55 protein-coding genes and 1 pseudogene (1 of these 56 running past the window's edge) are annotated in these 57671 nt (G+C 36.7%); 2 read left to right on the top strand and 54 right to left on the bottom strand.

The features are described from left to right. From flhF to ACZLXV_RS08665, 38 genes are all read right to left on the bottom strand, one after another. Positions 1-141, bottom strand: the start of a protein-coding gene (gene flhF / locus ACZLXV_RS08850) for a flagellar biosynthesis GTPase FlhF (RefSeq protein WP_482383164.1). It extends 1131 nt beyond the left edge of the window; the window shows 141 of its 1272 coding nt (coding positions 1-141); it begins with the start codon at positions 139-141; the stop codon falls past the left edge of the window. Continuing rightward, positions 141-2174, bottom strand: a complete 2034-nt coding sequence (flhA, locus tag ACZLXV_RS08845) for a flagellar biosynthesis protein FlhA (protein ID WP_482383163.1) — start codon at positions 2172-2174, stop codon at positions 141-143. The genes flhF and flhA overlap by 1 nt, the downstream gene beginning before the upstream one ends. Positions 2175-2241: 67 nt before the next feature. After that, positions 2242-3369 carry a flagellar biosynthesis protein FlhB gene (gene flhB / locus ACZLXV_RS08840; protein ID WP_482383162.1) on the bottom strand — a complete coding sequence of 376 codons (1128 nt, stop codon included), beginning with the start codon at positions 3367-3369 and terminating at the stop codon, positions 2242-2244. 68 nt (positions 3370-3437) lie between these two features. Next, a complete protein-coding gene (fliR, locus tag ACZLXV_RS08835; RefSeq protein ID WP_482383161.1) occupies positions 3438-4208 on the bottom strand; it encodes a flagellar biosynthetic protein FliR in 771 nt (256 codons plus the stop codon). A gap of 11 nt (positions 4209-4219) precedes the next feature. Then, entirely contained in the window at positions 4220-4489 is a 270-nt protein-coding gene (gene fliQ / locus ACZLXV_RS08830; RefSeq protein ID WP_022224655.1) for a flagellar biosynthesis protein FliQ, read from the bottom strand. Positions 4490-4543: 54 nt separating this feature from the next. Then, entirely contained in the window at positions 4544-5386 is an 843-nt protein-coding gene (fliP, locus tag ACZLXV_RS08825) for a flagellar type III secretion system pore protein FliP (RefSeq protein ID WP_482383160.1), read from the bottom strand. Between the two features lie 11 nt (positions 5387-5397). Beyond that, positions 5398-5787, bottom strand: a complete 390-nt coding sequence (locus ACZLXV_RS08820) for a flagellar biosynthetic protein FliO (RefSeq protein WP_367336029.1) — start codon at positions 5785-5787, stop codon at positions 5398-5400. Between the two features lie 27 nt (positions 5788-5814). After that, complete coding sequence (gene fliY, locus ACZLXV_RS08815) at positions 5815-6990, bottom strand: flagellar motor switch phosphatase FliY (protein WP_022224658.1); 1176 nt, start codon at positions 6988-6990, stop codon at positions 5815-5817. A 4-nt stretch (positions 6991-6994) separates the two neighbouring features. Continuing rightward, positions 6995-7975, bottom strand: coding sequence for a flagellar motor switch protein FliM (gene fliM, locus ACZLXV_RS08810; protein ID WP_482383159.1), 981 nt, complete (start codon positions 7973-7975; stop codon positions 6995-6997). Positions 7976-8106: 131 nt separating this feature from the next. Next, complete coding sequence (locus tag ACZLXV_RS08805; protein WP_482383158.1) at positions 8107-8628, bottom strand: flagellar basal body-associated FliL family protein; 522 nt, start codon at positions 8626-8628, stop codon at positions 8107-8109. Between the two features lie 15 nt (positions 8629-8643). After that, positions 8644-9447 carry an OmpA/MotB family protein gene (locus ACZLXV_RS08800; protein ID WP_482383157.1) on the bottom strand — a complete coding sequence of 268 codons (804 nt, stop codon included), beginning with the start codon at positions 9445-9447 and terminating at the stop codon, positions 8644-8646. Further along, positions 9447-10277: a motility protein A gene (locus ACZLXV_RS08795; RefSeq protein ID WP_482383156.1), complete on the bottom strand. Its 831-nt coding sequence runs from the start codon at positions 10275-10277 to the stop codon at positions 9447-9449. The genes ACZLXV_RS08800 and ACZLXV_RS08795 overlap by 1 nt, the downstream gene beginning before the upstream one ends. Before the next feature lie 32 nt (positions 10278-10309). After that, entirely contained in the window at positions 10310-10504 is a 195-nt protein-coding gene (locus ACZLXV_RS08790; RefSeq protein WP_022223958.1) for a flagellar FlbD family protein, read from the bottom strand. 145 nt (positions 10505-10649) lie between these two features. Continuing rightward, entirely contained in the window at positions 10650-12215 is a 1566-nt protein-coding gene (locus ACZLXV_RS08785) for a flagellar hook protein FlgE (RefSeq protein WP_482383155.1), read from the bottom strand. Between the two features lie 139 nt (positions 12216-12354). After that, the gene (locus ACZLXV_RS08780) at positions 12355-12744 is read right to left on the bottom strand and encodes a TIGR02530 family flagellar biosynthesis protein (protein WP_022223956.1); all 390 of its coding nucleotides are present in this window, start codon (positions 12742-12744) and stop codon (positions 12355-12357) included. Positions 12745-12786: 42 nt separating this feature from the next. Further along, positions 12787-13638 carry a flagellar hook capping FlgD N-terminal domain-containing protein gene (locus ACZLXV_RS08775; RefSeq protein WP_482383154.1) on the bottom strand — a complete coding sequence of 284 codons (852 nt, stop codon included), beginning with the start codon at positions 13636-13638 and terminating at the stop codon, positions 12787-12789. Positions 13639-13663: 25 nt separating this feature from the next. After that, complete coding sequence (locus ACZLXV_RS08770; RefSeq protein WP_482383153.1) at positions 13664-15175, bottom strand: flagellar hook-length control protein FliK; 1512 nt, start codon at positions 15173-15175, stop codon at positions 13664-13666. 63 nt (positions 15176-15238) lie between these two features. Then, positions 15239-15997, bottom strand: coding sequence for a magnesium transporter MgtE N-terminal domain-containing protein (locus tag ACZLXV_RS08765; RefSeq protein WP_482383152.1), 759 nt, complete (start codon positions 15995-15997; stop codon positions 15239-15241). Positions 15998-16001: 4 nt separating this feature from the next. Beyond that, positions 16002-16460, bottom strand: a complete 459-nt coding sequence (gene fliJ, locus ACZLXV_RS08760) for a flagellar export protein FliJ (RefSeq protein WP_482383151.1) — start codon at positions 16458-16460, stop codon at positions 16002-16004. Between the two features lie 28 nt (positions 16461-16488). Beyond that, positions 16489-17820 carry a flagellar protein export ATPase FliI gene (fliI, locus tag ACZLXV_RS08755; protein ID WP_482383150.1) on the bottom strand — a complete coding sequence of 444 codons (1332 nt, stop codon included), beginning with the start codon at positions 17818-17820 and terminating at the stop codon, positions 16489-16491. Between the two features lie 21 nt (positions 17821-17841). Further along, complete coding sequence (locus ACZLXV_RS08750) at positions 17842-18714, bottom strand: FliH/SctL family protein (RefSeq protein ID WP_482383149.1); 873 nt, start codon at positions 18712-18714, stop codon at positions 17842-17844. Then, on the bottom strand, positions 18707-19717 hold the full coding sequence (gene fliG, locus ACZLXV_RS08745; RefSeq protein ID WP_482383148.1) for a flagellar motor switch protein FliG: 1011 nt from the start codon (positions 19715-19717) through the stop codon (positions 18707-18709). The genes ACZLXV_RS08750 and fliG overlap by 8 nt, the downstream gene beginning before the upstream one ends. Before the next feature lie 36 nt (positions 19718-19753). Next, a complete protein-coding gene (locus ACZLXV_RS08740; RefSeq protein WP_482383147.1) occupies positions 19754-21382 on the bottom strand; it encodes a hypothetical protein in 1629 nt (542 codons plus the stop codon). Between the two features lie 32 nt (positions 21383-21414). Then, entirely contained in the window at positions 21415-21759 is a 345-nt protein-coding gene (fliE, locus tag ACZLXV_RS08735; RefSeq protein WP_482383146.1) for a flagellar hook-basal body complex protein FliE, read from the bottom strand. A 79-nt stretch (positions 21760-21838) separates the two neighbouring features. Further along, the gene (gene flgC, locus ACZLXV_RS08730; protein ID WP_022223946.1) at positions 21839-22282 is read right to left on the bottom strand and encodes a flagellar basal body rod protein FlgC; all 444 of its coding nucleotides are present in this window, start codon (positions 22280-22282) and stop codon (positions 21839-21841) included. 42 nt (positions 22283-22324) lie between these two features. Further along, the gene (gene flgB, locus ACZLXV_RS08725) at positions 22325-22714 is read right to left on the bottom strand and encodes a flagellar basal body rod protein FlgB (protein WP_022223945.1); all 390 of its coding nucleotides are present in this window, start codon (positions 22712-22714) and stop codon (positions 22325-22327) included. Between the two features lie 293 nt (positions 22715-23007). Next, positions 23008-23781, bottom strand: a complete 774-nt coding sequence (locus ACZLXV_RS08720) for a GTP-sensing pleiotropic transcriptional regulator CodY (protein WP_482383145.1) — start codon at positions 23779-23781, stop codon at positions 23008-23010. A gap of 1 nt (position 23782) precedes the next feature. Further along, complete coding sequence (topA, locus tag ACZLXV_RS08715) at positions 23783-25852, bottom strand: type I DNA topoisomerase (RefSeq protein ID WP_482383144.1); 2070 nt, start codon at positions 25850-25852, stop codon at positions 23783-23785. A 35-nt stretch (positions 25853-25887) separates the two neighbouring features. Next, positions 25888-26988 (bottom strand): DNA-processing protein DprA, encoded by a 1101-nt coding sequence (dprA, locus tag ACZLXV_RS08710; protein ID WP_482383143.1) that lies wholly within the window; start codon positions 26986-26988, stop codon positions 25888-25890. Then, entirely contained in the window at positions 26981-28528 is a 1548-nt protein-coding gene (locus ACZLXV_RS08705) for a YifB family Mg chelatase-like AAA ATPase (protein ID WP_367336373.1), read from the bottom strand. Before ACZLXV_RS08705 ends, dprA begins: the two co-directional genes overlap by 8 nt. Before the next feature lie 87 nt (positions 28529-28615). Then, positions 28616-29068, bottom strand: coding sequence for a transcriptional regulator NrdR (gene nrdR, locus ACZLXV_RS08700; RefSeq protein WP_022223940.1), 453 nt, complete (start codon positions 29066-29068; stop codon positions 28616-28618). A gap of 79 nt (positions 29069-29147) precedes the next feature. Further along, positions 29148-29408 carry a YlmC/YmxH family sporulation protein gene (locus tag ACZLXV_RS08695; protein ID WP_482383142.1) on the bottom strand — a complete coding sequence of 87 codons (261 nt, stop codon included), beginning with the start codon at positions 29406-29408 and terminating at the stop codon, positions 29148-29150. 15 nt (positions 29409-29423) lie between these two features. Beyond that, positions 29424-30197: an RNA polymerase sporulation sigma factor SigG gene (sigG, locus tag ACZLXV_RS08690; protein ID WP_367336376.1), complete on the bottom strand. Its 774-nt coding sequence runs from the start codon at positions 30195-30197 to the stop codon at positions 29424-29426. A gap of 63 nt (positions 30198-30260) precedes the next feature. Further along, positions 30261-31001 (bottom strand): RNA polymerase sporulation sigma factor SigE, encoded by a 741-nt coding sequence (gene sigE, locus ACZLXV_RS08685; RefSeq protein WP_022223937.1) that lies wholly within the window; start codon positions 30999-31001, stop codon positions 30261-30263. Further along, entirely contained in the window at positions 30995-31840 is an 846-nt protein-coding gene (locus ACZLXV_RS08680; protein WP_482383178.1) for a sigma-E processing peptidase SpoIIGA, read from the bottom strand. Before ACZLXV_RS08680 ends, sigE begins: the two co-directional genes overlap by 7 nt. A 150-nt stretch (positions 31841-31990) precedes the next feature. Further along, on the bottom strand, positions 31991-34057 hold the full coding sequence (locus ACZLXV_RS08675; protein WP_482383141.1) for an LTA synthase family protein: 2067 nt from the start codon (positions 34055-34057) through the stop codon (positions 31991-31993). 55 nt (positions 34058-34112) lie between these two features. Further along, positions 34113-34853 carry an ABC transporter ATP-binding protein gene (locus ACZLXV_RS08670; protein ID WP_022223934.1) on the bottom strand — a complete coding sequence of 247 codons (741 nt, stop codon included), beginning with the start codon at positions 34851-34853 and terminating at the stop codon, positions 34113-34115. A gap of 14 nt (positions 34854-34867) precedes the next feature. Beyond that, complete coding sequence (locus ACZLXV_RS08665; protein ID WP_022223933.1) at positions 34868-35653, bottom strand: ABC transporter permease; 786 nt, start codon at positions 35651-35653, stop codon at positions 34868-34870. A 220-nt stretch (positions 35654-35873) separates the two neighbouring features. On the opposite strand from ACZLXV_RS08665, the gene ACZLXV_RS08660 reads away from it, so the two are divergent. Further along, complete coding sequence (locus tag ACZLXV_RS08660; RefSeq protein WP_482383140.1) at positions 35874-36332, top strand: hypothetical protein; 459 nt, start codon at positions 35874-35876, stop codon at positions 36330-36332. A gap of 63 nt (positions 36333-36395) precedes the next feature. Here the strand turns inward: ACZLXV_RS08660 and dnaJ are convergent, their stop codons facing one another. From dnaJ to hrcA, 4 genes are all read right to left on the bottom strand, one after another. Then, positions 36396-37550 (bottom strand): molecular chaperone DnaJ, encoded by a 1155-nt coding sequence (gene dnaJ, locus ACZLXV_RS08655; RefSeq protein ID WP_482383139.1) that lies wholly within the window; start codon positions 37548-37550, stop codon positions 36396-36398. A gap of 170 nt (positions 37551-37720) precedes the next feature. Then, positions 37721-39598, bottom strand: coding sequence for a molecular chaperone DnaK (gene dnaK, locus ACZLXV_RS08650; RefSeq protein ID WP_367336381.1), 1878 nt, complete (start codon positions 39596-39598; stop codon positions 37721-37723). A 48-nt stretch (positions 39599-39646) separates the two neighbouring features. Further along, the gene (grpE, locus tag ACZLXV_RS08645) at positions 39647-40267 is read right to left on the bottom strand and encodes a nucleotide exchange factor GrpE (RefSeq protein WP_022223613.1); all 621 of its coding nucleotides are present in this window, start codon (positions 40265-40267) and stop codon (positions 39647-39649) included. Positions 40268-40287: 20 nt separating this feature from the next. Then, positions 40288-41349 carry a heat-inducible transcriptional repressor HrcA gene (hrcA, locus tag ACZLXV_RS08640; RefSeq protein ID WP_022223614.1) on the bottom strand — a complete coding sequence of 354 codons (1062 nt, stop codon included), beginning with the start codon at positions 41347-41349 and terminating at the stop codon, positions 40288-40290. A gap of 257 nt (positions 41350-41606) precedes the next feature. On the opposite strand from hrcA, the gene fliK reads away from it, so the two are divergent. Further along, positions 41607-43838: a flagellar hook-length control protein FliK gene (gene fliK / locus ACZLXV_RS08635; RefSeq protein WP_482383138.1), complete on the top strand. Its 2232-nt coding sequence runs from the start codon at positions 41607-41609 to the stop codon at positions 43836-43838. A gap of 137 nt (positions 43839-43975) precedes the next feature. Here the strand turns inward: fliK and ACZLXV_RS08630 are convergent, their stop codons facing one another. From ACZLXV_RS08630 to ACZLXV_RS08575, 12 genes and pseudogenes are all read right to left on the bottom strand, one after another. Next, positions 43976-44359, bottom strand: a complete 384-nt coding sequence (locus ACZLXV_RS08630; RefSeq protein WP_482383137.1) for a PilZ domain-containing protein — start codon at positions 44357-44359, stop codon at positions 43976-43978. 26 nt (positions 44360-44385) lie between these two features. Then, positions 44386-45822, bottom strand: a complete 1437-nt coding sequence (gene gatB, locus ACZLXV_RS08625; protein ID WP_022223617.1) for an Asp-tRNA(Asn)/Glu-tRNA(Gln) amidotransferase subunit GatB — start codon at positions 45820-45822, stop codon at positions 44386-44388. 17 nt (positions 45823-45839) lie between these two features. Further along, the gene (gene gatA, locus ACZLXV_RS08620) at positions 45840-47300 is read right to left on the bottom strand and encodes an Asp-tRNA(Asn)/Glu-tRNA(Gln) amidotransferase subunit GatA (protein WP_482383136.1); all 1461 of its coding nucleotides are present in this window, start codon (positions 47298-47300) and stop codon (positions 45840-45842) included. Between the two features lie 16 nt (positions 47301-47316). Then, complete coding sequence (gene gatC / locus ACZLXV_RS08615; protein WP_022223619.1) at positions 47317-47613, bottom strand: Asp-tRNA(Asn)/Glu-tRNA(Gln) amidotransferase subunit GatC; 297 nt, start codon at positions 47611-47613, stop codon at positions 47317-47319. Between the two features lie 69 nt (positions 47614-47682). Then, a complete protein-coding gene (locus tag ACZLXV_RS08610; RefSeq protein ID WP_482383135.1) occupies positions 47683-48612 on the bottom strand; it encodes a DUF1002 domain-containing protein in 930 nt (309 codons plus the stop codon). A 27-nt stretch (positions 48613-48639) separates the two neighbouring features. Continuing rightward, on the bottom strand, positions 48640-49860 hold the full coding sequence (locus ACZLXV_RS08605) for an LL-diaminopimelate aminotransferase (RefSeq protein WP_022223621.1): 1221 nt from the start codon (positions 49858-49860) through the stop codon (positions 48640-48642). 142 nt (positions 49861-50002) lie between these two features. After that, entirely contained in the window at positions 50003-51481 is a 1479-nt protein-coding gene (locus ACZLXV_RS08600) for an alpha-amylase family glycosyl hydrolase (protein ID WP_482383177.1), read from the bottom strand. 219 nt (positions 51482-51700) lie between these two features. Further along, a pseudogene (locus ACZLXV_RS08595) lies at positions 51701-52213 on the bottom strand (nucleoside/nucleotide kinase family protein); the annotation flags it as partial. A gap of 95 nt (positions 52214-52308) precedes the next feature. Continuing rightward, entirely contained in the window at positions 52309-54495 is a 2187-nt protein-coding gene (locus ACZLXV_RS08590; RefSeq protein WP_482383134.1) for an alpha-galactosidase, read from the bottom strand. 16 nt (positions 54496-54511) lie between these two features. Continuing rightward, positions 54512-55366 carry a carbohydrate ABC transporter permease gene (locus ACZLXV_RS08585; RefSeq protein ID WP_022223625.1) on the bottom strand — a complete coding sequence of 285 codons (855 nt, stop codon included), beginning with the start codon at positions 55364-55366 and terminating at the stop codon, positions 54512-54514. Beyond that, positions 55366-56247 (bottom strand): carbohydrate ABC transporter permease, encoded by an 882-nt coding sequence (locus ACZLXV_RS08580; RefSeq protein WP_482383133.1) that lies wholly within the window; start codon positions 56245-56247, stop codon positions 55366-55368. Before ACZLXV_RS08580 ends, ACZLXV_RS08585 begins: the two co-directional genes overlap by 1 nt. A 10-nt stretch (positions 56248-56257) precedes the next feature. Then, positions 56258-57541, bottom strand: coding sequence for an ABC transporter substrate-binding protein (locus tag ACZLXV_RS08575; RefSeq protein ID WP_482383132.1), 1284 nt, complete (start codon positions 57539-57541; stop codon positions 56258-56260). Between the last annotated feature and the right edge of the window lie 130 nt (positions 57542-57671).

Raw genomic sequence — 57671 nt, 5'->3', positions numbered from 1 at the left:
ACTGCTTTTTTTAAACAGTTTAGATAACCCTTTCGGATTATTCTCTTTTATATTCATTATTGTAACATCTTCACCGAGTTCCGCTTTTGCAAGTGCAATCGCTTCATTCTCGGTTGCTGCAATATATTTTTTTATAACCACTATACTGTCACCATCCCTATAGATTGTAATTCAACATCTGTATCAATCTCATTGTATGAAACAACAATAAGATCTTTAAATTGTTCCGATGTAATCTTCTTAAAATACATTCGTACAATCGGAGAAGTTACTATGATAGGATTCTTTCCAAGCTCCTCCATTTTATCAACTTCTTCTTTAACCGAATTTAATATACTCTGTGTCTTTTCAGGTGCCAGATTTATATATGCTCCCTGCTCAGTCTGTTTTACGGAACCCATTATTTCCTGCTCAATCTTCGGATCCAGAGTAACAACACTTGTCATCTCATTTGTAGGGAAATATTTATTTGAAATAGCACGTTTAAGACTCTGACGCACATACTCTGTAAGCACATCCGTATCTCTGGTAGTTGCCGCATTGTCTGCAAGCGTTTCAAAAATCGTAACAAGATCCCTGATTGAAATGCCTTCCTCAAGAAGATTTTGCAGAACTTTCTGAATTTCACCGACACTAAGCATCTTAGGTACAAGTTCAGAAATAAGTGTTGTGTTTGCCTCCTGTATGTTATTGATAAGATTCTGTACATCCTGTCTCGTAAGAAGCTCATTAAGGTTGTTTCTTATAACTTCCGTAAGATGTGTAGCAATTATTGAAGGTGGGTCAACAACTGTATAACCAAGAGACTCGGCTCTCTCTCTCTGAGATTCGGTAATCCAGATGGCAGGCAGATTGAATGACGGCTCAAATGTAGGAATACCTGTTATCTCTTCCTCAACATACCCCGGATTCATAGCCATGTAATGGTCAAATAATATTTCACCCTCACTGACCGGAACGCCCTTTATTTTTATAACATATTGATTTGGATTGAGCTGTATGTTATCCCTGAGACGAATCATCGGCACAACACATCCAAGTTCCAACGCTATCTGTCTTCTAATCATTACAACTCTGTCAAGAAGATCTCCTCCCTGATTTACATCGGCAAGCGGAATGATTCCATATCCAAATTCAAGTTCTATAGGATCTACCTGCAAAAGAGAAACAACATTCTCCGGTCTTCTTATTTCTTCTGCTGACTGCTCCTCACTCTCAACTTCCTCCTCAATATCTGCCTCCTCAACACTTGACTGTATCGCTCTTCCTGCCGCAATAAATATCACTGCATAGATAAGACAGAGTAAAGTATTAAGCGGTGTACAAATACCAAGGAATGCCATAGTACCACCAACTATGTATAATACTTTCGGTATTGAGAACAACTGTTTTATAAGCACATTTCCAAGGTCTGATTCCTTAGATGCTTTTGTAACTATAATACCTGTAGATAATGATATAAGCAATGACGGTATCTGTGAAACAAGTCCATCACCGATTGTAAGGATTGTGTACTTAGAAAGAGCTTCATTTATATCAACTCCCTGAACTACAACGCCGAGTATAATTCCACCAATAAGATTTATGGCCGTTATAATAAGACCTGCTGTCGCATCTCCCTTAACATACTTTGTAGCACCATCCATGGCACCAAAGAAAGTAGATTCATCCTGAATCTTTTCACGGCGTCTTTTTGCCTCTGCATCGTCTATGGCACCGGTATTCAAATCAGCATCAATAGCCATCTGTTTACCAGGCATAGCATCAAGTGTGAATCTTGCCGTTACCTCAGATACACGTTCTGAACCTTTATTGATTACTATAAACTGAATAATAATCAATATAAAGAATATAACCATACCAACAACAAGATTTCCACCACCAACGAACTGACCAAATGTCTCTACTACATTTCCCGCATATCCATTTAACAGAATGTTTCTTGTAGAACTTACATTCAATGACATTCTAAAAAGTGTGGTCATCAAAAGCAATGTCGGAAAAATAGACATGTTCAACGCTTCTTTTGAAAACAACGCATTGAACAGAACTATCAACGCAATACCTATATTAAATAAAATCAAAATATCCAGCAGCAATGTTGGAATCGGCACAATCAAAAACACAACCGGTACCAAGATATATAAGCCTAGAAATATATCATGTCTTTTCATACATACCTCCATACTTTTATCATTATTTTTCAATTAAATACTCTTTTAAGTATTAGTATTACCCTTTTTAAGATTTCCCTTTTAAATTATATACATAAGCAAGCACTTCTGCAACCATCTGATACAACTCAGGTGGAATCTCCGCACCTATTTCAACATTATGGTAAAGCATTCGTGCAAGCGGCTTATTTTCTACTATTTCAATAGAATTTTCTGCTGCAGCTTTCTTGATTTTCTGAGCAAGAAAATCTGCACCTTTAGCAAGCACAATAGGAGCCTCATGCTCATTCTTATCATACTTTATAGCAACAGCAAAGTGAGTCGGATTTGTAATTACAACATCCGCCTGTGGCACTGATTGCATCATTCTTCTTCTTGAAGCCTGCTGCATGCGCGCACGCTGCTGACTCTTTACTTTAGGATCACCTTCTGAATTTTTGTATTCATCTTTAACTTCCTGTTTTGACATCTTCATATCATCATGGAATTTCCACTTCTGATATGCAAAATCTGCGACACCTATAACAACAAACCACATACTTATACGCATTCCGATATCTATAATGATATTTCCTATCAGCTCTATAGCCTGCATAAGCGTATATGAATACATTTTCATAACAATATCCCACTTATCTTTAAGGTAACTGATAACTACAGCACCGAGAATAATAAGTTTTGCCATGTCAAATAAAGTCTCAAAAAGTTTATTTTTTGAAAATATTCTTTTAACACCGCTTATGGGATTAAATTTTGACAGCTTTGGTTTCATCGGCTCAAAAGAAACTTTCCATTTAATCTGTGCTATCTGTGATATAAAAGCTACTGCAAATATAACAGCATAAAACGGAAGTCCCGTAACAAGAATATACTTAATCATATCCCCCACAAGAGCATTTGAAAGCGGTATTGTAAATTCATCCTTCCCATAATCTGCAATATGTTTAAATGTATATTCAAAGCAGCCTATAAAACGATTTCCGACATACCCTAAGCACAGTTTAAGCATAGCAAAAAGTGTCAACAGCATGGCTGCTGTCGTAACTTCCTTACTCTTTCCAACCTGACCTTTTTTTCTGGCATCCGTTAATTTTTTAGCTGTCGGTTCTTCTGTTTTTTCGCCATCAGGACCATCTTTTGCAAACAACTGCAAATCATATCTAAAAATGAATTCTAAAGAGTTTTTTTCATTCATATACTTTCACCCTTTATCAAATAATATAAACCATTTGCCATAAAATAGCAAATATAAAACTATGGCAACTATGGCGTGATTGATTTTACAAACATATCTGTCAAATCCTGCATCTCCTGAAAAATAAAATCACACAATCCCGGCAAAAGATTCATAACAAAATAAAGCACTACCAATCCGACAAATATCTTAAGCTGCATACCTATAACAAACATGTTCATCTGCGGAGCAATTCTTGCAAGAATACCCAAAACAATATTTATTACAAGAATACACGAAAAAACCGGCAAAAAAATTCTAAATCCTATCACAAAATAATCTGTTATATATCTGACCATAGATGATACGATACCGCCGTTTGGCTTCATTCCTCCTACAGGAATTGTCTTAAAAGACTCAATCAATACTTTTATAAGATAATAATGCATATCTGTAACAAGAAACATCAGCATGAACGCATATTTCAAAAAATTAGAAATCACAGTCGATTGCATATTTGATGTAGGGTCAAATTCAGTTGCCATAGACAATCCAAGTTCAAGACTCGTCATATGACCTGAAAAATCCAATATATATAAACAAAGATTTGCAGCCATTCCTATAAGCAAGCCTGTTATTGCTTCTTTAACAACAAGAATGCTGTATCCTATAACACCTGTATAAGATACAGCATTATAATCAACTATAGTGCATGCAAAAACAGCTAAAAAAAATGATATTCCCGCTTTCACCTTGATAGGAATATTTCTGTCACTAAAGACCGGCATAACAAATATCATTGCAGATACTCTTACCATAACCAGTAAAAAACACTCAAGATATTCAACAGTAAACTTCACCTATTTCACCCCTACTTTATGTAATTTGGAATGTTTGCCATCAATGATTCAAAAAGCCCGACACATTTATTCATAATCCAACTGCCGCATAATACCACAACAAGCATAATGGCAATAAATTTAGGAATAAAAGTCAACGTTTGTTCCTGAATAGATGTAATAGTCTGAAATATACTTATTATCAGACCGATAACCAATGAAATCAACAGTAAAGGCATAGACGTCTCCACTATCGTAAGCACGGTCTCTCTCGTCAAATCAATAATTGTAGCCTCATTCATAATAATCCCCCATTTGTATAAAACAATAAATCATTTAACACATTCCATCCAATATCAATTAAACGAATTAACAAGCTGACCAATAACAAGATTCCAGCCATCTGCCAATACAAATAACAATAACTTAAATGGCAATGATATTGTCGTAGGCGGCAACATCATCATACCCATTGACATTAGCGTTGATGCAACAACCATATCTATAACGATAAATGGAAGATATATCAAAAAACCAATTATAAATGCTGTGCGAAGCTCACTAATGATAAACGCAGGTATAATAATAGTTATTGAAATATCATCATAACTCTTTACATCATCAGATGATTTCTTGTTCAAATCCATAAATAATTTTAAATCTTTTTCTCTCGTCTGTTTAAGCATAAACTCACGAAGTGGAGATAAACCTTTATTTATAGCTTCCTCCTGCTTAATACTTCCTGACATATACGGTTTTACAGCTTTGTCATTTACTTCTGTAAAAACAGGCGACATTATTGCAATTGTAATAAATAAAGCCAGTCCAACTATTACCTGATTAGGCGGGGTTGTCTGAGTTCCCAAAGCTGTTCTCAAAAAATGAAATACAACAACTATTCGTGTAAATGACGTTACCATTATAAGAATTGATGGAGCCAATGACAATATTGTCAGCATTATCAATATCTGCAATGTCGATTCAAGCTTCATACTGCCTGCATTTGAAGATATATTTAAATCTAAAGTATTGTCATCTACATCTGGTTCAGCACTTATATGCTCCTTTGTTGTTGAATCTACCCCTTTTCCCGCTGCAAATGCCGGGCGTGATACAGCAAATAGAAGTACGAATACTCCTATTAACATAAAACTGCTCATTATAGATTTAAGTTTCTTTTTATTTATCTTACTAAACATTTATTTTCCTCTTAAAAATGCTTGTCCTTACCTGTACTCTTCTTTCTTTCCTTCATCAAACTTGAAAATACAGCCTTAAACGAAGTATCCTGAATTTCATTCTTCTCATTAAAATCAAGCTGGTCTTTCGTCAATTCCGTCAATTTTACAATTTTTTCTTTACTCTGTGCTACAGCAACATATTTTTCTCCGATTCTTATTATTGAAATCGTCTTTCCGGGAGAAAGTTGAAAATTTTCAATTATGGAAATATTATTTGTCTTGTTTTTAACAAGACCCGAATTTGCATACCATTTCGTAACAACATATGATAAAAACAGTATAGCAACAAAGATTATAATGAGAACAATCAATTTAAAAATGCCGGTAAATGTAGAATATTTTGTAATCAAACTCAACATATCTACACCTCCAGCATTAAATTATTTTTACTTTGAAATTTCAACAAGTCTGATACCAAAGTTTTCTTCAATAACAACAACTTCACCTTTGGCTACAAATTTTCCGTTTACTAAAACATCAACAGGCTCTCCTGCCAATTTGTCCAACTCTATAATAGTTCCCGGAGAAAAATCTAAAATCTCTTTTATTGATTTATTGGTACGTCCAAGCTCTACCGTAACCTCCAAAGGCACATCAAGCACAAGGTCTATATTTTCTTCCTGCATCAATGGGCTTACACCTGCATTGAATGGTTGGAACTGCGCAGACTGAACATTTACATTCTGCATCGGCATAGCATACTGTGGCTGCATCTGTGCTGCATTCATAACAGGCTGCTGCGGCATTTGCTGCATGGCAGGTGGCGGTGTCTGCTGCTGTGCAGGCTGTACCGGTGTTGGCGTCGGTGCTGCTGCAACAGGCTCCGCTGCCGGCTGAGGTGAAACAGCTGATGCTGCTTCTGACGCTGCCGTTTCAGGCTCTGCTCCGATGAATTTATTGTATAATTCTCTTGCAAACTCAAATGGATACAACTGCATAATCTGACTGTCGACCAAATCACCGATTTTCATATCAAATGCAACCTGAACTATCTCTCCCTCAAGGAAATTAGACAATTCACTATCATCTATTGTGTCATTCAAATCAACAAGGCTTGCAATCGGTGGACTGATGTCAACCTTTTTCTCAAGCATAGATGAAAGTGAAGTCGCCGCTGAACCCATCATCTGATTCATAGCTTCACTTATCGCACTAAGGTGGAGTTCTGATAATTCACCATCAGTATTTGTACCGTCACCACCCATCATCAAATCTGTGATAACTTTAACATCATGCTCTTTAAGAATAAGGATATTGTTTCCGTCTATTCCACTGATATAAGAAATATGTATGAATACGCACGGTCTGTCATACTGTGCAGATAATTCATTCATTGTAACATATGACACTCTAGGAGTAGTTATAGTTACTTTATTATTTAAAAGTGTTGACAATGTAGTTGCCGCAGTACCCATATTTATGTTGGCAATTTCTCCAACCGCATCTCTCTCCGCATCAGTAAGTCCCTCACTTACTTTCGATGCATCCTGTGCTCCGGCACTGCCTGACGTATCTCCACCCGTCAACGCATCAATCTCTTCTTGAGTTAACATTCCATCCATAGGTCTATTGCTCCTCCCTTATTACTGATGTAACTCGAACGGCATAAGAATCACTCGTCGCACCCGGGAGTGCAGTAAATTTCTTTATGTTTCCGACATAAACTTCAAGTTCATCATTAACTTTAGTATCCAGTTTGATAATGTCTCCAATCTGGATATTAATATAATCATTCACAGAAATAGAACTTCTGCCTAACATCGCTTTCACAGGTATCTTAGCATAATCTATTATGTCCTCGATAACTTCCTGATAAGCACCTGAATCACTTTCTTTCATACTTGAATACCAATACTTGGTATTCAGCTTATCAATGACAGGTTCTACACATGAATATGGAATACATATATTCATAAGTCCCTCGACAGAACCTATCTTTACACTCATAGTAATAATAGCTGTCATTTCACCTGGAGAAATAAACTGTGCAAACTGCGAATTTGTTTCTATTCTTTCTAACCGGGGTTCAATAGATACAACACTCTCCCACGGATCAACCAGCAGGTTTGTACATACTTCCAAAATTCTTTCCAGAATAATAAGCTCAATTTCAGTAAAATCCCTGTTTCTCTCAAGTGGTGCCACGCCACCACCTAACATTCGGTCTACTATCGTAAATCCAAGATTTGCTGAAAGCTCAACAATAATGTTTCCTTCTAATGGAGAAAAATTAACAACACCTAAAAGAACCGGATTTGAAAGTGCATTTGCAAATTCTGAATATGTATTCGCCTCAGCATTTACAACCTCGACCTGAACATTTTTTCTAAGATATGCCGGAAGATTTGTAGATAAAAGTCTTCCATAGTTTTCAAAAATAATCTCTAAAGTACGAAGATGATCTTTTGAAAACTTTGACGGTCTGGCAAAATCATAATTCTTTACCTGTTTTTCTTTATTGTCATTAAAATCATCTGCATTTAAATCACCATCATTAAACGCTTTGAGCAGATTATCTATCTCTTCCTGAGATAAGGTATCTCCCATTATTTTCACCTCACACCTAAAACCCTGTCTATGCTAACACAAAAAGATATACAAGATTTCAGTTTTTATAAACCATAGTAATCATAACACATTTTCACTAAAATGCAAAGTAGTTTTTTAGATAAAATCAACTACTGATACATAAAATTAGTTAATGTGATTCCTACAATTGCTTTTGTATCAAATTTCTTCTGAATCTGCTCTAACGCTTCTTTCTTTACTATATCTTCAGAAATATCATCTTCTGTGTGAGACTGAATTACAGAACGTATAATATCTGTATATATAGATGACTTAGCTGTAACTGCATCTGTTCCAAAGTCTTTATAATCATCTGCTTTTTTGTTTACTGAGATTGTATAACCTGATATCATAGCATAATGCTGTGAACCATCAGCACCTGTCTTTAAGTTAATTGTTTGCTGAGAATCAAATGTTACAGGTGTATCCTCGAGATCTTCCATACTGTAATCTGCATCTGCACTTGCATCCGAATCACCATCAAGTTCAAGATTAAGCACTGATGCAACCTGTGTTATAAGGTTATTTGTTTTATTGAATGTTGGAACCATTACAAAAAACATTATCGCCGTCAACACAACATTAACTACTGTCAAAACCGTAATAATAACGCTAAATATGTTCTTTTTCATAATCTCTGCCTTTCCTTAATCATTGTTACTGTATATTTTTATTTCTACACGACGATTTTTTGAACGTCCGCTTTGTGTCTTATTGTCCGCAACAGGATCAACTGAAGCTCGTCCGGATGCTTCAAGATACTTAACATTAAGTCCCTTTTTCTGCTGGAGATATTGTAAGACACTCGTAGCTCTCGCCGTAGAAAGTTCCCAGTTGCTTGAATATTTTGATGTGCTGCCGATAGGAACATTATCTGTATGTCCTTCTATCTTAATCCTCTTATTTGTATAACTTTTAAGAATGTCTCCTACTCTGCTGATAATTGGTAATGCACCGCTTCTTATATCTGCACTTCCTGAGTCAAACAGAATACCTCCGCTAAGAGAAATCATTACATACTGATAACTGTTATCCATTGAAACCTGAACCGAATCCTGCAAACGATTTTCTTCTGTCTTTTCAACAATATCGCTGTACAACCGCTCTGTAGATTTCTGCTGTTCCTCTTTTTGCTGCTTTTCAAGTTCAGACATAGGATCTTCTTCTTTTTCTGATTCACTCGCCTTTCCCATATCTGAATAATAGTCATCAAGGTTGTTTAACTGGCTTGCTCCGCTTGAAACAAGCTGTCCGTCACCTACGGCTTTCTCGCCACCGCTGAATATACTGAAACTATTTGAAAGCGAAGCGACAAGCTCTGCATATTTTACCTGGTCTACATTTGACATTGAATACAAAAGTACGAAAAAGCATAGCAAAAGGTTCATAAGATCGGAAAATGTATCTTTCCATCCATCGGTCTTGATTTCTTCCTTCTCTTTTTTTGCCATTAAGCTTCACCACCTTCAGCCGCTGCCTCACCAGCCTGACCATCTTCGCCTGCATTTTCACGTTCACTTGGTGAGAGGAATGATTTAAGTTTTTCTTCGATAACTCGTGGGTTCTCACCTGCCTGTATTGAAAGAAGTCCCTCCACCATAATCTGCTTCATGGTAATCTCATCTTCATTTTTCATTTTGAGTTTGAATGAAACAGGTATACATATCCAGTTCGACAAAAGAGAACCATACAATGTTGTAAGAAGGGCAACCGCCATATTTGGTCCGATAGAACTCATATCATCCATGTTGTAAAGCATATTTACAAGTCCGATAAGTGTACCAATCATTCCCCATGCAGGTCCCATTCCACCCCAGTTAGCCCAAAATCCAATCTTTTCATTGTGTCTTGCATCAACTGCATCGAGCTCAGTCTGCATGATGTTTCTTACAAGTTCCGGATCTGTACCGTCAACGATAAGCATAATCCCTTTTTTAAGGAAATCATCTTCTATTCCGTTTGCTGCCTCCTCAAGAGCAAGAAGTCCTTCCTTACGGGCAACATTTGACAAATCAATAATATTTTTTATTGCATCGGCCTGATTTAATTCCTTTTTCTTTAATGCAATCGAAAAAGATTTCAGTGAAGTAATAAATTCCGGAAAACCTTTTGCCTGAAGAATCATACAAAAAGTAGAACCACCCATAGTAATGAATACTGACGGTAAATCTTTGAAATGTCCAAGTGATGCAAATCCATCTGCACCAGTAACAATACCGAAAAAAACAACGATAAGACATGCTACAATACCTACAATAGTTGTAATATCCAAAACAGCCACCACCTTAATTTTATTTTTTATTTATATAATTTCTATTTAAAATCAATAGAATTGCATTCACGCTTATATAATATTACTAAATTTTTAACTTCCTGTCTACTTTCTTTTATAATAAATTTCTTCCCTGTAGTCAGAGTAATAACCGTATCCGGCATTTCCTCAACCGTCTCTATCAAATCCGTATTAACGGTTACCTTTGAACCATTCATTTTAGTCACATCAATCATACACTTACTCCCCTTTTCTTCTTCCTTTTTCCTTAAACATATAAACAGTGACAGCAGCAAAAATACAAAATCAAATATTTAAATTGTTTTCCTGCCATCACTGTCAAATTGTGTGATATGTAAAATCACACTTTCAAACTAATCATTAACGCTTAAGATTTACAAGTTCCTCAAGCATCGTATCTGATGTTGTGATAATTCTTGAGTTTGCCTGGAAACCTCTCTGTGTTGTAATCATGCTTGTAAATTCTGCTGCAAGGTCAACATTTGACATCTCAAGTGCTCCAACCGCAAAACTTCCTGAGAGACTTACATCCTCACCTACTCCATCAAATGTTCCTGAGTTAAGTGTTGCAGAGAATAATGAATCTCCCTCTGCCTCAAGACCTGAAGGGTTTGCAAATGTTGCTACGGCTATCTGAGCAAGAAGCTTCTTTGAACCGTTATTGTATGTACCGTAAATCATACCCTTGTCATCAATTGAGATACCACTCATCTCACCGGCTGCATTACCTGTTCCAAGACCTTTTCTATTTCCTTTGGTATATGAAGTATTTGATACACCTGAACTTGAATACTGTGTAAGGCTTGAAAAATCTACTTTTACTCCGCCGGAATCTGTTGCAGGAACATACTGTGTGAATGTATTATCAAGCTTCCCTGAAGCTGTAACCTGAAATACAAGAGCTTTTCCAAGGTCTTCAGATGTATCAGGTATTTTCTTAGTACCTTCATCAGCAGATGAAAAATCACCTGTCTCTGCTATAAATGATACTGTAGGTACTGTGCCTGCTGCTGTAAGTGTAAATTCACCTGTCTTTGCATTGATATTGGCTTTATCGAGCGAATAGTCAACACCACCAAGATTTATTTTAACACCATTTGTATCATATGTCGTTGCTCCATTTGTAGTTGTCTTCTTGAGGAATATTGAATTTCCGTCTGCATCCGTCACATCTGAAAGAGTAATCGCATATACTGACGTTGCCTGTGCATCTGCTCCTGTTCCTGATGTTCCTGAACCTTTTCTATACATGTTCATCTTTACTGTATATTCCTGACCAAGTTCATCGTAAAAACTAAATGTAATCTTCTTACCGTTTTTTGTATCTATTTCATCTGGTTTTGATACTACAAGGTCTGTATCAGACTTATCAATATTACCTGTAATCGTAACTGCTGATGTCTCTGTAGGTGCATAATACATATTTTCTGCTGACATAACCTTAAGATCCTGAACAGTATTCTTTGTGATTGTCTGATTTCCCTGGGCATCTGTTGTTGCCATCCAGCCCTGCACTGTCGCACCGTTTGTTGTACAGTATAATGTACCGCCTGCGTCTACATTAAGTGCTCCTGACTTTGTAAAGTATGTTGCTCCGGCTGACTTTACGATAAGGAATGAATCACCGTTGATAGCGACATCAAGTGCTCTGTTTGTTGTCTGTGTTCCACCCTGTTCAGTAATATTTGTTGTAATAGATGCTACCGAAGAACCAAGACCTATCTGCTTCGCATTTGTACCTGCGGCACCTGTTGCTGCATCGGCACCTGTTGCAGATGACATAGTCTGATAAAACTGGTCTGCAAAGTTTACACTGCTTGATTTAAATCCTACTGTGTTTACATTGGCAATATTATTACCAATAACATCCATCTTTGTCTGGTGTGTTTTAAGACCTGCAACACCAGAATAAAGTGATCTCATCATAATATTTTTCCTCCTTCTTACAAAACACTTACTTTGATATAACTGTATAGTGTTTTTATAAAAGCCTGAATACCTGAAAATCCATCAATCAGTCAGGATTTTCCACGCTTCCATATGAGGTCCGGCGTAAAAGTATTCTTTAGCTGATTACTGCACCATCAATATTTGTAAATATTGAATCTGTCTTATCATTCATTGCCGTAATCACTGTATTATTCTTAACATTTACAATAAATGCAAGATCATCTACCATAACCAAAGACTCCTGAATTCCTTTTTCCCTAGCCTTCGTTGTACCATTTTCGAGACGTTCCATCTGCTCCGCAGATAAATTTATGTTTCTATTTGCAAGTCTCTCATTGGCATGCTTTGAAAATTTTAAGCTCTCATCAGATTCCTGAGTAGAATTAAGTATTTTCTCAAATGAATTCTCTGAGCCAGTGGAAGTATTTTTATTTGTACTTTTTTGATTTATGATCTGACTTGCCATTTTATTGATTGATGAATATCCATCGTTAAGTCTCTGCATAAATAAATCCACCTCTCTTTACTTTTCCCTTTTCAATTCTACCTACTCAGTTTTTTCTGTTGTACTTGTACTGTTGTCTGTTGTACTGTCAGTCTTATCACTTTCTGAACCATCTGTATCTGTCTTACCATCATTCGTTGAAGTTTCTTCTTTAATTCCTTTTACAACGAGTTTAACATTTGATACATCTACAGTGCTGTTTGAATCATCAAACACAAAACCTATTGTGTAAGTTCCCGCATCAAGTCCTGCAAAGGCAGATTTATCAATTGTAAGCGTACCATCTTTATAACTGAGTTTACTCTTATCTACTTTTGTTGTATTTCCATTTGCATCCATAATTCCAATACCCATTGAAGATGCTTCATATCCGTGTGAACCAAGACTTATGCCGGTCACCTGAACATCCTGTGGATCATGGTGCTTATATGTAACAGTCTGTGCTGCTACCTTAGGCAGATACTGTGAGATAAGATATGATGAATCAATTACTTCTGTTATATCATCATATGAATATAAGTTTCCATCTATAGAGACATATGCCTTATTGTTCTGTATTGTAACATAATCAACCGTACCCTGTACTTCTGTTGCCTGACCGGTGCTTGATTTCTGCTCAACTTTAACCTCTTTTCCAACAAGTGAATACGCTGATGTGTTTACTGTTGTTGAATTCAGGTTTTCCATCTGCTCAAGCTCTGAGAACTGTGCAAGCTGTGCTACATATTCAGTATTGCTTGTCGGTTCCAGCGGATCCTGATACTGCATCTGTGTTACGAGCAGCAAAAGGAAATCTTCCTTTCCAAGTGAATCATTTGTCTTTCTCTCTTTAGTCTGCTGTGAACTCTCTGAAATCTGTACCTGACCATTAACTACCGGTGCTGTTATTGCCATTTAAACTCCTCCTTTCCAAACTCATTTACGCCGTAAAGTCTATCTGTGAACCATTGTCACGCATAACCTGTTTTCTTACGGCTTCTTTTTCTTCATTTGAAATCATTTCTTCTGATGATGCTTCATCATCGAAATCAAATTTCATCTGTTTACCATTTCCATTATCAGCTTTGCTCTGGTCACCATTCATCGTCTGATCGCTGTGTGAAAAATCAAAATCTGACACATTTACTTCAACTGCATCAACTTTTAATTCTCTCAATTCAAGATTTTCACGAAGTGTATACATCTGGCTTTCAAGCGCTGCTTTGGCTTCTTCTGACTGTACTGAAAATACTGCAGTCATCACTCCGTTTTTTGATGAAACATTAAGCAGTAACTTCCCCAAATGTTCAGGATTGAGCTGCATCTCCATTGAAGTAGACTCAGTTCCAATAGAAACTTTTATTTTCTCAACTACCTGATTTACAATATCAACCATCTGCTGCATTCTTACAGATTCCGGTTTTGCAACCTGAACAGTATCATTTACAGCCTGATTCAAATTCTGAATAAAATCATTTCTGACTGTGTGTTGATTGTCAGTTGTAACATCATCCTCTGAGATTGTCTGATCATGGGTAACTTCACTCATATCATCTTCTGACTGCGATGAAAATGAGCTTTGCTGTGAAGAACTTTCTTCGGATTTTGTCACTGAGACCTCAACCTTTGTATCTGATGAATTGTCTGACGTATTAACTGTCGTTTCACCCTGCACACTTTTCTTCTCAGTTGATACATTGTTTGTATTTGTAGCAGATTCTTCTTCTGCTGATACATTGTTTGTATTTGTAGCAGATTCTTCTTCTGCTGATACATTTTCAGATGTGTTTCCACTATCTGCAGCATCTACTGCAGTCTCCTGTGCTAAAGCCGGAGCATCTTCTTTGAAAACGTCACTTCCTGTCTGTGATTTTGCATTAAAATCTTCTACTCCTTCAAGAAAATCTGACTTAGACATTCCTGTTAAATCTTCCCAATTAAGATTTCCTAAGATATCACTAAGCTCATTTAACTGGTTCATCATATTTTCGTCTGTAAGAAGATCCGTAAAATCACTGCTTCCATTTACAAAAAGAACAAGTTTTGCAAGATTGTTTGATTCAAGCAAATCAAGCGGGCTTAATCCAAGTGCTGTCATAGCATTTGCAAATGTATCATCATCAATTCCAAGTACATCTTTTACTTCATCTGCTATCTTTTCATTGACTTTGTCAATACTTTTTTGGTTTAAGCTGTTTACTGAATTTCCTGAATTAACATCAGAAACCTTATCAGAAGTGCTCTTTGCTTTTGACTGGTTTGCCACTTTCACATTGTTTGACTGAGTTTTTGACGCAGTCTTTGATGCTGCAGCACCATTTGACTTCTGTGATGTCGAAAGATAGTTGTCAAAAGAATTTGAACTTGAATTTTTCTGAACTGATCCTTTTGCCTGCTGCTTTACCTGACCGGCTGACAATGTTTCCATTATTACCGATTTGATTTCTGCCATCTTTTCACCTCCTTATATTTAGTAATGATATATATGTAAACGACTTTTGCCGTAAACACCATGTTATTCTTTTACCGCAGATATTTTCTTTGTAATCTGTGCAGCGAAATCAACATCCATTTCCTGTAAAATAGCTGCCGCCTGCTTTTCACTCATATTTTCAAGAATGTCTTTGATAAGGTCAAGATCCTCTGACATTTCAGATAATCTTGCTGCCGCTTTGTCGGCATCCATATTAGCATAGAACTTTCCAAGTTCTTCTGCTTTCTTTGTATACTGAAGTTTTAAAAGAACCTGTTTGTAAATATCCTCTGCATTTTTAGGTTCAATCTCCTCATAATATTTTTCATATTCCGAAATATCAGGAGCCTTTTTGTTGAATACAACTTTTTCATCAAATTCCTTGACACGTTTTTGGAACGCATCATAGTCATCTTTATATCTCTGCAACTTTTTTATCTGAGCTTCAAGTTCTGAAATATAATCAGAGTTTGCATCTGTCGTACCGTTTTCAGACTTAAGTTTGCTTTCAAGTTCTTTAATTCTCTCGTTGGCGGCTTTCAAAGTCGTATACTGATAATCTCCTTCTTCAGCCTGTACTTCTTCTGAAGCGGTCGGAAGTATTTTATTTACAACCGGAACATCTTTTAATACCGGATACAAAACTTTGCTTCCTATTCCACCTACATCCATTTTAATTAAAAATGCAAAAACTGCTAACCAGATAAGAATAATAACTATTGCAATTAAAGCAGTCACTAATTTGCTTCCGCCGCTCTCCTTTTCTTCACCAACTACATTGTCCTTATCCTTCTTTGCCATCTGCTTAATCCTCGCTTTCATCACTGCCGGTTCGGAACTTAAAACTTACAAGTTCATTTATTTCTTTCTGCTCTTCAGCATTTATCTGTTCTTTAAATTCTTCAAAAGCTTTTTCCTTGAGTTTTTCATAAGTTTTTCTTTCCTTCATGGCATTGTCAAGTTTTTCTCTAGCCCTATCAACATTTTTCTGCTGATTTGCAATAACTATCAATTGAAGTTTTATATTATATTTTATATTTTCGACACTATCTTCAAGTATCTTTATCTCTGAAATATTCAGAGTATCCATAACAGCTTCATATAATCTTGTCTGATATGCATTTTTTCTGTTTTCCAATTCTTCCAACTTTTCTTCTTCCTGTCTGAGTTTCATAATCTCAATACTGTACTCAGCTTTCACCTGTTCTTCCAATTTTTCTTTAACAGAAAGAATACTTTCCATCTTAAATATAAATTTTGCCATCAGCCAACCTTCAATTTATTGTCTGTAATCATTCTTCAACGGCATTTTCATTGTCATCAAAAATACCCTCAAGTCTCTCTATAGCATCTTCAAAAGAAACTTTCTCATATACATCCTGCATCAAAAAGTCATTTACCGCATCAATCTTTGAAAGTGCAAAATCAATTTCCTTATTTGAGCCTGGCTTGTACGCTCCTATGTTGACCAAATCTTCTGCTTCAGAATAAGTTGCCATTACATTTCTAAGCTTACCCGCTGCCTGCTTATGTTCTTTCGTTGCAATACTGCTCATTACACGCGATATACTCGCAAGTATGTCTATTGCAGGATAATGATTCTTTTGAGCAATCTTTCTATTTAAAACAATGTGACCATCCAGAATACTTCTCGCCGTATCAGTAATCGGTTCATTAAAATCATCACCGTCAACAAGAACAGTATACAATCCTGTTATTGAACCTACATCTGAGCATCCTGCTCTCTCAAGAAGTTTAGGCATCTCTGCATATACGCTTGGCGGATATCCCCTCGATACCGGAGGCTCACCTGACGCAAGACCTATTTCTCTTTGTGCCATTGAAAAACGTGTAAGTGAATCCATCATAAGAAGTACGTCTTTCCCCTGGTCTCTGAAATACTCAGCTATCGCCGTTGCTGTCTGCGCCGCCTTTTTCCTGATAAGTGCCGGTTTATCTGATGTAGCTACTACTACAACCGAACGCGCCATTCCCTCAGGTCCTAAATCTCTCTCAATAAATTCCCTTACCTCTCTGCCACGCTCTCCAATAAGCGCTATAACATTTATATCCGCTTTTGTATTTCTGGCAAACATACCCATCAGTGTACTTTTTCCGACACCACTTCCTGCAAATATACCAATTCTCTGTCCCTTACCTACTGTTATCAAACCATCAACAGCTTTTACTCCAAGAGGAAGAACCTCATCGATTATCTTTCTTGTAAGTGGGTCAGGTGGTTCTGCTTCAACAGAATATGCTGCATTTGTAGCAAGTTCTGTGTTGTCTATCGGATGTCCCAAACCGTCAAGTGTCTTGCCGAGAAGCTCATCCCCTACCGAGACTTTAAGAGGTGCACCCGTATTTTCAACTCTGCTCCCAAGCCCAACACCCTCCGTCTGGTCATATGGCATCAAAAGTACCCTGTCATCCTTGAAACCGACTACTTCTGCATTAATCACCTGATTTGTATCCTTTGTGACAATATGGCACAGATCATTTAATTTTGCGGACGGACCGATTGATTCAATTGTAAGACCTACAACCTTTGCAACCTTTCCAAGTTTTTTTTCAAACGACTGCCTAAGAAGCATATCATACTTAGATAAGTCAATATCAACCATATCTATACGCCCCCTCTTTCCTTACATTGCAAGCATCCTAAGCTGTTCTTTTAAATTGTCAAGCTGTGCATCGAGACTACAGTCAATAATTTTTGAATCAAGGTCTATTATGCATTGATTATGCATGAGACTTGCATCTTCTATTATATCCAGTTCCTTATCAGAACCCACTTGCTGCTGCAATTCATCTCTTTTTGCAGATACAATTCCCATATCTTCTTTTGAAATATGCAATGTAATATTTTTTGTTTTCTCTATGCCATTTACGACATTTGTGCGTAACGCATTATCAATAAGATAAATTATCACATCTTTTTTGTCAGCACAGACAACACCGGTAAGTTTCTCAACCAAATTTACCACAAGCTCTGCATACTGTGGTTCAAGGCGTTCAGCCATCTGGTCTACTTCCTTAAATTTGGCTTCGTACTCCTGTTCCAGCTCATTTTTTTGTTCTTCAAGCTGCATAAAAGCTTGATTCCTGCCTTCTTCAAGTCCCTGGTTTTTACCATCTTCAAATGCCTGATTTTTTATCTCTTCCGCCGAATTATTGGCTTCATCGACAATAAGCTGTGCCTGTTCTTTAGCCTCAGAAAGAATTCTGTTTTTTTCTTCTTCCAATTCTTCTGACAATTTCTGTTTTTCTTCTTCTCTGACTTCATCTACAGAAATAATATTCATTCCCTCATTGAAATCATCAATCTGTGAATTTACATTTTCATCGTCAGTTTCTTCATCAAGACTTAACTGTCTGAAATTAAACGGTTTTATTTCGTCATCCTGCTGTTGTTCATATATTTCAGGATGAACATCTTTACCATGTATATCAGAGTCTATAACTCGTTTATCACTTTCATCAACTGTAAAATAAACATTTTTTATAAGATTAGACAACTATCTCGTCACCTCCACCTCTGGAGATGATAATCTCAGCAGAGTCTTCGAGTTTTCTGATAATATTAACAATCTTCTGCTGTGCTTCTTCAACATCCTTCATACGAACAGGACCCATGAAATCCATATCTTCTCTTATCATTGTAGCAAGACGCTTTGAAAGGTTGCTGAATATAAGATTTTGAACTTCTTCATTTGAACCTTTAAGTGCAACTGCCAATTCATTATTGTCAACCTCACGAAGTACACGCTGTATAGATCTGTCGTCCAGTGAAAGAATATCCTCGAATACGAACATCTTCTTTCTGATTTCGTCTGCAAGTTCCGGATCTTCGATTTCGAGACTTTCCATAATATGTTTTTCTGTTCCTCTGTCAACTGTATTCAAGATGTCTACGATAGAATCTACACCGCCAACAATCGTGTAATCCTGATTTACAAGAGAAGCAAGTTTCTGTTCGAGCACTTTTTCCACCTCTTTAATAACATCCGGTGATGTTCTGTCCATCTGTGCTATACGCTTTGCAACATCCGTCTGCTTGTCCGGTGCAAGAGCTGATATGATAGCTGATGCTTGATTTGATGACAAATATGATAATATCAAAGCAATTGTCTGTGGATGCTCGTCCTGAATAAAGTTCAATAACTGACTTGCATCTGTCTTTCTGACAAACTCAAACGGTCTGACCTGCAATGATGCCGTAAGTTTTCCGATAACATCTTTAGCACGCTCTGAACCGAGAGCCTTTTCAAGAAGATCCTTGGCATAACCGATACCACCCTCTGCAATATACTGCTGTGCAAGACATACCTCGTAAAATTCATCAAGAACTGCATCTTTCATTGCCGGAGATACGCTTCTTGTATTGGCTATCTCAAGTGTAAGCTGTTCTATCTCATCCTCTTTCAAATGTTTGAATACATTTGAAGATTTATCAGGTCCAAGTGCAATAAGCAGTATAGCTGCTTTTTGCACACCTGTAATTTCCTCTGTTTTAGCCATCCCAATCCTCACCTTTCAATTAAACTTGTATCTTAATTATTCCCACTCGTCATTCAGCCAGTTACGAAGTAATTGTGCAACCGCCTCAGGATTTTCATCAACAAATTTTTCTATCATCTTTCTAGTCTCAGATTTATCACTGAATTCAATATCATCAAGAGACTGGTTTTCTTTCGTAGTAGCCAAAAGCTGCTCAACTGAAAGTTCCGGTTCTTCTTCTTCAGCTGCAAGCGGTGATGCTCCACGAAGTATAACAAATATAAGCAATGCTATGATAAGTACAGTAAGTATAATCATAAGGTAATTTGAAATACCTTTTGATGTATTTGTACTGCTCACAAACTGTGGCACCTCATAAGCAAGTACCGTAATCTTATTTGCACTTACTCCTGTTGCCGCTGCAATAAGATTTATTTCATCATCTGAAATTGTAATTGTGTTTGTTGTGTTGTTTTTGGCAATAAACTCATCAAACGTCATATTGTCAAGTGTGCCGTCTGCTTTAAGGTCATCTTCCTTATATACATGATACTTTCTCACAACAATACCAAGAGAGGAATCTGCAAGTTTTATAGCAGGTGTCTCCTGTTTGATATTCTGAACCTTTTCATTTGTAAGAAGATCTTTGAGTCGCTGAACATCGACAGTATTTGATGTTCCCGAACTTCCATTGTACACATAATCAGTATCATCATCATTTGAATCTGTTCCAGGTGTTCCTCCTGCACTTGAGCCACCCTGCGAACTATATGTATAAAGTTCTGTCGGATATCCGTATTCTCTTCCATCTGCAACTGAATACTCTTTTGTAAGAGTCTCAATCTTGTTCATATCAAATTGAATACCATCTGTTCCGACCTGGGCATCATCATATCCACATCTTATAAGAAGTGTTGTTACATTGTCTGCAATTGTATTTCTAAGCTTGTTGCAATACTCTGTCGTTCCTCCTGTAAGAGTTCCACCAAGTCCGTCACTTGTATTTCCGTTATAAATACATTTACCGTCTGTATCATTGATAATGACGTTTTTTACATCTGTTCCGACAGTATTTGCAAGCCAGTAAGCAAGTGCCTCAGATGTTTTGTCATCGAGCATATCCTTATTTTTATCATTTAATGCAATGCTTGCCGTAATTGATGTCTTAGCAGTCTCAGCATCGTCACTTGAAAGAACAGTATATGTTGATTCAGGAACATTTATAAATACATTTGCATCATCTATAAATTTATACTGTATAAGACTTTGTCTTATTTCAGACTGAAGTGCAAGGATTTTTTTCTGATCCTTTTCACTTTCCGTCGTTGACATGGAATTGTTAAATGCATCATCCCATGTATATCCCTTGTCTGTAAGACCATTGTCACTCATGGTATATAATGCATTTGTCATGTCATCCTGATGTACATATATCGTCTTGCCGTCACTTGATGCTTTCCATGTTATACTCTGGTCATCAAGTGCTTTTGTCATTGTGTTTGCATCATCAACATTGTCAAACACCTGAAACTTTGACCATGTCGGTCTTGAAGCAAGCCATGCGACAACTCCTATTGCAATAAGTACAACACATAATATAGCTATAACTATTGTTTTTTGTTTACTTGTATATTTGTTCCAGAATTCTTTAAATTTCTCAGGAACTTCTTTTACTTTTTCGCGCATAATCCGACTCCTCTAATTCCTTTCGGCTTATTTTAGAATTGTAAATTCATCAATTCTTTATACCCCTGAAGAAAAGCATTTCTTACCGCAACTGTGTACTGTAACGAAATATTTGCTTTCTGCTGGGCAATCTGTAAATCATGAATACTGTCTGACTCACCTAATGCATATTTGATTTCTTCCTCTTCTGCCGCATTACTGTAATCATTTGTTTCCTGTACCATATTTACAGCCGAATCAAACAAGGTCGAAAATGCACTCTTGTTATCATCTGAATTTATGATAAGTGAATCTTTTCCGTCCGATAAGCCGGATGAAATCGTCGGTGTCGAATATGCTGACGCAAGATCCACTCCTGACAACGCTGTTAAATCCATCTGTCAAATCCTCCAATCTGATGTACGTTTTTCTGCTTTTATGGCATTTTAAAACCAAAAAAATATCAAATCACTCTGATTATGATGACTTTCCAACTTCCAATGCTTTAAGTTCCATGTTCTTTGAAGCATTAAACGCTGTAACATTCGCTTCATACGATCTGCTTGCATCAATCATATTAGTCATCTCTGTAACTGTATTAACATTAGGATATGTAACATATCCCTTCTCGTCTGCATCCGGATTTGACGGATCATAAACCATTCGGCATTCTGTCTCATCATCTTCATATATCTTTGAAATCTTTACACCTTTTCCAACTGTACCGGTCGCATTTATAAGAGCATCATTGAAAGATACATAATTTTTTTCTTCAAATACCACGGATTTTCTTTTGTAGACATTGCCATCAGCATCTCTTGTAGTGTTAACATTGGCAATATTTTCTGAAATAAGATCGAGTCTTGTCCTCTGCGCTGTCATACCTGTAGCACTTATGTTCATTGCTGAAAAAACACTCATACTTTTCCTCCTGTTTCAATTCATATTTTCAACTCTTATTTATTAACTTGTTTTAAACACACTTGTTATCCTTTTAAATTCCTGACTTATGGAATCAAGCATTGTGTAATATTTAATCTGGTTTTTTGCAAGTTCTGCATTTTCAGTATCAATATCAACATTATTTCCATCTATACGATAACTTGCTGTTGCATAATCTGTATATGTAGTCCCTGTAAGACTTTCCAAATCAGCCTCCGCAACATTGTCATCGAGAGAACATCCTCCGCTCACTGCACTCTGCAGATACTGTTCAAACTGAACATCTTTTCTCTTATATCCGGGTGTATCTACATTCGCAATATTATTTGAAATCACTGAATTTCTTGTCCAACTCGCATCACTTGCTTTCTCTAAAACATTGATGTAATTATAAGCCCCTGATGAAATCATACCCATACTCCTTTCACTATTATTTATATTTATCCTTATATAACTCTTCAAATCAATTGCCATTTTAAATTATGGTGCAATCAATTTTAAAACACTGCTACAATTAAATATGTATAAGAATACATATTTAATTATAAAGAAATTATGGCAAAATACAAGTATTTATATCAAATTTATTAAATTTTTGCATAAATTATTTCGACAGTTTTTATTATTCTTGTCAATTTTTATCCACAATGATAAAAATGCCATGTAATACTTAATACATAACAGTATAACATGGCATAATAATATTATATATTTTGTGCAATAATATCTTCACACAATAAATCATTTACAATATGTATAGTCGTCCCCTTCATACCTGAGGATTTCGTTTCAATTATACCTGCACTCTCACATTTTTTCAAAGCATTGACAATAACAGACCTTGTAATACCAACCTTATCCGCCAATCTGCTTGTAATAAGTATCCCTTTTCTTTTTCCACCGAGTTCTTCAAGTACACATATCATAGCATGTGCTTCAAGTCTCGACAGCGTCTTTACAGCTGCACGTATGTCCTGCTCCTTGTGATACTCTTCAGAGACTTCTTCACTCTCTGCCCTCTGCATCGCAAGTCCTATAACTGTCGTGCCATACTCTGTCAGTATAATATCATCTATAGAAAAAACATCATTTTTCCTATAAACAAATAAGGTTCCCAGCCTTTTTCCTGACATACAGACAGGCGCAACCATCGCCTGATACTCTATTATATTATCGCATTCAAGTCCAATAGTCAACAGATTTACATTTTCTTTTGTAGATAATATACTCATAAATCTGTCTTTTAACGCTGCATCAATATACTCGCCGTAATGTGCATCTTTTAGTTTTGGAAAAACATCTATATCATCATATTCTTTCAGTCCGAGTACTTTTCCCTTTTTGCTTGTAAGCAAAACATTTACATGAAGCTCTTTTGATAACACTTCGCAAAACTGTCTGAAATCAACTTTATCCGACTCCTGTTCAGTGAGAAGCTTATTTATTTTTCTTGTTTTATCCAACAATTCCAAACTCATTTTATTCCTTTTCCTTTGCCTTCACAAAACCACACTGTTCATCCATACAAACAAGTTTATTTCCCTTTTCAACCATCGGCCCGCCACAATCCGGGCATTTCTCGGCAGATGGTTTCTGCCATGACATAAAATCACATTCCGGATATGAACTGCATCCAAAATATCTTCTGCCTTTTTTGGTTTTCTTTATCACAACATCCGCACCACATTTAGGACACTCTACACCTATTTTTTCATAATAGGGTTTCGTATTTCTGCAATCCGGGAATCCGGGACACGCCAAAAACTTACCGTGTGGTCCATATTTTACAACCATGTTTCTTCCGCATTCCTCGCAGATGACATCAGTAACTTCATCTTCTATCTTTATCTGCTCAAGTTCTTTCTGCGCAAGTTCAACTGCCTCATGAAGATCAGGGTAGAAATTTTCAACGACTGTTTTCCATTTTACGGAACCGTCTTCCACTCTGTCTAAAAGTCCTTCCATATAAGCTGTAAAATTAACATCAACGATACTTGCAAATGACTTCTTCATGATATTATTTACAACTTCACCAAGTTCAGTAATATACAGGTTTTTCTGTTCCTTTGCCACATAATGCCTGTTTATAATAACCGAAATAGTCGGTGCATATGTGCTTGGTCTTCCAATTCCAAGTTCCTCAAGAGTTTTTACCAACGATGCTTCAGTAAAATGTGCCGGCGGCTGTGTAAAATGTTGTTTTTTATCTATCTGTCCAAGCTCGAGTTTCATATCTTTCTCAAGTTTTTTCGACAAGGTTTTTTTATCTACTTTATCTTCATCCGTCTGATACACTGATAAATATCCCGAAAATACTACCTTTGATGATGCCGATGTAAATCTGTACTTATCCGAATCTATCTTAACCGATTTTGTCTCATATTTTGCAGCAGACATCTGGCTGGCCAGAAAGCGTTTCCATATAAGCTGATAAAGCCTGAACTGGTCTCTCGACAAAGACTCTTTCACCTGTGCCGGCGTCAAATCAACATATGACGGTCTGATAGCCTCATGTGCATCCTGAATCTTTTTTGAGTTTTTCTTAGACTTTTCTTCCTGATTAAGGTAATCCTCGCCATAATTTTCTTTAATGTATTCAGCTGCACTTTGTTTTGCTTCTTCTGATATACGTGTCGAATCAGTACGAAGATATGTTATAAGGCCAAGAGTTCCTCTTCCTTTTATCGCAACACCTTCATAAAGTCCCTGCGCAAGTCTCATCGTTTTTTGTGTTGCAAAATTTAATGTCTTTGCGGCTTCCTGCTGCAATGTACTTGTGGTAAAAGGCAGCGGACTCTTTTTTATTCTTCCGGAAGTCTTTATATCTGAAATCTTAAATTCAGATTTTTGTATTTCTTCTATTATCTTATCTACCTGTTCTTTTGATTCAATTGCAATCTTTTCTTTTGTTGTTCCATAAAAATCTGCAACAAGCGGTTTCTTCTCGCCTGCTACCTGAAATTCTCCGGATAAAGTCCAGTATTCTTTCGCTATAAATGCATTTATCTGTTCTTCTCTGTCGGCGATAATTCTAAGTGTAACCGACTGAACTCTTCCTGCACTTAGCCCTCTCTTAACCTTAGCCCATAAAACCGGACTTATCTGGTAACCTACCATTCTGTCAAGCACACGCCTTGCCTGCTGCGCATCAACAAGATTCATATCTATCTCTCTTGCCTGTTTTATTGATTGTTTAACAGCATTTTTTGTTATCTCATTAAATGTAATACGCCTTGCATTTTTTACATCAAGTTTAAGTGCATTTGACAAATGCCACGAAATTGCCTCTCCCTCTCGGTCCGGGTCAGTTGCAAGATATACTTTATCTGCCTTTTTCACTTCTTTTCTAAGTTTTGCAAGAAGTTCTCCCTTTCCCCTGATGGTAATATATTTAGGCTCAAAATCATTTTCAATATCTATCCCGAGCTGACTTTTTGGCAAGTCTCTCACATGACCGTTCGAGGCAACCACCTCATAAGAACTTCCCAAAAACTTTTTAATAGTCGTAGCTTTTGATGGCGACTCAACAATTACCAGATTCTTAGCCATACTGTTTCCTTCCTTTCAACAAAGTTTGCAACACCTTATATCTTTATTGCATAATAGTTGCTTCCTATCATAGTGACAAGCCCCTTTAATTCAAGAGATATAAGCCTATCCATCACAACCGGAATCTTCATCCCTGTCTGTTTTGCAACTTCTGACACATGTGCCGGTTCCAAACTTAAACTAGCATACACTATTTTTTCAGTGGTTTCAAGCAAAAGATTATTTTTTTTATTTTTTAAGTCAATATCTTCACTATAAAATATGCCGAGAGCATCGAGAATATCTCTCACATTTGTAACTAATGCCGCACCATCTTTTATAAGTCTGTTGCTTCCTTGATAAAAATCATCATTTATGCTTCCCGGCACGACAAATATGTCTTTTCCCTGTTCTAAACCAAGTTCTGCCGTAATGAGTGAACCACTCTTATTTCCTGCCTGTATAACAAGAATCCCATCCGATAAACCACTTATTATACGATTTCTTCTCGGGAAATTACCAGCTGCCGGAAATACTCCCGGAGCATACTCTGAAATCAGCCCACCTCTCTCCTGCATTTTCATATATTCGCCGATATGCTGTTTAGGATAACATATGTCAATTCCGCATCCGAGAACGCCAAATGTTTTTCCGTTGACAACCGACATTGCCCCTGACTGACTCTTTATGTCTACCCCTCTCGCGAGTCCGCTTATAATCTGTATTCCGTATTTTGCAAGTTCTCTTCCAAATTTTTCCGCTATGCACTTAGTCTCATATGAAGCATTTCTTGCACCCACAATTGCTACTGAAGGCTTTGACGCATCCGGCAGTTCACCCTTATAAAAAAGACTGTATGGCGGTTCATATATATTCTTTAATTTTTGCGGATAATCATCTGCATTTATATATGTAAAACCTATATTACTGTCATTTAGTTTTTTCCATCTGCTCTGTATACTGTTATAATTTTTAGAATTGATTATTTTTTTTAAAATATCAGGTCTTATTCCTTTTATATTATAAAATTTGTAAGCTTCAGCATTAAAAATTTCCATTTCCGAGTCAAAATAATCTAAGAGTTTTTCTATAGTTTTTTGTCCCACACCGTTTATTGTGCTGAGCCAATACGCAAATATTTTATTTTTATCATTCATCGACATTCTGCCACCTCCAATATTTCTTATCTGCTGACCTGTAACACAATGCCTCTGATATATGTTCTTTTTTTATTATACTGCTTTCATCCATGTCGGCTAAAGTTCTCGCAATCTTTAATACCTTGTGATACGCTCTCGCACTGAAATCCAATGTGTCAAATGTAAGCTCCAGAAAATCTTTTGCTTCACTTTCCATAACACAATACTTTTTAATCATTCCTGCCTGAAGTTGTGAATTGAATATTATGCCCTCTTTTTCATATCTCCTCTTCTGAATATAATGAACATTTTCAACACGCTTTCTTATCTCTTCTGAGCTCTCTGCTTTTTCATTACCGTTTATTTCATTGTATTTTAATACAACTGTTTCCGTAAAAATATCTATTCTGTCAAGCAGTGGTTTACTCACCCTGCCAAGATAATTTTTTATCTGCATCTGTGTACAGCTGCACCTTTTTCTGTCAGGATAATAACCGCATTTACATGGATTTAATGCTGCCGTAAGCTGGAATTTTGCCGGATATCGGCAGCTTCCTTCCAATCTCGAAACATTTACATATCCTTCCTCTAAAGGCTGCCTCATAACTTCAAGTGTCTGCCTGTTAAATTCCGGAAGTTCATCGAGAAAAAGTACACCGCATGATGCAAGGCTTAATTCGCCGGGTTTTGGATATTTTCCACCTCCCGCAAGTGCAGTCTGGGTAATCGTGTGATGCGGTGCTCTAAAAGGTCTTTTAACCACAACCGGCATCTGTTCATTTAAAAGCCCCGAGACACTATATATCTTGGAGAGTTCCATCCTCTCTGAAAATGTGAGTTTTGGCATAATCCCCGGAATACTTTGTGCTATCATTGTCTTTCCGGTTCCGGGTGCTCCTATAAGTGCGATATTATGCATTCCCGATACCGCTGCCTCAACCGCTCTCTTTGCACCTGCCTGTCCTTTTATGTCAGAAAAATCAACATCCGTCCCATCCGCAAATATGCTGATGTCAAGCTCATCTTTAGATATATGCTCATCAATTTTTCCGCTATTGATAATATCAAGCATTTCGTTAAGATTTGAGACACCTATTATGTTAATTTTACTTACGATTTCTGCCTCCGGAATATTATCTTTTGGTACAATGCAATACTTAAATCCATTTTCATATGCTGTATAAACTCTGGGAAGTACACCGTTTACTGATTTTATTTTTCCATCAAGACTTAATTCACCGATAAATAGACTCTGTTTTAAGAATGTTTTGTCTATATAGCCAAATGCAGCCAAAATAGCCACAGCTATAGACAAATCAAAAGACGTTCCATCTTTTCTTATATCAGCAGGGGAAAGATTTATCGTTATTTTTTTCGGCGGAAATCTGTATCCGCTGTTTTTTAACGCTATCCTGACTCTTTCCCTTGCCTCTTTCACTTCTGATGACAGATATCCAACAAGTATGAGCCCCGGAAGCCCATCTGAAATATCTGCCTCAACATGCACAACACAGCCGTCTATCCCACAGACAGCCGCACTAAACGATTCACTATACATAATTTTCCCTCCGTGTACAGTAAATCCCCGTAAATCATATTCATATACTAACAGAATATTTTTAATATGACAATATTTTGAAATAAATTATTTGTCCAAAATTCTTTTTAGCTCTTCCATAAAAGTATCCACATCCTTAAATTCCCTGTATATAGATGCAAATCTTACATATGCAACCGCATTGAGTTTTTCAAGGCTTTTCATAACAAGTTCTCCTATGAGACTGCTCGGAACCTCATTTGCCTCCCTGCTGAAAACTTCTGCTTCTACATTATCAACGAGGGCATTCATGGCATCTACCGAAATAGGCAGTTTATGGCATGATCTGAAAACACCCCTCTCTATCTTTGAGCGGTCATACGGTTCCCTTGTCTGGTCTTTTTTTATGACAACAAGCGGAATTGATTCGACTTTCTCATATGTAGTAAATCTTTTATTGCATTTATCACACTGCCTTCTTCTTCTTATAGATGCATTTTCATCCGCCGGCCTTGAATCTATCACTCTTGTATCTGCTTCACCGCAAAATGGACACTTCATAATCATTATCCTCCAGTCAAATATCATTATTCAGAATAATTATAATAGAAGAAACCCTAATTGTCCATCGGATAAATTGCTACCATTCACATTTATGAAGGCATTTTGCGGCTTCTATTTCAACAAGCACCACGTCGGAGCCTATCCGCTTTACGCATTCGTATGGTATCAGATACTCACTGTCACGTCCTATAATCCCAAATATTTTGCATGGACCCGGTATTACAAGTGTACAGATTCTGCCTGTACGTTCCTCAAAATCTATATCACAAATATTACCAAGCCTCTCCCCATCACAGACATTGACTACTTCCTTTTCCCTGAGTTCACAAATCCTCATACTTCCCCCAAATAACTATAAATATTGTTTCATAACCTTCAAAGCTCTTTTTTCGAGCCTGCTTACCTGAGCCTGTGAAATACTTATTTCATTGGCAACTTCCATCTGCGTTTTCCCCTCATAATATCTCATTTTTATTATGCGATGCTCTCTCTCAGACAGGTGGTCTATCGCTGCTTTTATCGACATTTTCTCTACCCAGTCTTCCTCAAGATTTTTCTTATCACTTATCTGATCCATAATATACAGAGTATCCCCTCCCTCTGCAAATACAGGTTCATAAAGCGAAACCGGACTTTGTATCGCATCAAGTGCAAACGCAACATCCTCAGGCGTCACCTCGAGTACCTTAGCTATTTGTTCGATTCCCGGTTCTACCTCACTTTGTTTCATCAATGCTTCTTTAGTATATATCGCCTTATATGCAAGGTCTCGCACAGACCTGCTCACCCTTATACTATTGTTGTCCCTCAGGTACCTTCTTATCTCTCCTATGATCATTGGCACAGCGTAGGTCGAAAACTTTACGTTCATTGTCACATCAAAATGGTCTATAGCTTTCATAAGCCCTACACATCCGATTTGAAATAAATCATCGCTGTTTTCACCCGCTGCTCCAAATCTCTGTATTATACTTAATACAAGTCTTAAATTCCCTTTAATAAATTTTTCTCTTGCTTCTTTATCCCCTTTTCTTATTCTGTCAAATAATTCTTTCTTTTCTTTCTCTGTAAGTAACGGTAATTTTGATGTATTGACACCACATATCTCTACTTTATATACAGCCATCGAAACCTCCAGATATTCTCAATTTAAGCTTATATAAAATAGGATTTACCAATTATGTTATTATTATTCCAATCTTACTATCTCTTTTTTGAGACGTCTTATTATTTTTTTCTCAAGTCTTGAAATATATGACTGTGAAATCCCCATCATATCCGCAACTTCTTTCTGTGTTTTTTCCTCTCCGTCCTTTGAATTAAGTCCAAACCTTAATTCAATTATCATGCGTTCTCTTTTACTCAGTTTTTCAAGTGCCAGTCTCAAAAGTTTCTTATCAACTTCATCCTCCATGTCCTTTGATATAATATTTTCATCAGTGCCAAGAATATCGGACAAGAGCAGTTCATTTCCGTCCCAGTCAACATTTAGCGGCTCATCAATCGATACTTCAAGTTTAAGTTTATTATTTCTTCTCAAATACATCAGAATTTCATTTTCTATACATCTCGACGCATATGTAGCAAGTTTGATATTTTTAAGCGGATTAAATGTATTTATCGCTTTAATAAGTCCAATCGTACCTATTGATATAAGGTCCTCGACACCGACACCCGTATTATCAAACTTTTTTGCTATATATACAACAAGTCTCAAATTGTGCTCGATAAGACTGCTCCTGGCCTCCTTATCATCATCCGAACCGAGTTTTTTCATCACCTGTTCCTCTTCTTCTACCGTAAACGGCGCAGGTAAAATCTCGGCTCCTCCTATATAATGTATCTCCCCTCCTCTTTTAGGAAATATAAATCCTCTTATCTCCGGCATCATTCTGAATTGAAATTTGTTTGGCATTGAAATCTTTACCATTTTGTCCTCCTTTTAGCACTTTTTTTCTGTTTTTTGCTGGAGCAATTTAGAATCATCTGAATATCATCGTTATCATCTATCTCTTTGCTTAATGCTCCCAAAAAATTCAGCATCACTTCACCATTTTGAAATACAGCTTTCTCAAATCTGAAAGTTTCCAACATACCGCTTCCGCCAATTGAATTGTACGGTATAAGAAGCGGTTTCTGTACTTTACTGATTCCAATCTGCATGGCTGTCTTTTCTGATATTATATTTACAGGTTCATTTGTATATGGACTCGACAGATTATTTCCCGTATCATACAAAACATTTATTATTACATGCTTATTCCCCTGAAAAAGCGTTGCCTTTAAAGTAACTTCACACTTTTTCGCCTCACTCTTAATCATATTACGCAAAACAGCAAATAATACATAAAGTATTGCAAATGATACTATTGATAAACCAAATGCAGTCAGGATACTTGCCTTCTCTCCGGTGTGAATAACTCTTCTCACCAATAAAAGACTTCCGGCAGTCAGAACTGAGCTAAACAATAACAATACCATGTCTTTAATATATGCTTTCAATATATTTTTCCCTTTATACTCTCTATATGTATATGAAAATGCCGTGAGAAGCATAATACTAAAAAACATGAAAAAAAACTCCGGTATACTTCTTTTTCCCATGAGCAGTCGGATTTTATATATCAGTGACAAAAAAGATACCACAGCCGAAGCTGTGAGCCATCGAAACGGCGTATACTTTTTTCTGCGTATAAACGCCGTAATCCATACTAGAAATAAATTCATTATAAAGTTTAGAATCCAATAAAAATCAGCATAAAATAAAATTACAACCCCCTGTACTGATGTGATGTTAAATTTATATTACAGTATCTTTCTTGCAGATTATGTCAAAATGTGCCAAAAACAACAGTTTTTATATACAAAAAAAGGCAAAACCAACGTTTTGCCCTCTTTTTATCATTCTATTATTTTAAGTTATTCAAGATAAAGCGATGTGAAATTCCAAAGTAAAGGTTTACTGCTGCTCAATTCAACATTATCCGCATCTATTACTTTTGCCATAAAAGCATTTGGAATATCTTCATCTGCGACATTATTTTCTTTTGCCATCTGAAGAGACATATATCCTTCATCTTCATCATATTCAATATTATCCGTAATCTGATAATGGCTGCTGTCAATCTTATATCCCTCAAGCTTCCTTCCGCCAAAGTAAATATAAGTATAATCTGTAAATCCTTTTCCCTTTACGATATAACCCTTGCTGTTTCTCTTTACATTCTCTAACACAACCGGATATGTTCCCATCTGCAAATCAGTTTTCTCAAACTCGTTCATACCGCCGTATGCATACTTATCTCCATAAAACCAATCATACTCAAGAGTTTTCAATCCTGAAAGATAGTAGTCACTATCCCAGTCTGTCTGCTGATGATACTTTGTTATCAGCCCTTCATGTATTCCAATCTTGTTTAAAACATATGAATAAAGCTGATAAGCAGCCATATCTTTGTCTGACTTTTTCAATCCGAAATTGTCCCAAATGACATACTGTGTCTGATATAAATCAGAATTTTTAAGTTCATCGGCCTTAATGTCGAGACTTGGAAGATGATCTCCGTAAAGAACAAGGACAGTTTTTTCATTTCTGTTTTCAAGTCTCTTGATAAGATTTCCGAGCATTTTGTCAACCAGTGCAATTTCATTCACATAATAGTTATATTGGTTTTCCATCCCTTCCGGTGCTCCCAAAACCTTTATTTTTTGTTCATAATCGCCCGTATCAACGTCATACTTGCCGTGGCTCTGAACAGTAATACCAAATGTAAAGTCTGCACCATCTGTAGAATCAAGTGTCTTGATTATCTGAGGGGCAATAACATCATCGTTAACCCATCCGTTTGGATTTTCCTGTAATCCATTCATATATTCCATAGAAGTAAATGTGTCAAATCCAAGATTTTTCAATACATCATTTCTTCCATAAAATGTCGCACTGTTGTTGTGGACACAATGCGATGTGTATCCAATCTTAGAAAGATCATTACATATACTTTCTGATGTCATATTTCTTAAAACTGTTTTGTAAGGATATTCACAAGCACCAAAATCACGCTGACGCATACCTGTGAGCACTTCAAATTCCGTATTTACGGTACCTGCACCGACCGTTGGAACCGTGAGAAGTCCACTGGAATAATTTTTTGTAAGTTCATGGAACACCGGCAGCGGATCTTCAGAGAACTTAAGTCCCTTCATATAGTCAACGTCAAAAAATGATTCCAGCTGAATCATTATGATATTTGGCTTATCATCACTGTTTTTTGATTTCGACTGATTTTTTGAACTGTCATCAATTTTATTTATTATGTCGTTAACCGACTGTTCGCTATAATCATCCGGCTTTGATATGCCTACATCGATTATACTGTTTGTAAAACAATACACAAATCCATAATTTTCATATGCTTCAGATATATTTGTATAATTTGTGGCAAGTGCCTTAACAGAACCACTAGAACTTCTCAAAAATACAAGTGCCAATGATATGACTGCAACGGCAGATGCAGAAAATACCATACGCTTGTGGTTTCTTTTATGATGTCTCGGTGCTCTTTTGTAAAGTGATACCATCGCAAAAGTAAGTACACATACAGCGACAAGCATCATAGAAATATTTAATACCGTAAGATAATGCCCCGATACACTTATGGCAGTCTTTATCATCGTAAAATCAACCGCCGAAAACGGTGTGACCCTGAAATGCAGTATAACAAAATTTGCTATTCCAAAACACAACCATACAATTGCTATCGAAATAAATATAAATATCTCCCTTTTGAAAAAGAGTGCAACTGACAATGTCAGCATAATGATAAGTGTATTAAATGAAAATAATACCGGACTCGAAAACATATAGCCAACTCCGGAAACCAAAGACTTTCTGCTAAATGATTCTATAATTATTTCCAATAATACAGGTACTACCAAATACTGCAATACATATCTAGCCGATCTCTTTAACTTATAATAATCATACATTCAAAATTCCCCTTTATATGCATTCATCCACTGTTTATCATTAACCCTGAAGATTTTATTCCGTCATGTTCTTATATATTTTTGCTACTTTATCAACTGAGCCTGACGCTACAAGTCTTCCGCTGTCAAGTATAATGGCTCTGTCGCACAATCTCTGAACCTGCTCAAGTGAATGTGATACAAATAATACTGTAACACCCTTATCGAACATACTCATAATTTTCTTTTCACTCTTATTTCTAAACTTTTTGTCTCCTACCGACAAAACTTCATCCAAAATAAGGATATCAGGTTCTACAACTGTCGCAATCGAAAATCCCAAACGTGACTTCATTCCTGATGAATAATTCTTGATAGGTACTTCTATAAATTCGCCAAGTTCTGAAAAATCGACTATCTCGTCAAATTTTTCATCCAAAAATTCTTTCGTATATCCGAGTACCGAACCATACAGATAAATGTTCTCCCTGCCTGTATATTCCGGGCTGAATCCCGCACCAAGTTCAAGAAGCGGAGCAACAACACCTCTTGTCGTAACTGTTCCTGCTGATGGTTTAAGTACACCTGATACTACCTTTAAAAGCGTACTCTTTCCTGAACCATTGAGTCCAAGTACACCAAGACGCTGACCTTTTTTTATCTCAAAATTAATATCTTTAAGAGCCCAAAACTCACTATATTTTAAATCTCTTTTTAAGAATTTAATCACATATTCTTTTAAGTTATCGACACGTTCCTGATTCAGGTTAAAACGCATTCCTACATTTTCTACGCTGACTGCAACATTCTTCTTCACAGCAACCTCCTAAATTATACATATAATATAAATTTATCCTGTTCTTTGTAAAATAATACCGAACCTATAATCACACTTAAAACCGCAAAAATTGCCGAATGAATACAATAATCCACATTCATTGCCGTACCATATAAAACAGCATTTCGGAAATTTGCTATACACATATAGATAGGATTAACATTAAATACCCATCCGTTTCCTGTATTTATAACTCTCTCTGTTGTATAGAAAATAGCTGATGCATACATTATAAGCATGGTAAGCACTGACCATATATATTCGATGTCTCTGAAAAATACATTTAAAGTTGCAAGAATAAGTCCTATTCCAAGTGTCATGACAAATAATATCACCAACGGAATAAGTCCCTCTACAATATGCCATGTAGGTTCAACTCTAAGCACAGCCGCCACACCTACAAGTACAACGAGTGATATAACAAATGTTACAAAATTTGATATTATTGCCGCAACAACATATATATATTTTGGAACATACACTTTTTTAATCATAGCTGCATTTCCACTGACAGCTTTCAAACCGGCTTTTGATGCAGATGAAAAAAACGAATATAGCAATCGTCCACACAAAATATAGACCGGATATGTTCTGTCATCTTTTCCAAATAACGTACCAAACACAAGTGTAAGTACAATCATTGTAAGAAGAGGCTCTACAAGTGTCCACAAAATACCAAGATATGATCTTCTGTATTTTAATTTGATATTTTTCTTAACAAGTTCAAATAACAGATACTTGTATCTCAAAAAATTGTTTAAATGTCTTTTAATATTCATGTTTGTCTACTACTCCATATTTAATATATATTCCCATATTTCCTTATAGTAATGCTTTTTACAATGTTTTTGAAAGCCATAAAACATTATCCGTCAAAAAGCAACTCGAAACTAATTATATCATAGAGTTATAAAAAGTCAATTCGCAAAAATAATATTGCTACTTTTTCTAAAATAAGATATACTTTAAATAAATATGATTTGAGAAACGGGGGATTCTATGAATAATTTACATATGTCAGAAATCTTGTCATCAAAATATGATGTGCATTTAGATTATCAGATTACTATGTATGACCAGCTTCCATACAAACGGAATGCTGATTTATGCGGTGAACAAAACATTGCAATGTACAGCGGTCATGTCATAAAATATTATATGTGTGATAATAAAGAAAAACAATTTGCTGTAGATAACCATGACGAACAAATCAAAGCTATACTTGCCCAGATTGAGGCAGATTCTGTTGTCAAACCTACTGCCGATGATATTGAAGATACATCATCAAATGAACCTGACGGCATATCACAGGAACAGATTCAGACATTACTCGACGATAACCCGGAAAATATTTCAGTCGAAGAATTTGATTCATTTGGTAACAGTGATGTTGATGACAATGAACCAAACCCTTCAATACCTACTGTTGATGCTTTTGCAGGTATTGAAGATTGGTAAGTATTACAGATTCAAAAAATGGCTGTTTGTATAAAACACAAACAGCCATTTTTTAATATTTTCTTATTTCTTTTTTCTACCGAATGGGCCTTTTTTTGTATGTTTTTTGTCTTCCGGCTCTTCTTCCTCTTTCTTCTCTCCATACATAGCTTTATCAAACGCTTCGAGAAGTTCTTTTTGTTCTGAATTCATTTTTGTCGGGACCTCAACAACCAGAGTCACATAATGGTCTCCACGTATCTGTTTATTTCTAAGTGATGGAACACCTTTATTTCTTAGACGTACACGGGTATTTGTCTGTGTTCCCGGCTTAACAGTATATATAACTTCTCCGTCAACCGTCTTTATGCGGACATCTCCGCCGAGTGCTGCCTGTGCAAATGTGATAGGTGCTGTCGAGAATATATCTCTGTCCTGTCTCTGGAAAATAGGATGCCTTGATACTGCAACCTCAACTAAAAGGTCACCTCTCTGTCCTCCGTTTACACCCGGTTCACCCTTATCACGAATTCTTACACACTGACCGTTATCAATACCTGCCGGAATAGATACTGAAATCTTCTTTCTCTTGCTTATATAGCCTGAGCCGCCACAGTCTGAACAACGTTCTTTTATAATCTTTCCGGTTCCGTGACAATCCGGACAAGACTGTACATTTCTTACCACACCAAATAAAGACTGCTGTGTAAATACAACCTGACCTTTACCACCGCATTTTTTACATGTTTCAGGTGATGTACCAGGTTTTGCACCTGTTCCGTGGCAAGTTGCACATTCCTCTTTCAATGTAACATCAATCTCTTTGTCAACGCCAAAACAAGCCTCTTCAAATGTAATTCTTACAGATGTACGAATATTCTGACCCTTCATAGGACCATTGCTCTGGCTTCTTGAGCGACCGCCACCAAAGAAATCTCCAAATATGTCTCCGAATATGTCTCCCATATCCATACCGCCAAAATCGAATCCGCCTGCTCCACCTGCACCACCATCAAATGCTGCATGACCAAATTGATCATATTGACGTCTCTTATCTGCATCACTAAGAACGGCATATGCCTCCGATGCTTCTTTAAACTTAGCCTCGGCCTCTTTATCCCCCGGGTTCATATCCGGATGATATTTTTTAGCTAATTTTCTATATGCCGATTTTATCTCGGAATCAGACGCTCCCTTACTGACACCCAAGACCTCATAATAATCTCTTTTCTCTGCCATAAAAAACTCCTTATCATAAACCAAACGTCACATAAACCATAAGGCCGCCACCGTGGAGGCAGCAGCCTGAAATTTTTATTATATCACATCAATGATTTACATATCTTATATTTATGAAGAATGGTCAAAGACCATTCTTCTAACGCATCAATGCTTTGCATTGATGCATTTTATACCTCGCGGTAATCTCCATCTACAACATCATCTGCACCAGCATTTGCATCATTTGCTGCTCCTGCACCGGCAGCACCCATGTCAGGACCTGCTCCTGCTGCACCCTGTGCCTGAGCCTGCTCATACATCTTCTGGAATACACCCTGTGCACTTTCCATAAGTTTTTCTTTACCGGCTTTAAGTTCATCAATCTCACTGTCAGTCATAGACTCAGGATTTGTCTTTTCTACAACTGCTTTAAGTGCATCAATGTCTGCCTGAACTTTTTCTTTCTCAGCAGCATCTACCTTATCACCTGCTTCATCAAGAGCTTTCTGTGTCTGGAATACCATGCTGTCTGCTTCGTTTCTTGCATCAATTCCCTCTTTACGTTTCTTATCCTCAGCCTCAAACTGTGCTGCTTCCTTAACAGCCTTATCAATATCTTCATCAGACATATTTGAGCCTGCTGTGATTGTGATATGCTGCTCTTTTCCTGTACCGAGGTCTTTTGCTGAAACATTTACAATACCGTTTGCATCAATATCAAATGTAACCTCAATCTGTGGAACACCTCTTCTTGCCGGTGGGATACCGTCAAGTCTGAACTGTCCGAGTGATTTATTATCTTTAGCAAACTGTCTCTCACCCTGAAGTACGTTGATATCAACTGCGCTCTGGTTATCAGCGGCTGTAGAGAATATCTGGCTCTTCTTTGTAGGAATTGTAGTATTTCTCTCGATAAGTCTTGTAGCAACGCCACCCATTGTCTCAATTGAAAGTGAAAGTGGTGTTACATCGAGAAGAAGAATATCTCCTGCACCTGCATCTCCTGCAAGTTTTCCACCCTGTACTGATGCACCGATTGCTACACACTCATCTGGGTTAAGTGATTTACTTGGCTCATGTCCTGTAAGCTGTTTAACTTTATCCTGTACTGCCGGGATACGTGTAGAACCACCTACAAGTAATACTTTTCCAAGTTCAGAAGCTGTGATGCCTGCATCATTAAGTGCATTCTGTACAGGTGTTGCTGTTGCTTCTACAAGATCATGTGTAAGTTCATCAAATTTAGCTCTTGAAAGATCCATGTCAAAATGCTTTGGTCCTTCTGCTGTTGCTGTGATGAATGGAAGATTGATATTTGTTGTTGTAGCTGATGAAAGCTCTTTCTTTGCTTTTTCAGCAGCTTCTTTCAATCTCTGAAGTGCCATCTTATCTGTTGAAAGGTCAATGCCTTCTTTATTCTTAAATTCCTGAATCATGTAATCTGTAATCTTCTGGTCAAAGTCATCACCACCAAGATGATTGTTTCCTGATGTTGCTAATACTTCGATAACTCCGTCACCAATCTCAATGATAGATACATCAAATGTACCACCACCTAAATCGTAAACCATGATTTTCTGCTCTTTTTCATTGTCAAGACCATAAGCAAGTGCTGCTGCTGTTGGCTCGTTGATAATTCTCTTTACATCAAGACCGGCAATCTTACCTGCATCTTTTGTAGCCTGACGCTGTGCATCATTAAAATATGCCGGAACAGTAATAACTGCTTCTGTAACTTTCTCACCAAGATAACTCTCAGCATCGCCCTTTAATTTCTGAAGAACCATTGCTGAAATTTCCTGTGGAGAATATTTCTTGTCATCTATTGTAACTTTATAATCAGAACCCATGTGTCTCTTGATAGAAGAAATTGTCTTGTCAGCATTTGTAACTGCCTGACGTTTTGCAGGTTCACCTACAAGTCTCTCTCCTGTCTTTGTAAATGCAACAACTGAAGGTGTTGTTCTTGCTCCCTCTGTATTTGCAACTACTACAGGTTTTCCACCTTCCATAACTGCTACACAAGAGTTTGTTGTTCCTAAATCAATACCAATAATCTTACTCATAATGATTGCCTCCTATATTATAATCTCTTTATTTCATATTTTATTAAACTAATTAACTACTTTTACCATGCTGTGTCTCACAACACTTTCTTTGTACATGTAACCTTTCTGCATTTCTTCTGCAACTGTTCCGCTTTCCAATGAATCATCATCTACAGCCATAACAGCGTTGTGAAGGTTCGGATCAAACTCTTTTCCTACTGCTTCAATAGGCTTAACTCCCATCTCTTCAAAAGCAGTGAGCATCTGTTTGTAAACCATTTCTACGCCTTTAACAAAAGGTGCATCTTTTTCTTCCTCAGGAACTCCCTGTAATCCTCTCTCAAAGTTATCCATGACCGGAAGAATTTTTTCAATCACACTCTTTGCTCCGACTTCAAACATCTGGCTCTTTTCTTTTTCTGAACGCTTACGGAAATTTTCAAACTCAGCAAGCTGTCTCACCCTCATATCTTCAAGTTCTTTAACTTTCTCTTCAAGCTTTTCAACTGCCTTGTCTTTTTTTCTTCCAAACTTCTTTTCTTTCTTTGGTGTTTCTTCACCGGAAGTTTCCTCTTTTTTATCTTCTGCTGTTTCTGTTGTTTCTTCTACAGCATCATCAACACTATTTTCATCTTTTACTTCTTCAATATCTATGTCTTTTTTTATATCTTTATTGTCTGCTGCCAATTTCCTGCCACCTCTCTTATTTATTTGTCCTTGAATATATCATCAAGTTCAGACATTAGCGACTGCAATGTACTTACAACCTTATCATAATCCATTCGTTTTGGTCCTACAATGCCAATTTTTCCATATACACCTTCGTGTATTTTATATGTCGCCGTAACAACTGAACAATCTTTCATGGTATCTACTTTTGTTTCATTTCCGATATAAACCTGAATGTCATGAGTATCACTTGAACCCGATTTCTTAGAATCACTTTCACCTGCTTTTGATTCTGCCGTATCAAGCCAGTCACCTATAATATTTTTTTCCTCAAAGGCATTTAATATCTCTGTTGCACTTGCCTTATCCGAAAGTTCAGGATATTTTAAAATGTTTGTAGCACCACTCGTATAAATTTCTAAATCATCATCTTCAGTAAGTGCCTTACCGATAACTTCCAAAACCGAATCGATAACTTCCGTATAGCTGCCAACCTGTTCTTTTATCTTTCTGATAATAGCCAAGTTCATCTCGGTAACATCAAGACCGTTTAATGTGGTATTTAAAATAAAGTTTAACTTTACCATCATCTCCTGGTCTATCGAACCCTCGACTTTTACTATTTCATTTTTAACTACATTGTTGTCAAGAACTATGACTGCCAGAATGCTGTCTGCATCAACCTGTGTAAGCTGGATAAACTTAACTTTCTTCGACTCATATCTCGGTCCCGAAACAAGTGTCGCATAATTTGTATTGTTTGCAAGAAGCTTAGCTACCTGTTTAAGTAATACATCTATCTTTCCCGCTTTTTGTTCAAGTTCATCTTTCAGATTCATAACTTCACTTGTCTTATCATCAAGCATCGTATCTACATAAAGACGATAACCTTTGTCAGAAGGAATTCTGCCTGCTGATGTATGAGGCTGTATGATATATCCCATCTCTTCAAGATCAGACATCTCATTTCGGATAGTCGCTGAACTTAGATTCAAGTCTGTATCTTTTGAAATCGTTCTTGAACCAACCGGCTCTCCGGTTTCAAGATAAGTTCTGATAATCGTTTGAAGTATCTTTAACTTTCTATCATCTAACTCCACTTAACCACTCCCTTCTGTTTCTCTGTTAGCACTCTTTGTGGTGGAGTGCTAACATCTATAAAGTAAGATAGCACGCATATAAAATCTTGTCAAGGATATTTTGAAACTTTTTTATTTTTTTTGCAACTTAATACTGAAGTCTTACCAAATAAGTCGATATAATAGATATAATGATGCAGTATTGCGAAAATTGCATGGCAATGAAGCAATCCGTGGCATTGGTTGGTAATAATAATATTAAAAAAACGAGGAAAAATATGGACAATAATACAAATAGAATAAATTCACTAAATGCAAACAGATTAAACAGCCAGACATCAAACGGACGTGCACAGTCCAGGACCTCCACATCACGCGGCGGAAACGCCGGCACACAAAGTTCAGGTTCCGTATCACGCACTCCCGGCGGAAACAGTGACTATGGCGTTGCCAGAAGTGCAACCCAGCTCAGAGTGGGTGACATTGTAAAAGGTGAGATTTCTGACCTAAGGGGCAACGAGATAACTGTCACTCTTGATAACAATACCATATTAAAAGGATATATAGAAGACAGCTCAAAGCTTTCAATCGGACAAACTGCAGCCTTTTCGCTCAGCAGTCCAAATCCCGGTCAGATTTTGCTCTCCCCTGTCAAAAACAGCTACTCTGATACGGAATTAAATCTTATAAACAAAGCCCTTGAAGAAGCGGGACTTCCTAATACAGAGCACAATCAGGCAACAGTAAAAGCTCTTATGGACAATCTCCTGCCAATAAACAAAGAGTCGATACAGTCCCTTATGCAACAGGCTTATGACTGTAAAACAGAAGATTTTTCAACTCTCGCCATAATGAAAAGGCTTATGATGGATATAAATGAAGATACCGTATCACAATTTTCAAGTTACAGACACGGGACATATCATCTTATTGACAAGCTTTCTTCACTCTCTTCGGAAATACCTGATTTGCTTAGTTCACTTTCGCAAAATGCCGATTCACAATCAGTTGCCGCATTTGGTGAAAAGCTTATATCAATACTTTTTCAGTCGTTTGATGAAGAGAATAACGCAGCAAACTCCCCTTCCATATCTTTCCTGACTGATTCAGAGCGTCAGGAGCTTATGGACATACTTTCTAATACGGCAATGACAGAAGACACTCTTGAACAACTTGAAAACGGTACATTGTCTCTCCACGATGCACTTACCATACTCAGAGACTCTGCTGGAAGCAAATCACTTGTTTTTCCGGACGGAACAAATCCTACAAACGAGCTTTTTCAGCAGACCCTTTTAAACATTGACAGTACACTTGAATCCGCAACGGATATTTCAAAATTAAAAAATACGGATTTATTTAAAAACATTCCTACTATCAATGAAAATGCACCGATAAACGAAACCACTGAAACTTCTGATACTGCTGAGGCATCCGAAGTTTCAGAAGATGCTGGCAATGCTGGTAATTTGTCTGAAAACACTGTAACACCGAACAATGCCGCACCTGACAGTAAAATTGGATTTGCCGCAAAATTCCTTCATAATATTACGGAAAGTGCAAAAAATTCAATCAACAGCATGTTACAGCAATCATCACAAAACGCTGATAATCCGCAGTCATCCGCTACAAATACTGTTATTGATACGCTCTGCGAAAAATTTCAGACATTAGGCAGAGAAAATGACTATCTTAGTACATTTCTCGATAAGGATGCCAGAACAGAACTTTTAAACACGCTCTCAAAATTACCTATAAGCAGATCTCTCATTGTAAAAATTGCTTCGGGAAATGCCAGCGCAAAAGAAGTTCTTGCTGTCATCAAAAATGTCATACCGCTGTCAGAGCCTGAACTTATAAACGAACTTTTTAAATCCCAGTCTTTTGAAACTTTGTTTTCAAAGGTACTGCAAAGTACATGGACTCTTTCACCACAAAAGTTAAAGGATGGAGAAAACATAAATTCTTTCTACAACAAAATGCATGAGCAATTAAAAGATTTTGAATCACTTATAAAATCAAACCTTTCAGGTCAGGATTCAGATAATTTAGGTCAAAATGCAAGAGATGCACAGAGCAATATCGAATTTATGAAAACTTTAAGTGAGGCATTTTCATATTTCCAAATGCCACTAAAGTTGAAAAATCAGGATGCACATGGCGACCTCTATGTATACACAAAGAAAGAAAAATTAAGAAAGAACCTTGACAATATACATGTACTTTTACATCTTGACATGGAAAATTTAGGTGCACTGGATGTCTATCTTGATAAAAATCACAATGAAATAACTACAAAATTTATATCAGATAATGACAAATCAATCGACCTTCTTGCCACAAATGCAGATATGTTAAAAGATGCACTTAACTCTCAGGGATATGTCTGCCATGTTAAAATAGAAAAAGCCGACGCAAGCACAAGCACCATTGATGAATTTATCAATACAAAAATAAACACGCAGCAGACAACTGAAATGAAAAGATTTTCTTTTGATATAAGAGCTTAGTGTAATGTATCATTGACATTTTGTCAAATAACTTGTATAAACTAATGTAAAGACAAAAAATGCTCCCTTTCTTATACACCGGAAAGGGAGCACTTTTTATGGAATAGTAAAATGCTCGTAACATCTATCTTTCAGATTTATTCATTTTCCCCATCTTCATCAGAATGACATTTTGAATATTCGTTCTCTATATCATCAAATATATAGTCAAATATTGATGGCATACCCACAAACTCACATCCGTAAAGTGTAGTTCCATCCTCTTTCTGCTTTCTTCTTACTATCTGCACTACACAATTTAAACAATCATTCTTTTTTTCAAATTCAAGTCTTGAATTAAAGTAAAAACCTATAGGCAGTACACTTTTAGTTATAAACCCAATACCATTTCTTGAAATATCTGTTATCTCAACAGGCGCATTTATATTTTTTACATGAACATTGTCCTGTTTAAATAACGACGACACTTCAAGATGCATAGTGATTGGTATACGTTTACTTCTTCTTTTTTCAGCCCCCATACCCTCACCTCCATTTTTATTTAAATCTACTTGTCAAGTATTTCTTTTAATATCTGGTTTATCATTCCCGGATCAGCTTTTCCCTGTGTAGCTTTCATAGTCTGACCTACAAGGAAACCTATAGCTTTCTTCTTTCCGCTGTGATAATCTTCTACTGACTGTGGATTGTCGGCAACTATCTTTTCAATAGTTTCTTTTAATGCTCCGTCGTCAGTATCATTTTTAAGACCATTTTCCTCAACATACTTTTCAGGGTCAATATCATCAGTAAATACCTTTTCAAATACTTCTTTTGCAACTGAACTGTTAATAACTCTGTTTTCTGCAAGATTTATAAGTTTTGCAAGGTTTTCAGGAGAGAATTTAAGCTGTTCAGGCTCCATCTCATTTTCCTTCATAAGACGCATTGTCTCAACCATAAGCCAGTTTGATACCTTTTTAGGGTTGTTGCAAAGTGCTGTTGTAGCTTCAAAAATATCAGCAAGATGCTTGTTCCCAGTAAGAATGTCCGCATCATATTCAGGAAGATTATATTCTTCAACATATCTTGTAAATTTCTCATCTCTGAATTCAGGCTGGTTATTCTTTATCTCCTCAAGCCATTCATCACTTATAATTATAGGAACAAGGTCAGGTTCAGGGAAATATCTGTAATCCTGTGCATCCTCTTTTGAACGCATCGCATAAGAATACTCTTTTGTGTCATCCCATCTTCTTGTCTCCTGTACAACCTTTTCACCTGCTTCAATAAGGTCTATCTGACGCTCTCTTTCTCCTTCTATCGCTCTTGCAATAGCCTTGAATGAGTTAAGATTTTTCATCTCTGTTCTTGTTCCAAACTCTGTAGCTCCGACTTCTCTTACCGAAAGGTTTACATCAGCACGCATTGAACCCTCCTGTAATTTACAATCAGAAGCACCGAGATACTGAACTATAAGTCTGAGTTTTTCAAGATATGCGATAACTTCCTCAGCAGACCTCATATCAGGCTCAGATACTATCTCTATAAGCGGTACACCAGAACGGTTAAAATCTACAAGCGAACTCTCGCCCCACTCGTCATGCACAAGTTTTCCGGCATCTTCCTCCATATGAATCTCATGTATTCCAATACTCTTCTTAACACCACTTTCTGTCTCTATATCAATATGTCCGTTTCTGCATATAGGCTGATATAACTGTGAAATCTGATAATTCTGCGGGTTATCGGGATAAAAATAATTTTTTCTGTCAAATTTACAATTCTGGGTGATTGTACAATTTGTGGCAATACCTACTGCTGTGGCATATTCAACAACCTTTTTATTAAGTACCGGAAGTGACCCCGGCATACCTGTACATACAGGGCATGTATGTGAATTTGGTTTTCCGCCAAACTCTGTAGAACATCCGCAAAAAATCTTTGTCTTTGTGGCAAGCTCTACATGTACTTCCAATCCTATGACTGTTTCATACTGTTTCATACTTTACCTCTTTTCCATTAATCTGCAAGCGGACTGTGTTTAAATTCTCTTGTCTGCTCAAAACTATATGCTGCACGTATAATATTCTTTTCCTTAAAGCAGTCACCAATAAGCTGCAAACCAATCGGAAGACCATTTGAATCCATTCCGCATGGAACAGTTATACCCGGCAGTCCTGCAAGGTTTACTGAGATAGTATATATATCTCCAAGATACATCTTAAGCGGATCACTCAAACTTTCACCAAGCTTTGGTGCCGTTGTAGGTGCTGCAGGTCCTAAAATAACATCATATTTTGCAAATGCATCATCAAAAGCTTTCTTTATGAGAGCTTTTGTTCTGAGGGCCTTAAGGTAATATGCATCATAATATCCTGAACTTAATACAAAAGAGCCAAGCATAATTCTTCTTTTTACTTCTGCTCCAAATCCTTCAGAACGTGATTTCTTGTACATGTTATGAAGACCGTCATATTCCTCTGTGCGGTATCCGTATTTTACACCGTCAAATCTTGCAAGGTTTGAACTTGCCTCTGCACATGCAATAACATAATATGCAGGGATGGCATATTCGACAAGGCTTAAATCAAATTCTTCAACTATAGCACCTTTTTGTTCAAGAACTTTGGCAGCATTTAAAACAGCATCCTTTACTTCACTGTCAAGACCCTCACCAAAATAATCCTTAGGAATACCTATCTTCATACCTTTTACATCATCAACAAGTGCTGATGTAAAGTCGAGGTCATCTCTCTTTACGGAAGTTGAATCTTTCTCATCATGTGATGCTATCACTTCAAGAATTGTAGCACAATCTGTTACATCCTTTGCAACAGGTCCTATCTGATCAAGCGATGATCCGTATGCTATAAGTCCATAACGTGAAACTGTGCCATATGTCGGCTTTATACCTGTAACTCCGCAAAACGAACTAGGCTGTCTTATAGATCCGCCTGTATCGGAACCAAGTGCATAGAAACATTCTTCTGCCGCAACTGCCGCACATGAACCTCCTGAAGAACCTCCCGGAACGTGCTCTAAATTCCATGGATTTTTAGTCTCGCCATATGCAGAAGTCTCTGTTGTACTTCCCATCGCAAACTCGTCCATATTGGTCTTTCCGAGAATAACCGCACCTGCCTTTTCAAGGTTTATAACTGCCTCAGATGTAAATGTAGGCACAAAATTTCCAAGAATCTTTGAACTGCATGTTGTAAGCATTCCCTCTGTACACATGTTGTCCTTTACCGCAACCGGTACACCTGCAAGCGGTCCGGCAAGTTTACCCTCATCTATAAGTTTCTGAACTTCCTCTGCTCTTTTTAATGCACCTTCTCTGTCAACAGTCACAAAACTGTTTACCTTTTCTTCCTTTGCATCGATGGCATCAAGAGCAGCCTTTGTAGCTTCCACTACCGTAACTTCTTTATTTTTAATCTTTTTTCCCAGCTCAACGGCTGTAAGATTCATCAAAGACATAACTTTCCTCCATTCTCTATCCCACAATAGTTTTTGGCACTACAAAACTATCATCTTTTTGCTCCGGCGCATTTGCAAGAGTCTGCTTTGTACCATCACCGTTTGTAACCACATCCTCCCTGAATACATTGTTGACCGGGAAAACATGAGACATAGGCTCGACACTTGATGTATCAAGTTCGTTTAACTTGTCTATATAATCAAGCATTTCTTCCATATCTTTTTTAGCTTTTTCTTTTTCTTCATCACTAAGTTCAAGCTTTGCGAGAATTCCAACATAATCTATTGTTTCATCAGAAATAATATTTGCCATATCCAACCTCACTTTAAATCATAAGAGGCTCGCTCATTTTGGGCGAACCCCATTTCTTCATTATATTATCTACCCAAACAAACCTGAGAAAAAGTTTGTTATCGCTGTAAATATATTACCAAAGAAATCCCCAATTTTCTCACCGAGACCCTTTGTATCTACATTTGCAAGGTCAATACCTTTTTCTTTTAATTTGTTATATATATCAGATGCCTGTTTTGCTATCTTATCAGGATCAATATCTTCTTTAGATACTTTCATCATCATATTTGTAAGCTTTTCAACATCATCATCTGAAATGTCAAGACCAAGCTCATTAGCCGCCTGCTCTATTGCATCTCTTATATCAGTCTCAGATGAAAGCTGGTCTTCAAATATTGCTTTTTTAGCTGCTGCAACAAGTTCGGTAACTTTCTGCGTATCACCTACATTTTTTGCAACCTCCGCCGTAGTGACAAGTTCATCTGTTGCTGTATCCATTGTCTTTTCGGATATTTCCTCTCCTGTCATGACAGAATAAGCTTTCATTGCACCGACAAGTGCCGATGTGCCTGATATATCAAAAGGTCCGACAACCGTTACCTTTGCATCTGAAAGTCCCGCCGTAACGAGTGCATTACAATACATACCTGATGTGCAGTATGTAATATGTTTTGTCGAAACATTTACACCACTGTCTTCATCTGCTTTTACAACCATAACGGATGATAAAGCTCTCGTACCTATAACCGAATCAGACATATAATCACCAAGGTAATCATGTTCATCTTTATTTGTAATCTCAATTGTTTTATAATCGGACAAATCATTTTCAGTAATACCAAATCCGTCAAGCACGGCTACCTTTTCCTTTGCATTAAGGTCTGCTCCAAATGCAATATATTTTGATGTTCCTGTAACTGCATCTGCCGACACCACATTTTTCTGTACCGCCACCGAAGTAACAACAACTCCGGCAGCAAGTACAATACCCATCGCTCTAACTATACACTTTTTCAATATAATTCCTCATTTCTATCAATAAAATCAGGCTTTTCCTGCTTTGATACGTTCCATAGCCTTCTTTGTATTTTCAAGACTTCCAAACGCTGTCAGTCTGAAATATCCTTCACCACTTGGACCAAATCCTGAACCAGGTGTTCCAACGATATTAAGTTTTTCAAGGAGATAATCAAAGAATTCCCATGAAGTCATCTTATCAGGAGTTTTAAGCCAGATATACGGAGCATCAACACCACCGTAAACTTCATATCCTGCACCTGTAAGCCCTTCTCTTATTATCTTAGCATTGTTCATATAATATGCTATCTGCTCTTTAGTCTCTTTCTTTCCTTCTTCAGTGTAAACTGCCGCACCTGCTGCCTGAATGATATAAGGAGCACCGTTAAACTTAGTTCCGTGACGACGTGCCCAAAGGCTGTGAAGCATAACATCTCCGCATTTAAGTTCCTTAGGAATAACAGTAAATCCAAGTCTTGTACCTGTAAATCCTGCATTCTTTGAGAAACTTCTAAGCTCAATTGCGCATCCCTTTGCACCCTCGCACTCATAGATTGAATGAGGTACATTTTCAGAAGAAATATATGCCTCGTAAGCTGCATCATAAATGATAACCGCACCAATCTTTAATGCATAGTCAACCCATACCTGTAACTGGTCTTTTGTGATAGTTGTTCCTGTAGGATTGTTAGGGAAGCAGAGATAAATAATATCAGGTTCCTCCTTAGGAAGTTCAGGAACAAAGTTGTTCTCTTTTGTGCATGGCATATAAATAACATCTGACCACTTTTCTGTCTCAGGATTATACTCACCTGTACGGCCTGCCATAGCATTTGTATCTACATATACAGGATAAACAGGGTCACATACGGCAATCTTATTGTCAACTGCAAAAATGTCACCGATATTTCCTGAATCACTCTTTGCACCGTCACTTACAAAAATTTCATCTGCTGCAATATCGCATCCTCTTGCCTTATAATCGTTTTCAACGATTGTATTACGGAGGAATTCATATCCAAGGTCAGGAGCATATCCCTTAAATGTCTCCTTTACTGCCATCTCGTCAACTGCACTGTGAAGTCTTTTTATAACCGCCGGTGCAAGAGGTAATGTAACATCACCAATACCGAGTTTGATAACTTCTTTATCAGGATTTGCTGCTGTGTATGCTGCTACTTTCTTTCCAATGGTAGAAAAAAGATAACTACCAGGTAATTTTAAATAATTGTCATTAATTTTAAACATTCTAAACTTAACCCGCCTTTCAGTATATTTTCTCAATTACACATTTTACACGAAACCTTTTGTTATTGCAAGATGTGATATTTTAACAAACATAAAATCAAAGATAGCTGTTCACACCTGTGATGCGAACAGCTAATATCATTTATGATAATTTTTCATTTATAGTATATTCCATTTTTTCAAAATCTACCGTAAGCTCTGCTGATTCTGACTTGTAACTCCATTTTATTTTTAATATTGTATCATATGAAGTAAATTCTATCCTCGCTGCTTTCTTAAATACACTGCAGGTATTTCTAAAAGCAATCATTTCTATCTGCCTTTTTACAACATCTCTGTCTGCGTTTTCCAATATATACGCTGTGTCAAGATTTGTTCTGTTGATTTCCTTATGACCATCCTTTCCAGCCTTTCTGACTGCCTCATAATCATTTTTACCGGCAAACAGATCAAGATACCATATCTGCGGTTTACCAGGCATAAACAACTGCAAGGCCCTTGCAACGAGCAGCTTCTTGTCATCTTCTCCCAATGCACTGTAAAAGGTTGAATTAACCTGATAATATATATTTTTCTGACCATGAAGATTTTTTATATAGCCTCCACGATTTACGATAGTATCAATAAGTCCCTGTATTCTTTCCTCTGGTATCAGACCTTTCAGATCGAGAAGAGGTATCCCGTCATGGCAGCCCAGCATATTAACTGTTGATATATTTTTCTCAATTACTTCTTTTCCCCATCTGACAAGCGTATCACCATTTTTATTTTCAATAGCATCTATAATGAGTCCCGGCATAAAGAAGTCATATGTTATATAACCTTTTTTTGCAATCTTTTCATATATCTTCTCATTATATCCTGCATGAATCTCAGGTAAAAGTTTAAGGTCATAAACTTTAGCTTCCTCTGATACCTTTGAAAGAAGTTCCCATGTTCCCGGCTCATTTAAGAAATTTTTTTCTCCCGGCTCTTTTGGTGCATATGCAAAAGCATCGAGACGGACTATCTTCACTCCATACAATGCGAGTTTTTTCAGCACCTCCCTATAATAATCCCATACAAGCTCAGATTTTATATTAAGATCCATCTGCCCAAGATATCTTTCATTTCCATCGCTGTCACATTCCACTTTCTGATAAAAAGTATTCCAGTATGGTACTTTCTTTCCATCCGGCATACGAACCATCAAGATAGGAAGTCCCGGTTTTCTAAAAAACATTTTATCAGTATATTTTTTGTCAGGTATCAAAACTCCATCTTCATTTAATTGTCCATATCCGTCCCAGAATAAATTCCAATTGATAAAGAAATCTTTATATTCAGAATTTTCCCCATTTTCTAATATATCCTTAAATTGAGGAGAGTTTACTGAAAGATGATTCATAACAAAATCCATCTTTAGCGTAAGTCCCATATTTGACAGTTTCCTGATATCCTCTTTGGAAGCCATAGTCCCCTCCAGATCATAATCGATTATAGAAAATCCTCTGTCAAGATCGGAATGAAATACACTCGGCAACATATAAATTGATGAAAATGCTCCGGATGTATAGCTTTTTATAAATTCAATAAGCCCGCTGACATTTCCATTTATACTGTCGGGATAAACATTAAGCATAGGTCTTATGTCAAAATCTTCATATTTTTCAACATACTCTTTATATGAAATTATACTTCCATCTATATCAACTATCATTTTTGCACCCGCAACCTGTCCTAAAAGTTTTTCCTGCTCTAGTTTTAAAACAAGTGATATAAAATCACTGCCCGCATTTGCATTTCTGTTTCTTTTTACTCTTCTCTGATAAGTAAGTTCAGGTGTGCTATGCAGATAAATAGGATAATCTATATTTTTTAAATTCTCATTATTTCCATGTGTCCATTCCAAAATGATGATACTTATATCTGAAACATCAACATCCTCAAACCATATATCCTCTTTTTTAGTTCCCATCCTTTTTAAGCTAAGGATATCTTTTCCGCTTTTAAACTGTTCAAGTATGTTATTTATAGTGTCATAATCTATCTCATCCGGTCCGCATAAATATCTTCTCAAGCCATCTACGCCCGATTCATCATATATTTTTTGTCTCATCATGTCATTTTCTACAGGAATCCTTCTTGGATAATTATCACCTGAAATAACATAATGTCCGATACCTTTTTCGCCAAACATCTGTGCAAGCAAAACAGCAAAACTTGACTTTCCTGAACCTGAGCCTCCATATAATGACACAACAATCTTATCTTTATTTTCTATGTTTTCTTTAAGTTCAGCAAAAAGTTTTGAAAATATATTTTCTGCTTTTTCTTTCTGGTCAGGTCCTATCTCAACAACATCTCCCGGCATATCACTTTTAATCTTTTTCATATAAAACCTCATTTCTGTATGTAATCATTTAGAGCTGAAGCAGGTAAAACCTGCCCCAACTCCATTACACTACACTAGCATCTCTTTAACTCAACCTGCCAGCTCTGATATTCCCCAAGTTCCGGCATAAATGGCATTCCTATGTTCATAAGTGCCTCAGCAGGATATATTTTTCCTGTCTTTACATCTTTATATGTAACATTCTCATTTAATCCTTTAAATCTGACATACAACGGCTGCATATTTCCATGCATCTTTAAGCACACAACATTTACAAGTACATCATCTCCGTCTTTTGAAACAAACTCCCATGCTGCTACCGGATCTTTGTATGGATCACTAAGTCTGTAATATAGACCATTATGAATAAGCTCTGCCTCTTTCTTAAATGTTTTTATCTGTTCCTTTATCGTATTTTTCTCGGCTTCAGATACTTTTCCCAAATCTAATTCATATCCAAAACTTCCTGACATTGCAACAACACCTCTTGTATCGATAGATACACTGCGTCCTGTCTGATGGTTTGGAACTGCTGAAACATGTGCGCCAACTGCTGAAACAGGATAGCCAAATGATGTTCCATACTGGATCTTTGTTCTATCTATCGCATCCGTATTGTCACTGCACCATATCTGTGGTGTATAATAAAGCATTCCGGCATCAAATCTTCCACCGCCGCCACTACAGCCTTCAATAAGAATATCAGGATAATTTTTATTAAGTCTCTCTAAGAAATCATATAATCCAAGTACATAATCATAATATACATTTCCCTGATACTTATCTTCACTGCTGTAAACATTTGCTATACTTCTGTTCATATCCCACTTTATATACTCTATATTTCCACTCTCAATGACTTTTGTGATTGAATCATAAATATAGTCAACAACTTCTTTTCTCGAAAAATCAAGTACCAGCTGGTTTCTTGACCTTACAGGTTTTTTCCCCGGAACCGCAAATGCCCAGTCAGGATGCTTTCTATACAGATCACTATCTTCATTTACCATCTCAGGTTCTACCCATATGCCAAATTTAATGCCACAGTTATTTACAGATTCAACAAGTTCCTTTAACGAACAGCCTATCTTATTTTCATTCGTGAACCAGTCACCAAGTCCACTGTTATCATCATCTCTTTTTCCAAACCAGCCATCATCCATAACAAGCATCTCTACGCCAAGTTCAGCGGCATTCTTTGCAAGATTTACAATGGAATTTTTATCAATATCAAAATATGAAGCTTCCCAGCTGTTTACAAGCACAGGTCTTACCTCATTTTTATATTTTCCTCTGCACACATTTTCTCTTATACATTTATGCAGATTCTGTGATAAAACTGCTAATCCTCTATCGCTGTATGACATGATAACCTCAGGTGCTATAATACTTTCACCGGATTTCAGGCAGTAAGAAAACTGTTCCTCCATAAGTCCAAGCTGCATTCTCGTCTGACCATACTGGTCCTTTTCAGCCTCACCTAAAAATCCTCCGCTATAAACAAATGACATAGCATAACAATTTCCATAATCTTCATTTGCATCACTGTCTGCAAGTATCATAAGCGGATTATACTGATGACTTGATGTTCCTCTTCTGCTGCCTATCCGATATGAACCATGGCCTACACTTTGTCTCTGTATATTTCTCTCCATTGCATGTCTTCCATAAAATGTGATCAGATCAAAATTTCCCGAAACGAAATCAAGACATGCACTCTGTAATTTTTCAATATATATATTATTCTTATTTTCATTTATAACATTTGCAGCTCTTGTAATAATATCAAGAGATTCGATAATACCATAATATAATATGACCTTTATCCCTGATACTTTATCGGACAAAGTTATCTCTAATGTCTGTGCTTTGTCCATATCACTATTTTCATAAACTGCCGGAAGTCCTGAAAGCCCATATTTTCCATCTTTTATAATATGACTCTCATATCTTAAATCACATCCAAAACTTCCATCCTCATATCTCACCTCAAACACCGGACTTCTAAAATCTCCTGCTCCTCTGCATGGAAATTCCTGTAAAAGTGCATCAAGTGAATATTTTCTATTGTCACCGGCATCATATGGATTTCCTGAAAATCCCCTGTCAAGATTTACAAGAATATAATCCATATTTCCGTTTGTTCTTTTTCCATAATAAAGATGGAGTAAAAATCCATATTCATCTATTTTCATCTGATATGTGGAATTTTTTGTATTTAATGTTATCAATCTATTGTTTTCATCAAAAATAATCGCCATATTTTTTACCTCACTTTTATTTTACTGCACCGTTTACTACACCATTCATAATCTGCTTCTGACATACTACATAGAATAAAAGGATAGGTAATAATGCAAGAAGATATGATGCAAATGCCAGATTATAATTTGTTCCAAACTGTGACTGGAAATTAAGCTGTGCGATAGGCAGCGTATTGTGATCTGTTCCTGATAATATTACAAGAGGTGTAGTCACATCATTCCATGTACTCATCGCCGTAAGTATCGCAACAGTTGCATGCATCGGTTTCATATTTGGGAATATTATCTTCCAGAAAATTTTAAATGCTGATGCTCCATCGACATGTGCAGCTTCCTCCAATGCAGTAGGAATATTTTTCAGATATCCTGCATAAAGCATAAGATTCATCGGCATAAAAAATACTGTATATAGCACTATAACACCAAATCTGTTTGCAATGCCAAGCTGTGCTGTCTGCTTTACAAGAGGCATCATCAAAACTGCAAAAGGAACGAACATACCACTTACTATGTAATAATAAGATGCCTTAAAAATCTTGTGTTTTGCCATTTTTCTTCCTATCACATATCCTGCAAGAGAATGTAATAAGATACATAAAACAACAGTAACACAGGTTATAAGAAGACTGTTTCCCAATGTATGCCAGAAATCTGTGATCTTGATAGCTTCTACAAAATTGTCAAGGTTCCAGCTTGATGGCAGTGATAATGCACCTGAGATATCATTTGTCATTTCTGACGGCTTTTTAAATGCAATGATAACTGTCATATATAACGGAAACAATACTGTAAGAGTTCCAAGCACAAGAAGTGCATTTATTATATAATGTACGATTTTTCCATGAGATAATCTCTTTTTCTTTTCCATCATAACTGCTCCTCCTTACCATTTAAGAATTTCATCTGTAAAACAGATACGATTACTATTACAACAAAGAAAACAAATGCATTTGCACTCTGAAAACCAAACTGACCGCCACTCATACCATTGTTATATATAAGATATGATATTGATTCCGTACTCTGTGATGGTCCACCCTTTGTCAATGACATTATCTGGTCGAATACCATCATCGCATTTTTCATACATAAAACAAGATTTATAGTAAAGAATGGAATGATAAGCGGAAAAGTAATCTTCCAGAACTTTTTCCATCCTCTCGCACCATCCACCATTGATGCTTCATAAACCTCTTCCGGCACTGTCTGAAGTCCTGATATATATATAATGGTATTCATTGCTATGCCCTGCCATGCACCCACGATAACAATAGCTAACCACGCTGTCTTTGTACTTGCGAGCATACTATTCTGAAGAAATCCTATTCCTGTCACATTTCCTATTGTAGGAAGAATATATGCAAAGATAAAACTAAATATATATCCAACAACAAGACCTCCAAGTATGTTAGGTATAAAATAAATTCCTCTCAATGCACTTTTGCATCTCATCTTTCTATTAAGTCCCAATGCCAGAATAAGACTTATGACATTTACAACAATAGTTAAAACAACCGAATATTTTATTGTAAACAGATATGATTTTAAAACTCTCGTATCAGACAATAAATCTTTAAAATTTCTAAGTCCTATAAAGTCATAACTTCCATATCCGCGATAATTAGTAAGTCCATAATAAAACCCTTTGATAAGCGGCAATGTATTAAAAGCAAAAAACAATACTAATATCGGCAGTAAAGCCGCAAGAAAAATTTTGTCATTTTTAGTCCATTTTGCACTCTTTTTCATAGTCTACCTCCTATTTTGATTCTTCCTTATATTTTTTAACCTTGTCGATTATATCACGATTATATCTCACCCATTCAGTATCAAATTTATTAAGGAATGCTTTTAATGCATTATCACTCTTGTCAAGAAGATATGTCTGTATCATTGCTGCAACATCCATTTCTGCCGGATAATGATGATCCTGAAAATCTGCAACTTTTCCTTCCTCGATATATGTTTTCATATCACTAAGCTCTTTCGCAAGTGTAAAATCACCTTTCTTGCAAGGTACGGCACTCTGAGCATCCATATATTCCTGAACATTTTCATCTTCAAGCAAAAATCTTAAAACCTCATATGCAGCATCTTTATTCTTGCATTCCTTCATAACACAAAACATTAGGTCATTTCCTGAATTAAGCAGATTATCATCCGTTTTGTCAGTTGCCGGAAATACAAATGAACCTATATTTATATCAGGATTTACTGATTTTATCTGAGGTATAGCATAACTTCCTATTGTGTACATTGCAGACTTGCCTCTTGCAAAAGCTGTACATGCGTCATTGTATCCATACGCAACAGGATTTTTCTGTGCATATTGTAAAAGTTCCTTTATTTTCGTTGCTGTTTCTGCATAAGCACCTGAATAAGTTGCTGTTCCACTATTTACCTGATATGCAAGATCTGAATCACACATACTTACTGCAAGAGCATTCCATGGTGCAAGGCATGTCCATGTATCTTTATAGCCTAAATAAATTGGCTGTTCTCCTGCTTTTTTAATCTTTTTACAGAGATTTATAAATTCCATCCATGTTTTAGGAATCTCCCATCCATACTTCTTAAACATATCTTTGTTGTAAAGAATTCCTGCCGCATTTGCCATATAAGGTACTGCATAAGTTCCTTTCATCGGAATATATTCCAAATCTTTGTTTATGTTTAAATATGTTTCCTTGATATCGGATAATCCGTCAAAATCTGAAATATCCATCAGCATATCAGCATCAAGGAAATTTGAATAATTAACATCTCCACCAATTCCTATAATATCCGGAGTATCCTCCCTGATAAATCTTGTCTTCAATATTGTCATTGCATCATTTGGCGAATCGATCTTTAACTCGATATCATCATGCGAATCATTAAATTTCTTTTCAACTTTTTTAAAATAATTAGCAGCCTCCGGCTTATACTGCACCATCTCAATAACCGTCTTTCCTGACTTTTTGCTTTTCTGGCATCCCGTAAAATATGTCATGGATGCTACTGCCACCAACAAAAATGTCAGCATCACTTTTTTGTGCTTCATAAGATTATTCTCCTTCCTTTTACAACATATATTAGGCGTTTGCGAAACGCCACACGCCGCATAAATACGACATTTTTTTGTTACTAAATATAAAAATCTCCTCACGGTTTGTGGTATAATGGAGTTGTTC

It is taken from the genome of Butyribacter sp. (assembly GCF_056818865.1).
The sequence above is the reverse complement of the archived record's forward strand: the minus strand, read 5'-3'. Positions and strand labels throughout refer to the sequence as shown.

Coding starts and splice junctions, on each gene's coding strand:
- ACZLXV_RS08740 (WP_482383147.1), bottom strand. CDS start 21,382: ATGCGCGAAAAAGTAAAAGAAGTTCCTGAGAAATTTAAAGAATTCTGG.
- ACZLXV_RS08820 (WP_367336029.1), bottom strand. CDS start 5,787: ATGTTGAGTTTGATTACAAAATATTCTACATTTACCGGCATTTTTAAA.
- ACZLXV_RS08775 (WP_482383154.1), bottom strand. CDS start 13,638: ATGGCAATAACAGCACCGGTAGTTAATGGTCAGGTACAGATTTCAGAG.
- flhA (WP_482383163.1), bottom strand. CDS start 2,174: ATGAAAAGACATGATATATTTCTAGGCTTATATATCTTGGTACCGGTT.
- ACZLXV_RS08585 (WP_022223625.1), bottom strand. CDS start 55,366: ATGGAAAAGAAAAAGAGATTATCTCATGGAAAAATCGTACATTATATA.
- ACZLXV_RS08665 (WP_022223933.1), bottom strand. CDS start 35,653: ATGAATATTAAAAGACATTTAAACAATTTTTTGAGATACAAGTATCTG.
- fliK (WP_482383138.1), top strand. CDS start 41,607: ATGGACAATAATACAAATAGAATAAATTCACTAAATGCAAACAGATTA.
- ACZLXV_RS08580 (WP_482383133.1), bottom strand. CDS start 56,247: ATGAAAAAGAGTGCAAAATGGACTAAAAATGACAAAATTTTTCTTGCG.
- ACZLXV_RS08675 (WP_482383141.1), bottom strand. CDS start 34,057: ATGTATGATTATTATAAGTTAAAGAGATCGGCTAGATATGTATTGCAG.
- nrdR (WP_022223940.1), bottom strand. CDS start 29,068: ATGAAGTGTCCATTTTGCGGTGAAGCAGATACAAGAGTGATAGATTCA.
- ACZLXV_RS08805 (WP_482383158.1), bottom strand. CDS start 8,628: ATGAAAAAGAACATATTTAGCGTTATTATTACGGTTTTGACAGTAGTT.
- gatB (WP_022223617.1), bottom strand. CDS start 45,822: ATGAAACAGTATGAAACAGTCATAGGATTGGAAGTACATGTAGAGCTT.
- ACZLXV_RS08705 (WP_367336373.1), bottom strand. CDS start 28,528: ATGTATAGTGAATCGTTTAGTGCGGCTGTCTGTGGGATAGACGGCTGT.
- fliY (WP_022224658.1), bottom strand. CDS start 6,990: ATGGATGGAATGTTAACTCAAGAAGAGATTGATGCGTTGACGGGTGGA.
- dprA (WP_482383143.1), bottom strand. CDS start 26,988: ATGAATGATAAAAATAAAATATTTGCGTATTGGCTCAGCACAATAAAC.
- fliG (WP_482383148.1), bottom strand. CDS start 19,717: ATGGCTAAAACAGAGGAAATTACAGGTGTGCAAAAAGCAGCTATACTG.
- gatA (WP_482383136.1), bottom strand. CDS start 47,300: ATGTCTTTGATGAATCTTACAGCCGTTGAGCTGGGAAAAAAGATTAAA.
- ACZLXV_RS08790 (WP_022223958.1), bottom strand. CDS start 10,504: ATGATTGATGTGACTAAAATGAATGGTTCAAAGGTAACCGTTAATACG.
- ACZLXV_RS08600 (WP_482383177.1), bottom strand. CDS start 51,481: ATGCTTAATGTTTATCCCGACAGTATAAATGGAAATGTCAGCGGGCTT.
- ACZLXV_RS08800 (WP_482383157.1), bottom strand. CDS start 9,447: ATGGCAAAAAAAGAGAAGGAAGAAATCAAGACCGATGGATGGAAAGAT.
- ACZLXV_RS08780 (WP_022223956.1), bottom strand. CDS start 12,744: ATGCAGAGACTTAACGATGGATATTCATCAATCAATAAAATGGCAAGT.
- ACZLXV_RS08660 (WP_482383140.1), top strand. CDS start 35,874: ATGAATAATTTACATATGTCAGAAATCTTGTCATCAAAATATGATGTG.
- flgC (WP_022223946.1), bottom strand. CDS start 22,282: ATGAGTGTTTTTTCAGCAATGAACATAAGTGCTACAGGTATGACAGCG.
- sigE (WP_022223937.1), bottom strand. CDS start 31,001: ATGGTAAAGATTTCAATGCCAAACAAATTTCAATTCAGAATGATGCCG.
- ACZLXV_RS08605 (WP_022223621.1), bottom strand. CDS start 49,860: ATGTTTAAAATTAATGACAATTATTTAAAATTACCTGGTAGTTATCTT.
- fliJ (WP_482383151.1), bottom strand. CDS start 16,460: ATGGCAAAATTTATATTTAAGATGGAAAGTATTCTTTCTGTTAAAGAA.
- ACZLXV_RS08785 (WP_482383155.1), bottom strand. CDS start 12,215: ATGATGAGATCACTTTATTCTGGTGTTGCAGGTCTTAAAACACACCAG.
- ACZLXV_RS08720 (WP_482383145.1), bottom strand. CDS start 23,781: ATGAGTTTGGAATTGTTGGATAAAACAAGAAAAATAAATAAGCTTCTC.
- fliI (WP_482383150.1), bottom strand. CDS start 17,820: ATGGTTGATATTGACTTATCTAAGTATGATATGCTTCTTAGGCAGTCG.
- fliQ (WP_022224655.1), bottom strand. CDS start 4,489: ATGAATGAGGCTACAATTATTGATTTGACGAGAGAGACCGTGCTTACG.
- dnaJ (WP_482383139.1), bottom strand. CDS start 37,550: ATGGCAGAGAAAAGAGATTATTATGAGGTCTTGGGTGTCAGTAAGGGA.
- dnaK (WP_367336381.1), bottom strand. CDS start 39,598: ATGAGTAAGATTATTGGTATTGATTTAGGAACAACAAACTCTTGTGTA.
- fliP (WP_482383160.1), bottom strand. CDS start 5,386: ATGTTTAGTAAGATAAATAAAAAGAAACTTAAATCTATAATGAGCAGT.
- ACZLXV_RS08770 (WP_482383153.1), bottom strand. CDS start 15,175: ATGGCAGAAATCAAATCGGTAATAATGGAAACATTGTCAGCCGGTCAG.
- ACZLXV_RS08765 (WP_482383152.1), bottom strand. CDS start 15,997: ATGGCAAAGAAGGATAAGGACAATGTAGTTGGTGAAGAAAAGGAGAGC.
- gatC (WP_022223619.1), bottom strand. CDS start 47,613: ATGGCAAATATTATTTCTGATGAAACAATAGATTATGTTGGAATTCTC.
- sigG (WP_367336376.1), bottom strand. CDS start 30,197: ATGGCTGTATATAAAGTAGAGATATGTGGTGTCAATACATCAAAATTA.
- ACZLXV_RS08695 (WP_482383142.1), bottom strand. CDS start 29,408: ATGAGGATTTGTGAACTCAGGGAAAAGGAAGTAGTCAATGTCTGTGAT.
- flhB (WP_482383162.1), bottom strand. CDS start 3,369: ATGAATGAAAAAAACTCTTTAGAATTCATTTTTAGATATGATTTGCAG.
- flgB (WP_022223945.1), bottom strand. CDS start 22,714: ATGATTTCATCAGGGGCTTATAATTACATCAATGTTTTAGAGAAAGCA.
- fliE (WP_482383146.1), bottom strand. CDS start 21,759: ATGGATTTAACAGCGTTGTCAGGAGTGGATCTTGCGTCAGCATATTCG.
- ACZLXV_RS08630 (WP_482383137.1), bottom strand. CDS start 44,359: ATGGGGGCTGAAAAAAGAAGAAGTAAACGTATACCAATCACTATGCAT.
- fliM (WP_482383159.1), bottom strand. CDS start 7,975: ATGGGAGATACCTTATCTCAGGAAGAGATAGATAATCTGCTCAAAGCG.
- ACZLXV_RS08575 (WP_482383132.1), bottom strand. CDS start 57,541: ATGAAGCACAAAAAAGTGATGCTGACATTTTTGTTGGTGGCAGTAGCA.
- ACZLXV_RS08590 (WP_482383134.1), bottom strand. CDS start 54,495: ATGGCGATTATTTTTGATGAAAACAATAGATTGATAACATTAAATACA.
- topA (WP_482383144.1), bottom strand. CDS start 25,852: ATGGCTAAGAATCTGGTAATTGTTGAGTCGCCATCAAAAGCTACGACT.